Consider the following 57671-nt stretch of genomic DNA (forward strand, 5'->3'; position numbering starts at 1 on the left):
CAGTAAAAGAAAACTAACTGAATAGGAAATCTTGAGAATTATCTGATAAAATCTAACTAATAACGGCATTTTAAGGAGAGCAATCAATGAGTATCAACCTTTATATCGTCAGGCATGGTGAAACGTACATCAATAAATACAATCGTATTCAAGGCTGGACTAATGCCCCACTCACCGAGAAAGGCATCCAAGATGGCCAAGCCGCCGGTGATCGCCTACAACACGTCATATTTGATCGCGCTTATTCTTCTGACTTGGAACGTGCAGTAACAACGGCTCAAATGGTTTTAGAACAAAATAACCATACTGATGCCTCATTATTGCAATCCTTACCTGAATTAAGAGAGCAATTTTTTGGTTATTTTGATGGTATTTCTAACAGCATTGCGGCGCAAGCGATTACCAAACAACATGGATTACCTACGACAACAACGTTTGCCCAGTTAACTCGTCAACTTGGTCCATTCGAAATAATAAATGCCATTCATGAAGCCGACCCGACTGGGGATGCCGAAACAGCTGCTATATTTTGGCAACGACTAATGAGTGGCTTTAAGCAAATTGCTGCCGAAAATCCTGAAAATGCAAATGTACTTTTAGTTTCACACGGCAGACTATTGAGTACATTAGGTCAACACTTTGCACAACTTGATGGTGACCATGCGGAACCCGATAATGGTGCGGTCAGTCTTTGGCAACTAACTGGTGATCATTTAACATTACGCGTCTTTAATGACTTAGAAACTATCTGGTAAATACGCAAAATAAGAGAATTTTGGATGCCAATTAAAACATATTAATAGTTAAAAGGCACAAAAAAAGGAATCCAAAAATGGATTCCTTTTTTGATGTATCAAATTACTTTGAATACTTTGCATCATGGTACTTTGCCATAATGCCTGCATTTGATAGCAAGTTCTTAACAGTATCTGATGGTTGTGCACCATTGTTCAACCATGACAAAACTAGCTCTTCGTCTAATTTAACTTCTGATGGTTGTACAAGTGGGTTGTAAGTACCCACTGTTTCAATAAAACGACCATCACGTGGTGAACGTGAATCAGCAACAACGATACGGTATACAGGGTGCTTCTTTGAACCCATGCGCTTTAAGCGAATTTTAACTGCCATATTTTGAATAATTCCTCCAATTGTTTTCTACATTTATAACTATAACAGACTTAGCAAATGCTGTAAAGTGATTTTCCTTTACACTTTAAAATTAACGACGCTTTTTCTTGTTCTTACGAATTTTACGTGCCATTTGTTTCATTGCGATGTCGGCCATCTTACCTTTCATACCGCCACCAGCTCCTGGGAATCCGGCACCATTGGCACCATCACCCATGGCGTTCATCATTTGTTCCATACCAGCCATGTTACCATTCATCACACCGCTCATCATCTTCTTCATCTGATTAAATTGTTTAACCATACGATTGACTTCGACCACTGGCCGACCAGCTCCTGCTGCTAAACGGCGCTTACGTGATGGATTCAAAACATCTGGATTTTCACGTTCTTCAGGTGTCATTGACATCACAATTGCGCGAATATGTGCCATATCTTTCGGATCAATTTTGGCATTCTTCAAGGCTGGATTATTCGCCATACCTGGGATCATTTTCATAATATCTTCCATTGAGCCCATATTTTGCAATTGATCCATTTGATCAATGAAATCATTGAAATCAAACGTATTTGATTTCATTTTTTCCATTGTTTCATTAGCTTGCTTCTCGTCGTAATCCTTTTGGGCCTTTTCAATCAAAGTTAATAAGTCACCCATACCAAGAATTCGACTAGCCATCCGGTCTGGATAGAAAATATCCAGATCGGTCATTTTTTCTCCTTGACCAACGAACTTAATTGGCTTACCAGTCACCGCACGAATTGACAACGCAGCTCCACCACGGGTATCACCGTCCAACTTCGTCAAAACAACACCAGTGATATCAAGGCGATTATTAAATCCTTCAGCTGTCTCAACCGCGTTCTGACCAGTCATCGCATCGACAACCAACATGATTTCATCAGGTTGCGCAATATCCTTAACATCAGCCAACTCTTGCATCAGTTCTTCGTCAATTTGTAAACGACCAGCCGCATCAATGAAAACATAGTCCGACTTTAACTCAGCCGCTTTTTCCATTCCTGCTTTAACAATGTCACGTGGATTAACATCTGTACCCATATCAAATACGGGCACATCAATTTGTTCACCTAATGACTTTAATTGATCAATGGCAGCTGGACGATAAACGTCGGCTGCAATCATTAATGGTCGTGCATTTTGTTCATTTTTTAATTTCAGTGCTAACTTACCAGCTGTCGTCGTTTTACCAGCACCTTGTAACCCAACCATCATAATCACTGTTGGTATCTTAGGTGACTTATTAAGTTCTACGGCTGACTCACCCATCATTGCCGTCAACTCATCATTAACAATTGAGACAATTTGTTGGGCTGGATTAAGTCCGTCTAAGACTTTAGCACCAGCTGCTTTTTCACGAACACTACGTACAAAGTCCTTAACAACTTTAAAGTTAACATCGGCTTCCAATAGTGCTAGCCGGATTTCACGCATCGTCTCGCGTAAGTCTGCGTCTGTAACTTTTCCTTTACGACGTAAGCCACTCAAGGCTTTCTGTAGTCGATCTGTTAAACCTTCAAAGGCCATTGCTTTACTCCTCTTCTAATGTCAATAATCTCGATGCTAAGCGAATCAATGCTTCATCATCAGGATAATTTTGTTGAATATAGTCATTCAAGTGGTCAGCTGCTTGTTGTCTATTTTGATAGTCACCATACAAATGTAATCTGTCTTCATAATTCTCTAGCAACTGGGTACTTCTTTTAATATTATCATAAACTGCTTGCCTAGAAACTTGATATTCTTCAGCAATTTCACCCAGAGAATAATCATCCGCATAATATAGTTGCAAATAATTATTTTGCTTTACTGTCAGTAAGGGCTGATAGAAGTCAAACAACATATTAAGCCGCATACTTTTTTCTAGTTCCATTATTTTGACTCCGTTAACAAACTACCAAATAGACTCTTGGCAAAGTCATTTGCCTCAAATGGTTGAATATCCGTAACCTTTTCACCTAATCCAACCCATTTAACTGGTAAGTGCAACTCATTTCGAATTGGTAGCACAATACCACCTTTAGCTGTTCCATCCAACTTTGTTAACACGATACCGGTCACATCAGTTGAATCCTTAAATAGTTTGGCTTGTTGTACAGCATTTTGACCAGTTGTTGCATCTAATGTCAATAATACTTCCTGTGGTTCATTTGGCAATTCACGTGTAATAATGCGCTTCATTTTTGATAATTCTTGCATCAAATTAACATTATTCTGTAAACGACCAGCTGTATCAACAAATAATATATCGGCCTGAGTATCAATAGCCGTTTTAACACCATCAAAAACAACTGACGCCGGATCAGCCTTCGATGATCCAGTCACAACAGGAATATCGTTACGCTCACCCCATGCGACTAATTGTTCAGTGGCACCAGCTCTAAATGTATCGGCAGCCGCCAAAACAACTTTTTTACCGGCCCGCTTATAATAAGCAGATAGTTTCCCAATTGTGGTCGTTTTACCAACACCATTAACACCGACCAACAAAATCACAGTTGGTCCTTCAGGTGCAAAGTGCATTGAGGCATCTTCATTAATTCCCTGGCTACGATATAGATCAACCAGCTTGTCAATAATTACCTCAGAAATTTCTTGCTTACTTTTAGCGTTTTGTAATTTAACTTCATCGCGTAATTCATCTGTTAATTGTAATGCTGTTTGCGCACCAACATCGGCACCAATTAGTGTTTCTTCTAAGTCGTCAAAGAAGTCTTCATCGACTGAGCGAAAATTGGCCATAAAGGCATTCCAACGTTCAGACCAAGTCTTCTTAGTCTTTTGTAGACCAGTATCTAGTTTTTCACTATCATCTTCTGTTTCTGTTTCTGTTTCTGTTTCTGTTTCTGTTTCTGTTTCTGTTTCTGTTTCTGTTTCTGTTTCTGTTTCTGTTTCTGTTTCTGTTTCTGTTTCTGTTTCTGTTTCTGTTTCTGTTTCTGTTTCCGTAGTATCGGCCTTGGGCAACTCAATGTCAATTGCTTCCCCAGGTGTTGGTTGTAATATTTCAACAGCGACAACTTTTACTGGTGGCATCCCATTTTCCCAATTACTGGGGTATAAGATTTCAACTTCAACTTGTTTGACTGGCTTCTTTTTAAAAAAATCAAATAATCCCATGATTATTCATATCCCCCTAGTTTTCTACCAGTGTTTCATCCAGATCAGTCAAATTAACTGAAACCATGGTTGAGACTCCTGGCTCTTGCATTGTTACACCGTAAAGCACATCTGCTTCCGTCATAGTTCCTTTTCGATGGGTGATGACAATAAACTGTGTACGATGGTTTACTTCATGAAGATAACGTGCAAATCTATCAACATTCGCCTCGTCTAACGCAGCTTCAGTTTCATCAAGAATTGCAAAAGGCACTGGCCTAACCGCAAGAATTGCGAATAATAAGCTAATTGCGGTTAGCGCTTTTTCACCGCCTGATAACAAGCTCATTTGTTGGAACTTTTTTCCAGGTGGTTGCGCCTTAATATCAATACCAGTGGTTAATAAATGTTCTGGGTCTGTTAGGACCAATGAGGCTTGCCCGCCACCAAACATCTTAACAAAGATTTTAGCAAACTGTTCTGCAATTGCATCAAATGTTGATTGGAATCGTGTAATCACTTCCGTATCCATCTCGGACATTGTCTCTTGTAAATTATCTTTAGCCGCAATTAGGTCTTGCTTTTGTTGTGTCAGAAAATCATACCGTTCTTTAACAGTTTTATACTCATCGATAGCATTCAAATTAACATGACCAATTTCATCCAAGCCTTGTTTTAACAATTTCAACTTTGTCCTAATTGTCGCAATGTCAAGATTTAACATCTCAGATTTTGCAAACTCAAATGACGTGTCATAAGTTGTTTCTAGCAACTGTTCATTAGTATTAATAGATGATCGGAGTTCACCCAAACGACCATTGTATTGCGAAATCTTCGTCAGCATTTCACTAACTGTATCTTGGATAATACTTAATTCACTGTTCGTTGTATCATATTGCTCCTGAACTTGCTGTAACTCAAATTTTAGCGTTTCCAAATCCTGTTCGGCGGTCATTTTCTGTTGTTGCACATCTTTTAGTTGTTGTGCCAAACGTTTTTGAACATCATTCTTATCTTGCTTCAAATCAGTAATTTGCCGCTGAATGGTTTTAACCTGATCTTGTTCAGCATTTTTCTGCTCAAGTAAGTCTTTTTTTCGAGTAGTCAATGAAGATAACGTTGCCTCAGCTTTAGCAAAAGCTGATTTGAAGTCACTGATTTGCTGATCTGCTTGTGCAATCTCAAATTCCAGGTCCGACCGTTGCCGCAAATAGTCATCCAAATTCTGTTGCAATTTTTGTTGTTGCGCAGACAACTCAGCAATAGACTGTTCGTTTTGATCAACAGATGCTTTCTTGTGCTGAGAATCAGCAGCCAACTGATAGTCATATTGTAACGCAGCCTGCTCCTTTTTGACTTGTTTGAGCGTTGATTTTGCTAATTGTAAATTAGCCTTATTATTTTGCCATTCTTCGTTAGCTGATAACACTCGTGCCTGCTGTTGATTGAACGCTTCTGTAACTTCCTTAAGCTGCTGATCGATTTGTTTAACTTGCTGTTCTAGAGCCAGCGTAGCCTGATGTAATTCAGACTCTTGTTTCGTTAATTGGTCGATTTCAGTTTTTTGCGAAAGTAAACCATTACCATGCTGACGCGTGGCTCCTCCGGTCATTGATCCACCAGCATTCATGATTTGTCCATCCAAAGTAACTAAACGGACACGATGTTTTAATTGCTTAGCCATCGGAATAGCTGCTGACATATCGGTAACAACCACTGTGGTTCCTAATAGGTTCGCAATAATATTTTGATAGGCCGCTGCTGTTGTCACTAAGCTTGATGCAACCCCCACAAATCCAGGTAGGTTCTGAACCGTTGCTATCTGATAATCAGGTAACTGACGTGCTTTAATGGTCGTTTGTGGCAAAAAAGTAACCCGCCCTAAACGATGTTTAGCCAAATATTGAATGGCCGACTTTCCAGCCTGTTCATTTTGAACAACAACATGTTGCAATGCTGATCCTAATGCTGTTTCAATGGCAACCCGGTGTTGATCATCAACCGAAATCAAGTTCGCAATAACATCTTGAATGCCTTCAAATTGCTGTTGCGCCTTCATCAAGTTCTTAACACCTTGATAATAACCATCGTAATTTTCTGATAAGTGTTGTAACGATTGCAAACGTGTACTTAACCGTTGTTCCTGCTCCATCTTTGTAAACCAAGCTTGTCGCTCAGTATTACGTTGTTGCTCCAACTCTTGGCCTTTTTTCTTAAGTTCTTCAAATGACCTTTGAGCCTCGGTTAATGTTTTCTCTGTCTGATCAACATGTTGATTTTGCTCTTCAACCAGACTGTTCGCATCAGCTAACCGTTGATCGATTTTCGCTTGGCGTTGGCGTAGTCGTAATGATTCTGCATCACTACGTTGGTTTTCTTGAGCTAAATAATTCTGCTCATTTTTAGCACTCGTTAAATCTTGCATAATAGCAACTAAATCATGACGAACTTGCTCAATAGTGGTATTGAGCTTTGCTAATTTAGTTCGCGGATGACTATCAGTTGCTTGCTGGATTGCTTGTTGATAATGCGTATACTTAGCCTGCTGATCCGTTAGCTCTTGTAAACATGTTTGATATGTTTCATCAAGTGAAGTTAAACGCTCAGTTGCTACTGTTAAACGATTATTTAAGTCAGTCATTGTTTCAGTTCGATTTTTAAGACGTTCTGACTGCAAATTTTGTTCACCAGTCAATTGTTCAACTTGCTTGATACTTTCTAACAAGACTTCTTGCAGTTTTTGTTGTTTTTCATTTAACGCAATTTGTTCTTGCCTAAATTTTTCCAGCCCTTTTTTCTTAGTATTCACAACCTTTTGTTGCGTATCATAGTCATCTTGAACTGTTGTTAATTTGGTCGTTAACTCATCTTTTTCTTGATACCAATCAAGTAACTCAAGCACAATTCGTGATTGATCCAACTGATCATAAGAGGCTTTGGTTGTTAAATAATCTTGCGCTTTTGCTGATTCTTGCGCCAATGGTTCAACGCGTCCTTGTAATTCATACAAAATATCTGTAATACGCGTTAAATTATCATGGACATCGCCTAGTTCTTTTTCTGCTTTATCTTTATTTTGTTTATATTTATAAACACCCGCAACATCTTCAATAATACTGCGTCGTTCAACTGGTTTCGCGCTAAAAATACTTTCAACACGCCCTTGTGAAATAATAGAAAAGCTTTCACGGCCTAGCCCTGAATCCATAAACAATTCATGAATGTCCTTCAGCCGTACCTGAACCCCATTGATTTGATAGTTTGAATCACCATTGCGGTATAACGTTCGTGTGATTGTGATTTCTGAATAATCTGAATTTAAATAATGGTCAGTATTATCAAAAGTTATCGCAACTTCAGCACGATTTAAAGGCGCCCTTTCTGACGTACCACCAAAAATAACATCGGCCATTTTATCACCGCGTAATCCCTTGGCAGACTGTTCACCCATTACCCAGCGAATTGCTTCAATAATATTTGATTTTCCTGATCCATTGGGGCCGACAACCCCGGTAATACCTGGCATAAATTCAATTTTAGTTCGTTCAGCAAACGACTTAAAACCAGTTATTTCCAAAGTTTTTAATTTCATTTCATAGTCCTAGTTGTTCATTAAAGTTTGGTAAGCTTTTCGGGCAGCCGCTTTTTCAGCGTCCTTGGTAGATTTACCTTCACCAGTTGCTAATGGTTTACCATCAACGGATACTTGTATCGTAAAGACTTGTTCATTATTAGAAATAGCTCGCTCATCAAGCTTTTCATAAGAAATTTTAACTGTTCCATGTCGTTGCAAAAATTCTTGTAATTTAGATTTATAATCTACAAATTGATCATAGAAACCTTCATCAATCTTGACAAACATAATTTCTTTCAAAAAGTCCATAACAACTTTTTGTCCTTGATCTAAGAACAAAGCACCGATGAATGCTTCCCATAAATCTTCTAACAATGAATCTCGATTTCGGGCCCCAGATAATTCTTCTCCACGACCTAATTGCACATAACGATCTAGATGCAACTCACGTGACAAAGCTGCGAACGCCCTTGTTTGGACCATTGAAATCCTCAACTCTGTCAATCGACCTTCATCCCAGTTTGGAAAACGTTTAAATAAGTAGACCGCCGTGGATTGTTGCATAATAGCGTCTCCTAAAAACTCAAGACGTTGATAATCGCCCCCAGTGTAACCCGGGTGCTCATTGATATAGTTTGCTTGTGTTAGCGCTTCTTCCAACAACTTTAAGTCATTAAAATGAATGTGGTGTTCTTTTGCTAAGTCTGCTTGTAATTGTTTAAACATAGTCCTACCTTCTTTTATATATACACCTTTCTATTATACCAGACATTAATTACCTATATTATTTTTTAGTAAAAAAACTGAGATAGAATTTCTTCTACCTCAGTTTATATGCTATTGCCTATTTTAATATGACAATTAACAAATTTACTTAGCGCGTGCTGCAATGTAATCAACAGTATTATTAACTGTAATTAACTTTTCGGCGTCCTCGTCTGAAATTTCAGCACCAAATTCGTCTTCCATTTCTAAGACTAATTCAACAAAGTCAATTGAGTCTGCATCAATATCTTTTGTTAAGTTAGTTTCACCAGTTATACTAGCTGGATCTAATTCAAAATGATCAGCAACTAATGTGATTACCTTATCTAAAATTTCCTGTCGTTCCATGATAACTACTTCCTATTCTTAAATCATTTATCCTAAGCGTATCTTATTTTTATCGCAACGTCTAATCTACTCAGCCGATTTTGACAAATCAGACTTATGCTCTGCAACAAATGCCTCTGTCTTTGAAACAAGGTCAGTTTCTAACATAGTATGTATCTGTCCCATTGTGTTGGCAACTGCACTAGGCCCAGCCGAACCGTGAGTTTTAACAACTGGTGCTTTAACTCCAATAACGACTGCTCCACCATGTTGCGAATAGTCTAACTGTGACTGAATGTCTTTCATGGCTGGTTTCAACATTAATCCAGCTAATTTAGTTTTGACATTACCGTCTAGAATAGCATGCTTAATTAAGCGTAGCATTGCAAGAGCTGTTCCTTCAGTTGCCTTCAAAGCTGCATTACCTGAAAATCCATCGGCAACCACAACATCTGCTGGACCTTGTAGCAGGTCACGAGATTCTACATTTCCTACGAAATTCAAATAAGACTGTGATGCACCATGCTTTAACAGTTGATGTGCTTCTTTATGAATTGGATCACCCTTATCTTCTTCGGCACCATTATTCAATAGTCCAACACGCGGATTATCATACCCTAGAACCTCTTGCGCATAGAATGAGCCTAAAATACCATATTGATATAAATGAGTTGAGCGGTTTTCAGCATTCGCACCAACGTCCATCATAGCAAAGGCATCATGTGGACCATCAAGCGCTGGTAAAACTGTCAATAGCGCTGGACGGTCAATGCCGCGTATCCGACCTACCGTGAAAATACCGACCGCTAGTAAGGCACCAGTATTTCCGGCTGAAAAGATCGCTTCTGCTTCCCCATCTTTAACAGCTTGTGCTGCCATAACTAAAGAGCTTTGCTTTTTACGACGAATGGCTTTAACTGGTTCTTCACCCATCTCTACGACTTCATCAGATTGTATTAACGTCAAACGTTCTTCATTTTTCACTAATGGCTTTACTTTATCTAATTGACCAAATAGCAAAAATTCTGTATCCGGCATTTTATCACGTGCTTGTTCAATACCAGCTACGATCGCTTCGGGTGCATTGTCTCCACCCATTGCATCAACAGCAATTTTATACATAATTGACTCCCTCACGGATTTATTTCTTTTTATAATTGCAATACTATAAAATGTAACACATTTTATCTTTCTGGTAAAAATATAAAGTAACTTTTAATCAAAATTACTATATCGACCCATTGTTTCTGATAACATTTCAGCTAATCCGGCCATCTCTGATGATTTATCCCAATCAGGCTGTGAAACAATTTCAATCGCTTCTTCCTGGGCAACGTTCATCATAGCCAAGTCAGCAATGGGGTCACCAACTCTAAACTCTGGTACACCTGATTGACGATTTCCTAAAACATCACCTGCACCACGTAATTCTAAGTCCTCTTGAGCTAAGACGAACCCGTCGGTCGTCTCAACCATCGCTTCCATACGATCAATACCATACTGAGTTTTGGGGTCGCTTACTAAGAAAGTATATGCTTGCCGTTCACCACGCCCAACTCGACCACGTAATTGATGCAGTTGCGATAAGCCAAATCGATCAGCATCCAGAATCAACATCATGGTTGCATTTGACACATCAACACCAACTTCAATCACGGTTGTTGCCACCAAAACCTGAAATTGGTTCGCTTTAAACGCTGCCATAATACTATCTTTTTCTTCATTCGATAACCGTCCGTGTAATAAACCAACGTTAAACTTAGGAGAAAAGTAGGCCGACAGTTCTTCATAAACCGCTTGCGCATTTTGAACATCCAACGTTTCAGATTCCTCAATTAAGGGTGTCACAACATAAGCTTGGGCACCCGTCGCTAGCTGCTCTTTAACAAACTGAATAGCCTTTTCGAATTTATTATGACGTAACCAATACGTTTTAATTGGTTTACGACCGGCTGGTAATTGATCAATAATCGACACATCCATTTCACCATATGCTGTAATAGCTAAAGTTCGTGGAATCGGTGTCGCAGTCATAGCCAAAATATCTGGGTTGACTCCTACTTTTCGCAGGGTTGCCCGTTGCTGCACACCAAAACGATGCTGTTCATCGATAACTGCCAGGCCAAGATTGTGAAACGCAATATCTGGTTGAATCAACGCATGTGTTCCAATCAAAATATCAATATCACCATCCGCTAAATCTGATAATATTTGTCGCCGAGCTGCCGCTTTAGTCGCCCCTGTTAATATTTCGACGCGAACTTCATTTGGATTAAAATAATTTCCTATCGTGCGCGCATGTTGTTGTGCCAGAATTTCAGTTGGAGCCATTAAAGTTGCCTGCATCCCAGCAGTAATCGTTGCGTACATCGCTAGTGCAGCAACAACTGTCTTTCCTGACCCGACATCACCTTGTAGCAAACGATTCATATGTACAGGTCTTCGCATATCACGCACAATTTCGTTGACGACCTTTTTTTGTGCAGTTGTTAATTCAAAGGGCAAAGTCTTAATAAACGCCTTTAACTTTTGGTTATCAAAGTCCACTGAACGTCCTTGATTTTGTCGATCCATCTGTTTGATAACTTGCAACCGCATTTGAAAAACAAAAAATTCCATAAACGATGCAGTACGACGCGCTTTTTCGGCCATGATTTCATCATCAGGTGCATGCATACCAAAAATGGTATCGTGATAATTCAATAAGCGGTATCTACGTCGAATATCTGCTGGCACAATTTCCTGTGTCAGTAAGTCACCATATTTACCTAAGGCCTGAAAGACTAAATCTTTAATCGTACCTGCCTTTATCTCCTTTGAAGAAGGATAAATAGCTTCTAACTCATTTTCGTTGTTTTTAGGCATGATTTTAATAGCCGATAAACTTTGATGAGTCTTACTATACGTGCCATAAACCGCAACTTCTTCACCAACCACAATATTTTTCTTTAACCAAGGCTGGTTAAAAAAAGAAATTTGAATCGTATCATGCGATACCGTTAGCCTAAAGGTTAAGCGTGTCTTTTTAAACCCCATCCGGCTAACAACTGGCGGGGACGTGACCAAGCCTTTAAACGTTACTTTTTCGCCATCCAGCGTTTCAGAAGGTAATTTTTGTGCTAAATCATTGTAACGCCTTGGATAATACGTTAATAAATCATCAATTGTAAACACACCCAATTTGTTAAGGGCTTGTTCACGTTTTGGACCAACACCTGACAATTCTGCAATACTATCCATTAAGCTTGGCATATTCCCCCTCCTTTCTGACTAAACGACTAAAAGGTCCTTAGTAACTTATGCACCAAAGACCTTTTAAATAAATTCTGACATGTTTTTTATTGTGCATTTAAACTGAATAACACATTAGATCACTATTCAACTGATAGCAAAATTGGGTATAGTGGTTGACCACCATCATGAATTTCAAATTCTAATTCATCATCTAGTGCTTCACCAGCTGTCTGTAGCGCTTCAGCTGCATTAGCTGTTGCATCCTGACCATAATAAATCGTAACCACTTCTGAATCTTCATCGACCATTTTTGCCAACAATTCTGACGCAGCTTGATCAACATTTGCATCGGGAACTGCAACAACGATTTCGCCGTCTAATAGACCAATGGCATCCCCAGCTTGGATAGATAACCCATTAATCGTTGTATCACGAACAGAAGTCGTCACCGATCCAGACTTAACTTCAGGAATCATTGCAGACATAGCTGCTTCGTTCTCATCAAGTGACTTCAATTGGTCATATCCTAGAACAAGCGCTGTCAATCCTTGTTGAATCGTCTTCGTTTTCACGACTTTAACAGGTACATCGGCTAGAGAAACAGCCTGTTCAGCTGCCATAAAGATATTACCATCATTAGGCAATATAATTGCACTTGCCGCATGACTATCTTTAATGGCCTGCAACAAATCTTGTGTTGCAGGTGCTTGTTTACTATCAATAATGACAGTTGCTCCTGCAGAAGCGAAAATTTCTTTGATACCTTCCCCTGCAGCAGTTGTAATAATTGCTATTTCAGGGCCATTTTCACTACCTTCATCAGCTGATTGAGACTTTTGTTCAGCTGCAACACTAGCTGCTTCAGCTTGCTGATTACGCATATTATCTACTTTAACTTTACGTAGTGACCCAAATTGGGTTCCCCAGTTAATAACATCACCTGGGTCCTCTGTATGAACGTGAACTTTGACAACATCATCATCGTTAATGACAAGTAATGAGTCACCCAAACCAGCAAGATGATTATAAAATGTATCATAATCAAATTTCTGATTATAGGTCGTTCCCTTAGCAATATCCACCATAATTTCAGTACAGTAACCATACTGGATATCTTCTGGATTCAATTCACCTTGCACACCAGCGTTGTGTAATGAAAGAACCATCGCATCAAGATTAGCATTGTCTAACTCGGTTTTTACTTCTTGACCAGACAATACGGCGTAAAAAGCACTCAAAACAATCACTAGTCCTTGACCACCAGAATCAACAACACCAACTTCTTTTAAAACTGGCAATAATTCTGGCGTTGAGGCAAGAGCTTTTTCAGCTGCCTCTAATGCATCACCCAAGACCTGGGTAGCATCATCAGTTTTTTTCGCTGTCTGATTTGCGGCTGAAGCGGCCTCACGAATAACTGTTAAAATAGTTCCTTCAGTTGGCTTCATAACAGCTTTATAAGCTGTTTCAGCACCACCCATCAAGGCATCCGCTAAATCACGAGCTGACAACGTTTGCTTATCAGCAATTTTAGCCGCAAAACCACGGAATATTTGAGACAAAATAACTCCCGAGTTTCCACGAGCTCCCATCAATAGACCTTTTGCCGTTGCTTGAGCTAACTTACCGAGATGGGTATCATTTTCATTACGTTCGTACTCGGCACCACTAGCCATCGACAAAGTCATATTGGTTCCTGTATCTCCGTCAGGAACGGGGAAAACATTCAATTTATTTATTTTTTCCGCATTATTTTTTAACGCATCCGCTGCTGCGTTAATCATTTTACCAAACTCATCGTTGGTAATTGTCGTTACAACTTCCACAGTATTTAACTCCTTATAACCAGGCTAATCCCCTAGCATACGTACGCCTTGAACCGTCACATTTACCTCACTAGCAACAATGCCTAACATAACGTTCAAATCATTTTTAACACGTGATTGTACACTCTTAGAAATTTCGGAAATTTTCATGCCATATCCAACAATAATATGAACATCTACCGTGACACCACCATCTTGTTGGCGAACAACAACACCCTTTGAGAAGTTATCACCGTTCAATATCTGATTCACACCATCACGCAACGGATTTTGACTAGCCATACCGACAACACCATAGTTATCAGTTGTTGCCCCACCTACAATCGTTGCAATGACGTCATTTTCAATTTCAATAGCACCTTGTGCTGTTTGGATCTTTACTGCCATTAGAATGACCTCCATATAAAGCTAATACTATTCTACCACAAGCTTGGCATTAGTACCGGCTAGTAATCGCCGCAATCATTTTTATGCCGTATAAAAGAAAAAAGCTACCAAACGGCAGCTTTTTATCTTATACACGCTCAATTGAACCGTTCTTCAAACCAGCCTTCAAAGTACGAGCTGATAGGTACACCTTCTTAGGTGCTGAACCGTTAATCTTAACCGTTACTTTTTGCAAGTTAGGCTTCCAGCTACGATTACTTGAGTTAAGGGCGTGTGAACGTTGCTTACTAAAACGAGTACGCTTTCCATTGACTACATCAACTGCCATATGTTTACCCTCCAATCTTAAGCTCTTTTAAATTCAGTGCTTTTATTTACTTGAATAATAATACCAAACCCTTACACAATAAGCAAGGGTTTTCTGTAAAGTATTTTTACTTTACAGTTTTTTTACTGATCAGCAGTTTGCCCAATTAAGTCTCGGCTTTGGATAACAGCCACGATACCACTTTTAAAAGAAAAATGGTTAACTGTACCGTCAAACTCATTTGAAGAAAACGAAAATGGATTTCCTGACCAGTTAGTTAATCGGTATTTTTCATCGTCTAACGTCAAACCACTAACTGGTGTTAATGGCATGAAACCAAGATACTTCATCGTTGGCTCTTTTTCAATCGTATGCTCACCTGGTAAAAAGAATGAAATGCGATTAATTCGATCGATTATCGTAATTTTTTCAACAATGGCTGAAAAACGTGGTTGCGTAAAAATCCAAATATTCGATAATAATTGATCTATACGACCACCCGTTGCACCATAAATTTCAATTTCGTCTGGTTGGTAATTTTTTTCAACCAGACTTAACAATAATTCGGTATCCGTGTCATCCTTTTCAGGCTTAACACTAACAATTTTAGGTAATTGATCAACTAACTTTTGTTGTTCTTCCGTAGTTACGGAGTCAAAATCGCCAACTGTTAAAATTGGAATTTGTCCCAAATTCAACAAGCGCAAGGACCCACGGTCTGCAGCCGCCCATGGTCCGGCAAGTCGCCCGCTTTTTAAATCATCTGGCCATTCTGTTACTGGTCCACCAATCAACAAACGTATTCGTTTCATTAGTCAGCCGTAACTTCCTTCAATTTTGCAATCTTGGCTGCAGGATCCACTTTATCATAAACATAAGAACCAGCTACTGCTACCGTTGCGCCGGCGTCATAAGCCATCTTAGTCGTTTCATCATTAGCACCACCATCAATTTCAATGTCGAAATCATAGCCCTTTTCACGTTTAATTTGATCCAAAGTAGCGATTTTCTCGATCATTTCAGGTAGGAACTTTTGACCACCAAACCCAGGGTTAACAGTCATTACCAATACTTGATCAACCATATACAAAACTGGTTCAATCAAAGAAACTGCTGTACCGGGGTTAATGACAACTTCTGCTTTGATACCATGGCCTTTAATTTGTTGCAATGCACGATGAATATGGTTCGTTGCTTCATAATGCACACCAATAATATCTGCACCAGCAGCCGCAAACTCATCAATATAGCGTTCAGGTTCAACGGCCATTAAGTGAACGTCCAGTGTCATATTACTTACTTTACGCAATGCTTTTACCCAATTTGGTCCATAGGCGATAGCTGGTACAAATGAACCGTCCATCACATCAATGTGTAATAACTCGGCCCCTGCATTTTCCACTAATGCTACATCATGGGCTAAATTCAAGTAATCCGCAGCTAAAATAGATGGTGCAACTTTAATTGTCATAATTTTTACCCTCTTTAAAAGTACTACTAATGTTTTTTATCATGTTTATTATAAACCGGGCGTCGACCCGCAATCAAATCATAAAATAATTTATAATTCTCATATCTGCTAGCCATAATTTTCCCTTCAGCCACAGCTTCTTTAACTGCACAACCAGGCTCATTCAAATGAACACAACCTCGAAATCGACAGTTACTTGAAAAATGGTTGAAGTCTCGAAAATACTGTCCCAATTCGCGGGCAGGCATATCAAAAACTTCAAAGGCTGAAAAACCTGGTGTATCGGCTACAAAGCCACCAAACAAATTAATTAATGCAACTTGGCGAGTCGTATGACGACCACGACTCAACGCCTGTGATACCTCACCAGTAGCTAAATTAAGCGCTGGTGAAATATGATTCAGTAGCGTACTTTTTCCAGCACCAGTTTGTCCCATTAAAACAGTTAATTTATCTGCTAGTAGCTGCTCAACCTGATCAAGACTCGTTTCATCAAAAGCCTCTTCTGGTAAGATAACTTGATAACCAATCTGACGGTAACCATCAGCAATCGTAGCAAACATCTTTTTTTCTTCACTATTCAGTAAATCAGTTTTCGTAAAATAGATAACTGGTTCTATACTTTTCTCTTCAAGTGCGACAAGTTGACGATCCAACAAATTACTTGACCAATCCGGCATTTTCACTGCCGTAACAATAATTACTTGATCAACATTAGCCACTGGCGGACGGACAATACTATTCTTTCGTTCGTCAATAGAAAGAATGTACCCTTCTGTAGCTGTTTCAGCACTAAAAGTGACCCAATCACCCACCAATGGTTTTAAGGATTTTTTACGAAAATTTCCCCGCGCACGGGTTCGAAAAGTTTTGCCCTCTGCTGTTAAGACATCATAAAAGCCCGCTAATGCTAGCTGAATTTGTCCATGATATTCTGCCATCTAAACTCCTATCTAATTTAACTAATCTGACTCTGATGATGAACTAGATGATTGCGAACTCTCTGATTCTGGTTCACTAGTTGAATCAGACGTCGTATCCTCAGACTCACTGCTTGATGAACTATTTTGCGATGAACTACTACTCTCGCGTCCACTATCACTATCACTTTCGCTCTCGCTACTGCTATCATCATTATTGCTTGATAATTTTGATTCGCTACTTGATGAATGAGATGCCTCATTTGGACCATTTGAAATCGTCACTAGCAAGACATCACTTTTAGTCAGCTTACTACCCGGTGTCATTGATTGCGAAACGGCATAGCCAGCTGGAATACTATTTGAATAAACACTATTAAAATCAACTGATACGCCATTACTTTGCGCCCAGGCACTAACTGTACTTTGGGCCTTACCAGTAAAATTAGGTACCGTATAGCTCTTTGGACCAGTTGAGACTTTGAATTTTACCTTAGTTTTGCTTGGTACCACACTGTCTTCTGCATCCACGTTTTGTGACACAATGTAGCCCTTTGGTACCGTGTCACTGGCTTCTTCCTTTTTCGTGACTGTAAAGCCTTTATCTTCTAGTCTGTCGCTAACTGTACTGTACTTTTCATTGACGTAATCACCAAAGCGTACTTTGGCTGGTCCGTTAGAAACAACTAAGTCAATCACTGAATTTGCTGCCACTGTTTTACCGACCTTTGGCTTAGTTTGAATGACCTTACCACGATCAACATCACTTGAATGCTTCGTCGTAATATCACCCATCTTTAACCCGTCTTCATCCAAAGTCTTTTCAGCATTCGCTTGTGTCATACCGCGTACATCAGAAACATGAACATTATCTGGTTGCATTGCACCATAGACACCAAAGCCACCAATTATAATCACCAGTGCTAGTAACGCTAACCATATATATCGGCGACGCCGTTTGTTTTTAGATTTAGCAGCAGATTGTTGCTTCTTTTTACTAGCGTCTACATGATTTTCTTTTACAAGTGGTTCAGGTTTTTTCGTTTCAGCTGGTCGTTGACTCGCCACTTCCTTAATTTGTGCCAACGGAATAACTTTGGTCTCAGTATCATCTTCCTCAGCATCATTAGGATCATGCCAAACTGGTTCATTGATTCGGTTTGGTGACAAGACAGTCTCTAAATCATCTGACATCGCTTGGGCTGAAGTATATCTGCTCATCGGGCTTTTAGCTGTTGCTTTGAAAATAACATTTTCCAACGCCTGTGGCACACGTGGATCGACCTCTCTTACCGATGGCATTGGATTTTGAGCGTGCTTAACGGCAATTGCAACCGCCGTTTCACCTTCAAATGGTACATGTCCGGTAATCATTTCATACAGCATAATTCCTAATGAATAAATATCACTACGATTAGAAGCAACTTCACCACGAACCTGTTCAGGCGCCATATAATGGACAGACCCAATTGCTGTATTTGTTTGCGTCATACCAAATGATGTCTGTGCTCTAGCAATTCCAAAATCTGAAATTTTTGCTTCGCCTTCATTACTGATTAAAATATTTTGCGGTTTTAAATCGCGATGAATAATCCCAGCTTGATGGGCAACTGCTATTCCAGCCAGAATCTCTTGCATAATATCAACGATCCGACTAACTGGAATCGGCCAATTTTCTGCAATATAGCGTTTTAAATCCATTCCTGAAACAAACTCAGTTACTAAATACTGTGAGCCACCTTCCTCACCATAATCGTATACTTGAATAATATTTGGGTGCAAGATAGCTGATGTCGCAGCAATTTCATTATTGAAACGACGACGAACAGCCTCATCATCTCGCATGTCCAAACGCATCAGCTTTAACGACACATCTCGATCTAAAATAATATCATGCGCACGATAAACGTTAGCCATACCACCTTCGCCAAGTGGTTCTACAATGCGATATCGTTCACCAATTAATTGATCTATTCGCATTTAGTAGTCCTCACTTTCTTGGTGACCAATAAGTACAGTCACATTGTCTGATCCGCCAGCATTATTTGTACTTGTAATTAACTTCGTAACCGCATCAGCAATATCATTAGCTGATAAAACCGTTTGTAAGATATTTTCGTCACTGACATGTTTCGGCATACCATCTGTCGTCATCAAAACATAGTCATCAGGATATAAATTAATTGCAAATAAATCTGGTTTTGAATCATCTGTTACACCTAGTTGACGTGTAATTAAATGCCGTCCAGGATGGGTCACTGCCTCATCTTCTGTAATTGCACCCTCTTGCAACAATTCATTTGCCAAATTATGATCTACTGTTAATTGTCTCATTTGACGTTGCCGAATGACGTAGGCTCTGGAATCACCAATATTAGCAATTATTAGTTGATTTGCCAATATTACCGCAATCACTAAAGTTGTTGCCATACCATTTAGCGTTCGATAACGTTGGGCCATCTTCACAATTGTGTCATTTTCATTATTCACCTGTTCAATTAGCCACTGCTTAGCTGTTTCGACTGTGTTAATCGTTGATTGTTGCCATTGATTACCAATGTGGGAAACAGCCATCGTCGCTGCAACATCCCCACCATTTTGGCCACCAACACCATCAGCAACAATAGCTAGCTGCGCACCTGATTGATTGATAAAAACACTGACATAATCTTGATTTTCGGCACGCATACGGCCAGTGTCAGATGCATATGCTATTTTCATATCTTATCATCCCTTCATCACTACAATCTATTATTGTTTAACTAATGTCGCTATAAAGAAACCATCTGACTGAAAATCATCAGGGTACACGTGTAACATGCCTTGATCATCCAAAACATCTAAGTTATTGACTGTTTTAGTAGGCACTAATTTAAACTCACTATGGCTTGCTAAAAAGTCATTGATAACATCTTCATTTTCAGTTTGCAAAATTGTACATGTACCGTAAACAAGACGGCCACCCTTTTTTAACTTACTTGCAACTGCTTCTAAAATGGCACGTTGAATTTTCTGTAATTGGTAACTATCTTGTAATGTTTTTTCATACCTAATTTCTGGCTTCCGTCGTAACAATCCAAAGCCTGAACAAGGCGCATCCACTAAGATGCGATCAAATGTCTCATCTTCATACTTTTCACTCACTTTGCGCGCATCCAAAACTTGTGTTTCTATGCGGTCTGCAACATGTAATCGATCGGCATTTTCTTTAATCAATTTAGCCTTGTGATCATGAATGTCTAACGCGACAACATGGCCACCTTGTGCTTGGTCCAGGTACGTTGCAATTTGTGTCGTTTTACCACCTGGTGCAGCAGCAGCATCAAGCACTTTACTATCTGGCATAATCTCCAGACTGGGAGCCATTAGCATTGCTGATTCATCCTGTAGGGTTAACAAACCATCTTGAAAAGCCTGTGAGCCAGCAACATGACCACCAGAAACCAATAATGCATCAGGAGTGACTTCAGAAGAGGCCACATGATACCCATCGTCTTCTAACAACTTCGTCACCGCTGCTGGTGAAGTCAGCTCATAGTTTACACGTACTGATTGCTTTGGCGCTTCATTAATTGCCGATGCAATAGCAACTGTCTTAGACCAACCAAGCTGTTTATTTAACGTTTCAATTAACCACAATGGTAGCGACGTTTCGATTGATAAACGTTGCGTTTCTTCTTCAATACCTTCAAAGTCGGCCAAACCTTGCCTTTGGATTGCATGCAAAACACCTGTAACAAACTTTCGCGTACCATCATGGCCACGACGTTTTGCAATATTAATGGCCTCATCAAAAATTGCATGGTCTGGAATTTTATCCAAATATTGCATCTGAAATAATGAAATATACAATAACTCACGCACCCAGGCATCCAGCTTCTGTGGTTGCTTAATAAATGGTGTTAGCCAGTACTCTAAAGTTAATCGATGTTGGATTACACCATAAACCATCGTTGTCAACAGATGAACGTTCTTCTCCGACAAATTGGCTTGCTTAATCATACTATCTAGTTGCAAATTAGAATATGCCCCATTGTGCACTTTTTCTAAAACACGAACCGATAAAGCACGAGGGTTAGTCAATTCCCAATTAGCAATTTTTTGGTTACTTTTTTTACTCATAAGTAATTACTTGATCTCCCTCTGCAAAATTTGCATGACCATTTAGATAGGCTGTGATTGTCATTTTAGGCTTACCAGCAGGCTGCAATTCATCAATTGCAATTACATGTCCATCGCCAGCCGCCAACCATAGTTCATGCTTTCCTTTTTTCACAACCGTGCCCGGCTTTGCATCTGTCGTCTCATCAATCAGATGTGTTTGTTGAATTTTCGTCCGCGTGCCGTTAATTGATGTGTGGGCAATTGGAAATGGAAACAAGCCTCTAACATGATTATGGATAACTTGAGCTGGTTTTGTAAAATCAAGAATCTCTTCCTCAGGTTGAATATTGGGTGAAAAGCTTACTTTATCAACATCTTGTGGTACAGGTGTCACATCCCCTGAAATTAATTTTGGCAAAGTAACTAATAATAAATCACGACCTAATAAACTTAATTTCTCAAACAGTGAACCAGTAGTGTCTTCAGGTAGAATTGGCAATTCTTCTTGCGCAATAATATCTCCCGCATCCATGGCTTTGATCATATACATGATTGTAACCCCAGTCTTTTCATCACCATTTAAAACAGCATAGTGAATTGGTGCCCCACCACGGTACTTAGGTAGTAATGATGCGTGGACATTAATAGCACCCATTTTAGCAGCAGCTAATAGCTTGGTTGGTAAAAATTGGCCATAAGCAGCTGTAATAATGAAATCGGGTGCTAATGAAATAATTTGTGCCATTTCTTCCGAACCAGATAATTTATTTGGTTGTAATACAGGAATATTAGCCGCCACTGCTACTTCTTTCACTGGTGTTGGTTTAAGCGTACGCTTACGTCCCACCGGCCGATCTGGTTGTGTCAAAACAGCCAGTACATCATAAGCTGAATCATCAATTAAACTTTGTAAAATAGGGGCCGCAAATTCCGGTGTACCCATGAAAACAATACTTGTCATTGCTTTTAACTCCTTTATTATATGTATGATAATATCAACCATTTAGGCAGTATTATCTGTAACTACATGAAATTAATGGGCTCACGATCAATCATGATTGTAACCCCTTTTTTTTGTAATTGCTGACCTTTTTGCATTAAACTTTCAAGCGCCTGCATTAACTTGTCATCATGCCGATATTTAATAACTAAACGATAATAATATTTATTTTTTATACGTGGAATCGTCCCTGTGGCCGGCCCTAGCATAATGGTTTCATTGTTCACAATATTCTGCAACCAATTAGCAACTTCATAGGCCGCTTTTGCTGATTCATCAACTTTTTCATGTTCAAATTTGATTTGAACCGTAAAATAATATGGCGTATAGCGCCAAGCATGTCTGAAAGTCATTTCTTGGTGGTAAAAAGCCTCGTAATCTTGCTGTCTAGCTAATTGAATCGCATAATGATCTGGATTGAAAGTCTGCATGATAACATTGCCGGCTTTATCCCCTCGACCAGCGCGACCAGAAACTTGCGTCAGTAATTGAAATGTACGTTCTGAGGCACGAAAATCAGGCAATGATAAGGTTGTATCAGCATTTAAAACACCAACCAAGGTAACATTGGCAAAGTCTAACCCTTTGGCAATCATTTGCGTTCCCAATAGGATATCAGCCTCCTGGTTACCAAAAGCAGTTAATAAACGATCAACTGATCCCTTTTTGCGCGTTGTATCAACATCCATACGTAGTACCCGTGCCTGTGGAATTTGTTGCTGCAACTGTTCAGCAACTTTCTGCGTCCCAGTCCCAAACTGGCGAATCCTTGTTGAACCACAATTTTTACATTTCGTTGGGATAGTCTCACTATAACCACAATAATGACAAACTAACCGCGAAATGTCTTTATGAACTGTCAATGCAACATCACAATTAACACAACGCGGTGTGTAACCACATTCACGACAAACTAAAAAATTAGCATAGCCACGACGGTTTAACATCAGGACAATTTGTTCCTTTTTAGCCAAACGATTTTTAACAGCCGCTAACAATTGTGGTGAAAAAACATCATCGCCACCTTGTTTAATAGCCTCTCTCATATCAACGACATTTGTTTCTGGTAATGTACTATTCGTAGCACGATGGTTTAATGTTAATAATTGATAAACACCTTTTTGCGCACGTGCACGGCTTTCTAATGATGGCGTTGCTGATCCCAAAACCAAGGTTGCATGATGGTATTTTGCACGCCATTGCGCAACATCTCGTGCGTGATATCTCGGATTTTCATCTTGCTTGTACGATGATTCATGTTCCTCATCAATGATAATAAGGCCAATGCTTTTAAGGGGTGCAAAAACTGCTGATCTTGCACCAACCACTACATGCACCTCTGACCGTTGTACACGTCGCCATTCATCATAGCGCTCGCCATCAGATAATCCCGAATGCATGACGGCAACATCATCACCGAAGCGACTTTTTACGCGACGCACCATTTGTGGTGTCAAAGTAATTTCAGGTACTAACATTAATGCTGTTTGTCCTACAGTCAATGCTTTTGCGATTGTCTGTAGATATATTTCCGTTTTTCCAGAACCTGTCACCCCTTCCAACAAGAAGGTTTTGGTATCATTTTGTGAAATATTATTTGCAATATTTGTATAGGCTTCCTGTTGCTCCGCATTTAAAGTTAAAGGTTGTGTTTTATTTACAGGGGTACTAAGTTTTGGAATTCGGTATGACTCCAGCGGTTTCTGAATGAGCCATCCCTTACTTTCTGCTTGTTTGACCGATGCATAATCTAATTGGTACGACTTGATCACTTCTTTAACTGGAACAAATAATCGTGGTGATTGTATCAGGTAAGAAAGTAGTCGCGCCTGTTTCACTGCAGATGGGCGTAATTGTGATCGTTGTTTTTCATAAAATTCTACTGATTTTATCGGCTTCAAAGCATTAATTTTTTTAACTTTTGCTCGATTTTTTACAACGTAACCAATTTCAAGCACGCGCTGTTTTTGTAATTTCAATAAAGTAGGCACTAGCGCCATATCAACATTATCAGTATCAAAAGGCACCTCATCACGATCAATGAACAAAGCTTTGATTTCTGGTAAGTCGTCCAAACCATCTGGTTCAACGAGTCGCAACACCTTGCTATATTTGGCACGCATCACGTTTGGCAACATCGTTTGCAACACACTGATACGAAACGCAAAGTTATAATTTGCAACCCAAATTGCTAACTGTAACAGCTCATCATTTAAGACTGGCTCTAATTCAACAATCTGCATGATATCTTTTAATTTGTCAGTTTTCTCTGCTTCATCAACAATTTCAGTCACAAAACCTTGTACTAATCGGTTACCCTTACCAAAGGGAACAACCACACGCATACCTCGTACAAGCACTTCTGAAAAAAGACTCGGAATTTGATAGGTATATGGCTGGTTGGTTTGCATTGTCGGTACATCAACAATTACTCGCGCGTACATAAACTTTCTCCTTCCTAATCTTTCGTCAAAGTAATTAGTCACTTAATTTATTTTACCAGAATTCATGCAATCGACCTAATGGTGGTTTAACTAATTACCAAATAAAAAGCCAGAACCACAATAGTTCCAGCTTTCATATATTATTATATTGAAATTATTTGTTATTGCTTAGCTTGCAATGCTTGAACATCGCGCGCAATCATAACTTCTTCGTCAGTAGCAACCTTCAAAACTGCTGCAGTTGAATCATTTGTTGACAAAATAACTTCGTCATCGCGTGATGCGTTCTTTTCTGCATTGATTTTGATACCCATGAATCCTAAACGCTTGATGATTTCTTCACGGACAGCTGCATCGTTCTCACCAATACCAGCAGTAAATGTCAATGCATCAACACCACCAAGTTCAACATAGTATTGACCGATGTAACGAACCACGCGATCGATAAAGATTTCCAATGCAAGTGCTGCATGGTCATTAGTATCTGAAACAGCTTCCAAGTCACGCATATCAGAAGAAATCGTTGATACTCCTAATAATCCTGACTTTTTGTTCAAAACGTCAAGCATCTCATCGTTTGACAAACCTTCACGATTTTGGATGTAGTAAACAAGAGAAGGATCAACATCCCCTGTACGAGTAGCCATCATGACACCAGCTAATGGTGAGAATCCCATTGACGTATCATATGACTTACCATCCTTGATAGCAGTAATTGATGCACCAGCACCTAAGTGCAAAGTAATCAACTTCATATCTTCTAATTTCTTACCAAGCATTGCTGCAGTACGTTGTGCAACATACAAGTGTGATGTTCCGTGTGCACCGTACTTACGTGCACCATACTTTGTGTAATACTCATATGGCAAAGCATATAGGTAATTCTTCTTAGGCATTGATTGGTGGAAAGCCGTATCAAATACAGCAACTGAAGTAGCATTTGGTAGCAACTTTTGGAATACTCGAATTCCCAATGCTTCTGATGCATTATGCAATGGTGCATATGCAGCTAAACGTTCTATCTTGTCAAGAGCCTCATCGTCAACAATAACTGACTTGTTGAACCACTCACCACCAGCAACAATACGGTGACCAACACCAGTAATTTCTGTAAGGTCTGCGATAACTTCATGTGCTTTTAATTGCTCAAGCAACAAGTTGATTGCTGCTTCATGATCAGCAATTTCTTGCACAAGCTCAGTTTTCTCCCCATTAAATTTCAAAGTAAAAATTGCATCGCTCATACCGATACGTTCTACTTGTCCCTTTGCAATTACTGTTTCTGCTGGCATTTCAAATAATTGAAACTTTAATGATGATGATCCAGCATTAATCGCCATTGTCTTAGCCATATACACTTATCTCCTCTTTCCATACGGAATTCATTATTAACTCAAAATAGTATATCACAAATAAACAACTTTCGTGTACCTAAAGCCATTAACAAGATACCGCTATCACTTAGTATATAAACGATTTGCCTTCATCCAAGCTGTCAATTCTGTCACAAACTTTTTGTTTTCAGGTCCATCAGTTAATTCTGGTGCCTTAGCTAACATGACAGGTTTTGCTTGTTCAGCATTGTCTCCAGAACGTTGTAATACCAAGATTACTTTTCCTAATTTAGGATCTTTGAATAATTTATCTGGTAGTTGAATGAGGGACTGAAAATATACCTCATCAGTTTGTATATAACTTAACAATTTTTTACTTTGATCACTCTCAAATAAGTTTGCTGGTACGGTTAAAATTGCCAGACCACCTGGCTTTAATGCAGCAATACTCTGCTCTATTAATAGATGATGTACAAATGTCAAGCCTTCTTCGACTTTTGTTGCGAAACTATCCGCAATATTTTGCGGATAGTAACCAATAGGTAAATCACCAATAACAACGTCAGCATCAGCGGTCATTGATGTTGTGACACTATCTGCTAATGAGATTTGCCATGATTCATCTAGTAGGGCTGCAACACCACTGGCAACCGTCAACATCGTATCATCATTCTCAAATCCTTGAATATGGACCGCTTTACCTGCAGATTGTAATACTTGACTCGTTGTTGCTAATAAGTTTCCCGTACCAAGAGTTATATCTTTAAGTTGCACAGCCTCTTTTCCTTCAGTAAAAGTATCAGCAATAAGGGCAATCCACATGCCAATTGCGTCAGGCGTTACCTGGTAATTAGCTTGTAAACCATCCTGATGAATCGTGCCAACTAGCAAAAATTGCAACACTTGGCGTCGATTAGCTACTTGTAAATCGGAAAACTTTGCTGATTGGACATCTGACTGAATAACTTGCCTTTGTTCATCAGATAATGACTCCCAGTCCTCATCAGTTTGTCCTAGCATCACTTCAAATAAAATAATTAAAGCTTCTATTGATGCAATATCCAGAAAATCTACTAATTTCTGTTGCGCTGCTTGTAGATTTTTAACACTGCTTTCAATTGATTCGTACATGTCGTTACCTCATCTTTCATTCTAGAGACTAGTTTAGCTAGTTTCTTGATAACTGACAAGCGCTATATCATTTATTTATTTGTGGTACCCTGACTGTTTGTAATTCCGTAACCTTTACAATGTAGTGTCCCCTGGCAATGCCAATGACACGTGGTAAAACAAATAATCGTTTATCAACTTTAATTTCCTTGCAATTTCGGATATAGTGCACAGCTTGATAACGGCCTAACCAATATTGATACTCTTGTTTTCTGACCTGTTGTTGTGTCATTTGTTTTCCTAACCAAACCGTTAATCCCATCAATAAGCAACAACTCAAGGTAACTGTCTGGACTAAAATGATTGCCTTACGTTTTCTGACCATTAATATATATTTCTTCCTTAAAAATTGCCCCATTTGTAAACTGCAAGGTCATGTCATATAAATGCGGCCTCAACTGTTTAAAATTCACTTTTTTCACTTGCAACATGTAAGATAAAAATTTGCCGTCTTGACGATATAGGCACAAACAGTGCCCCCATAATCCAAGATGATACGTCTTATCTGTTTTCAGATTTTTGATTGTTAAAACTTGTTCAGTAGCCTTAATAATTTGATAGTTCCAAGCATCATTTTCTAAGCGATCAATTAAACGTGTCACCTGTACCTTTTGGATTTCATAATTATGTTGCTGATTAACGAGTTTGAACCCTTGTGTTGCGATGGCAAAGGTAAACAATAGACCACTAAGAATCATTAACGCCACCATACACTCAATTAACGTAAATCCGTTCCTGTTAACCATGCTTTACGTTCCTTATAATATTTTTCCTTTATAACATTGATGGCATGTTCATCGGATCGATTGCGTTGACTAACAGATTCAATCGATTGCCAACCGATCAACAACGTGCTCAAAACAACCACCATACTCACTAAGGCCTCCATTAAAATAAACCCCTTACGTTGTGAACCGATAAGCGCCACCTCCTAATTGGAAGATTAATGCAACACGTTCATTGGTTATACGGTTGTAAAAACGAATTGTGCCAGCAGTTACAGTGGTTGGTCGCCAATTAATGTGCACATAATTACTAGTACACCACCCCTTGGGTAATTTAATTTCTTCATCACCTATACAAAGCGTATCGCCATCCCCATAAATATTAAAATCAAGCGCTCTTCCTAAAACAACCTTTTGCTGTTCTTTGATATACTTCTGGGCAAATTCCTGTTTTACATTTTGCCAATTTCGAGCATGTTCATACTTCGGTAATATTGCTGGTACAGTAAGTACAACACAGATAGCTAATACAATCATTGTTTCGAACAACATGATGCCTTTTCGGTTCATATCACTTGCCTTGAACTACCTTATCACCTTTAATTTCAAAATGTGCTTTCGTCATTTGCTGTACTTGTGCATTGGTTAAATAACCTGAATTCATTAAATTAGCTAGTGTAATTGCTTGGCCGTTACCATCCTCATGTGCAATATGGTACATATTGATTTGGCTTTGCAATGTATGCATCAGTGCCGTCCGTTGGCGATCTTCAGCTGCTTTACGAATACTAGCAACATTAGGATAAATCAATACGACTAACAGACCAATAATGAATAACGTCGTCACAACTTCAATTAAAGTAAAACCTCGACGACGTGAAAATTGCTTCTTTTTCATGACACGATTCCTCCCATATTTTTATACATTGGTACCAGCGTTAAGTAATATAACCCAATAACAATCAGACCGATAATAGCAAAACAGATTGGTTGAATTAGCGTGAGATACTTTTTGATGCGCTCATTTAACAATTCAAATTTACGACTCGCTAATATTTGGAAATTTTCACCAATTTGTTGTTGTGTGTGCCCAAGATTGAACAATAATGCACATTCCTTTGGTAGTAAATCGACAGATAACACAAAGTCACGAATATCTTCCCCGTTACTTAATGCTTGCCAAGCCTTATCACCAATATAAGAAAGCAATTCATTTTGTGAATTTTGGCGAATTCGCTCCACGATAGTCGCCAGCTGCACCCCACTAGATATTAAGAGACCTAATTGTAATGAAATATAATATTCGATACTAAGCCTTAATAGCGGGCCTAAAATAGGGCACCTCATCAGCAATCTCATTCGTATCGCCCACTGTTGCTTCGTAAACCACCAAAAACTAAGTGAGCAGCTAATTATAGGTAGTGCACAGCCTGTTATAATCCAACAAGTATTTAAACGTAAATTTAAAGTTGATAAATTCATACCTGCTTGCCTAAATTCAGGCAGCAAAACAGTCAAATAACCAACAATTAATATAAATAAAAGAATCATCAAAACCATTGGATATAACAGTATTTGGCGTAGTTTACTAAATTGTGCTAATCTTATTCGCTCGCGAGCACCTAATTCTTGAAGCAATAAGGTCAATCGGCCATGAATAATTGCAAAGTCAAGCTGTTGTACAATTTCACTCCTGACATAAGGTGTCATGACTGCCGCAAAAGTCTTGCCAGCCGTTAAGTCAGCCATAATATTCGCCATATCTTTTACTGGCAAATTAAGTAACACCTGTAACATCTGTAATGAATTCTCTAAATCAAAACCAACCTTTGATAAGTGACATAAGTTTTCAAAAAACTCAACTTGACGCTTGCGGCGCCATTGCATGTGTTTCTGCATTTTTTAAATCCACCAATAATTCGTTTAACTGTTTGCCACTAGCCATTTTTAAATTTACATACGATTGGTTGTCGCGAGTCATCATTTCCTGATAACCCAAACCAACCACCACCTGATTTAATAAATCTATCGGCACACCAAATGCTCGTAAGCGATACCAAATACCTTTGCTTGACATGGCATGCACAGTACTCAAAATCAAGTGACCGCTCAGCGCTGCTTGAACAACGATATGAGCAGTCTCGGCATCTCGAATTTCGCCAATAATCATAATATCGGGATGGTGCCGTAATGCTAACTTCAGTAGCTGTTCATATCCCATATGCGCAGCATTATTTACCTGTAATTGTAAAAATTCTGGTGCGACTAATTCGACAGGATCCTCAATTGTTAGCACCATTTGATTGTCTAAATGATTAGTTGCAACATGATAAAGCGTCGTTGTCTTGCCAGAGCCCATCTGCCCCGCCAATAAAATCAATCCTTGTTTTAATTTTAGGAGATTAGCTAATTCATTTAATTGATTCTTTGGTTGCCAATCTAAAATATTGTCCTGCATATCATAAATTAAGCGAATGACAATTGATTCACGATTTAAAAAATCTGCCACACTTGAAACTCGTAAGTGCAATGATTGTTGGCCTATCAAATAGTGCCAACGTCCGAGTTGCGGTCGACGAACTTCACTAATGTCCATATGAGCTGAAAATTTGATATGACGAATAAGCGCCTCACCGATTTTCGTATTAAAATGATGTACTTTTTCAATACCAATAGCCGAATAATAGATAACTTGAAACCCATCTGAATCTGGCCAAATATAAATATCACTTGCATGACGTTCTGAAGCAGCAACCATGAGCTTATAAAATGTTTTTTGCATTTGACTTTCACCTCCTAACATCAACAAAGACGTTGTTCCTCTCGAATTGTCCAATTTTAATAAAAAAGAAGTTGGAACAAATTAAATGTTCCAACTTCCTGACGCTTAAAATATTCTATTTTAAATTAATCAATAGCCATTACAACAAAATTCAAAACGAACAATAATGACACGATCCACAAAATAACACTAATTTCGCTAAACTTACGCTTTACACTCTTAATCAAGACATAGAAAATAAATCCAGCGGCAATTCCATATGAAATCGAGTATGACAAGGCCATGAATGCTGAGGTAAAGAAGGCCGGTATGGCAACTTCCACATCCTCCCAATCAATTGCCTTGAATTCATTCATCATTGTAATACCAACAACCACTAAAATAGGAGCCGTTGCAGCACTTGGAATCACATTAACTAATGGTGCCGCAATGATTGACAATAAGAAACCAATTGCAATCACAACCGAAGTTAATCCCGTACGACCACCGGCTTTAATTCCGGCTGAAGCTTCAATAAATGTGGTTGTATTTGAAGTTCCAAAAATTCCGGCAAACATAGTTGCAAAAGTATCGGCAACTAAACCACGATCCATTTTTGACTTGAATCCTTTATTTTCATAGAATTCTCGTTGATCTTCCTTTGAAAAGATACCACTTGTAATACCAGTTCCAATAAAGGTTCCAATCGCATCAAATAGACCTGAAAGCCCCATTGAAAAGACTGTTAAAATAACTACCAAAATGTTTTTGGGTGACGTAAACATTGACCATAACCCATCAGAACCTAATGCTTGTCCGAAAATTGAACCAAAATCATGGAATGTTGAAGTAAATGATGACAAACCACCAATATCAGTATTAGTAACTCCCATTGGAATACCAATTAAAGTTGTTACAAACACAGAAATCAAGAAGGCCCCTGGTACATTCGAAACGACTAATAATACTAAGATAATTAGCCCAATCAATGCTAAGATGACAGATGGATCAGTGAAGGTTGCAATCTCAGGGGTTGTACCACCATTACTCGTAAGGGTTTCAATAGTCTTAGCACCACCACCATTAAATGGTGTATTATTCAAAGAAATAATATTTTCTGCATTTACCAAATAATTGATAAAGCCAGCGTTCTTTAAACCAATGTAAGCAATAAATAAACCAATACCAGCAGCAATTGCATGTTTTAACTGGGCTGGTATTGACTTTACAATCAATGAACGAACTTTAGTCAAAGTAATAATGACATCAACTAAACCAACCAAAAACACCATTCCTAGCGCTTGTTGCCAAGTGTACCCTAACCCAAACACGATGGTATATGTAAACATAGCTTGCATACCAATCGACGGAGCAAGTGCATATGGTAAGTTAGCAAATAAACCCGTAATTAACGTACCAGTAACTGCCGTTAAAATCGTTGCCAAGAAAACACCTTGGCTTGGCATACCTGTCAATGAAAGGACTGAGGGGTTTAAAAAGATGATATAAGCCATGGCCACAAAGGTTGTAATACCCGCAATGACCTCGGTCCGTACTGTTGTATGGTTTTCCGATAGCTTAAAGAAACGCTCCAACATAATAAGTTCTTCTCCCTAAAAAAATCATGTTAACGTAAACTGCCAACATGACCAAAACACATTTGATATACCAAAAGCCATAGTAGTTTCAACAAAAGTTGGCCTAATCAAATGCTTAAGTCTGTGGCAGAACACGTTAACGACTCTATTCAAATAAATAATATTTTAACACTATCCCTAATTTAATTATTAGTCAATATTATTTTAAATAAAAAGAGAACTTGTCGACAAAACAAGTCCTCTTAATCGTTTTCGGAAAATAAAACGCCATTATTCAGCTGTTGTAAATACTGCTTGTACGTCTTCATTATCTTCCAATTCAGCAACTAGATTTGCCAATGATTCTTGCTTATCCTCAGGTACAGCCATTGGGTTTTGTGCAATCATTGTTACTTCATCCATACTGAATTCGTAACCCTTCTCTGCTAAAGCAGCACGTACTTCAGGGAATGCCTTAGGATCAGTGTAGATTTCAAATTGATCATCAAACGTCTTCATGTCATCTGCACCAGCATCTAACATATCTTCCAACAATTGATCCTCATCAATTTCCGTATCTTCATCACGTTCAATTTCAATATAACCCTTACGGTCGAATTGGAATGATACTGAACCTGATGTTCCAAGTTCACCACCAAAGTGCTTAAATGATGAACGTACAGAAGAAGCAGTACGGTTAGTATTATCTGTTAAAGCTTCCACTAAAATAGCAATACCTGCTGGTCCGTATCCTTCATAAGTTAATTCTTGATAATTGGCACCATTGGCTCCAGATGCCTTATCTAAGGCACGTTGGATATTATCCTTAGGCATGTTTGCTGCCTTAGCCTTATCAACAACTAGACGTAATCCTGAATTTGTTTCTGGATCTGCACCGCCTGCTTTAGCTGCCGTGTACAAATCACGAGCTAACTTTTGGAAAATCTTACCACGCTTTGCATCTTGGGCGTTCTTACGTCCTTGGATGTTATGCCATTTACTATGTCCTGACATTTCAGAAACCCCTTTTCTATCGAAAATTTATCGTCTTATTCTATCATATAATTGATGCAATGACTAGTTTATTTCACTCAGACAGACATAAAGTCTGCTGGTGTCAGTCCATCTAACCCAATATTAGGATCAATTTGATGACTCTCAATTAATTCATTTGTGAGTAGATAATTATCATGTATTGACTTTGGTATTGTTTTTTTAACCTCATCATCGGATACTTCACGTTCTTTTTTCACATGCGAAACAGGCTGCTCAGCCACAGTCGTTGCAGTCACCTCTTGTGGTTTCCTTGGTACTGACTGTTGATTAGCATACTGCATAATCCGTGCCTGTAAGGTAGTCTGTCGATCAACACCAGTGGTTAGGACCGCTTGTTGGTAAGCACTCTCCTGGCCCAATAAGACTAGCGACTCACTTGCTCTGGTTAAACCAGTGTAAAGCAAGTTTCTTTGTAGCATACGCGAAAAAGCACTCACCAACGGCATAATAACCAACTTATATTCCGTTCCTTGTGATTTATGAATGGTCGTCGCATAAGCTAGCGTTAGATGTTGCCAGTTTTCACGGGTATAAATCACTTCACCAGTATCAAACGATACCGTAATCACATCTTTTTTATCTGTATTAGCTTTATCCTTTGCCAGTAGAATCGTCGAAATATAACCGATATCCCCATTAAAGACATTATTTTCTGGGTCATTTGTCGTCTGCATAACCTTATCGCCAACCCGGAAATTGAATGTGATCGCCCCATTTTTTACTGAAATAGTTTTCTTTTTACTCGACAAGGGATTAAATATATCTTGTGCAATTTCATTCAGGTGATTAACACCAGCCTGTGTGCGATACATCGGTGCCAATATTTGCATATCGGCCACAGAATGGCCTTTCTTTTGCCAACTCGTAGCAATTTTTTCTACTAGACTTGGCACCCGTCTTAAATCAGCTGCAAAAAATGATCGATCTAATTTTTGTTCTTTAAAGTCATCTGGTAAGTAACCATTTTTAACGTCATTCGCTAAAGAAATAATAGTTGAACCCTTACCTTGGCGATGAATCGTCTCAAGTTCACGATAATTTAGAATGCCACTTGCCAATAAATCATAAAAGACGCGTCCTGGTCCAACAGATGGTAGTTGATCTTTATCACCAACTAATATGACCTGCATATCAGGTCGTACTGCTGATAACAATGTTGCAAATAGCTGTGTATCGACCATCGACATTTCATCAACAACTAATAATCGCCCGGTCAATTCTTCAATATCAACATCATCTAAATTAGCCTCACGACCGGTTATCCCTAGTAAATGATGAATTGTGCTAGCAAGCATCCCCGTTGATTCTTGCAATCGCTTGGCTGCCCGGCCAGTTGGCGCGGCTAAATGAATTCCTTGATCGATTTCATCAGACTTCATACCATCTTGCCTGAGTAACTTTTTTAACGTCGCAACAACACCACTAATAATCGTCGTTTTACCGGTTCCTGGTCCACCAGTCAGAATAAATAATTGGTTAGTTAGAGCCGCGATAATCGCTTCACGTTGGGTTGTATCATATTTAAAATCATTGGTCGATTCAACTTCATCCAAATATTTAACAACTTGTTTTCTCGAATAAGTATGCTGTTTTCTTTCAGTTAAATCAACGAGTTGTTTGGCAATTTGATTTTCAGACTCATAAATTTCCCTAATATAGAGGTAACTACCATCTGCAACAACAATACCTTCTTTAGTCAATGCTAATAGTGCTTGTTTGATTAAATCATCATCCACTACTACCCGTTGTGCATGCTCAAGAATTTGCTTTGTGGTAGCTAATAAATCGGGTAATACCATATACGTATCACCAGACTCAAAAGTTTTTAAATTAATAGCAGCAATCACACCCGCATTAACTCGCCGTTCATCTAAAGCATCAATTCCTTGTTGTAACGCAAATTGGTCAATTCTTTTAAACGACACCCCATCAATATCAATAACTAATTGATAAGGGTTCTTTTTTAAAATAGTTAACGTTTCTTGTTGATATTTTTGGTAAATCGTTGTTGCTAAATTAGAACCAAAGCCAAAATCATTCAATGCAATTATCGCCCGTTCCATACCGTCAGATTTCGCTAGTTGGTTAATAATGACCTGTTGCGCTTTTTCTGAAATATTAATGTTTGCTAACACTTTTTCATTATCTAAAATTAGATCAATCGCATCCGTTCCTAAAGTATCAACAATCTTTGTTGCTGTTGCTTTACCAATGCCCGGAAATTTTTCACTAGAAAAGTAGGCGACTAAGCCTGATACTGAACTAGCTGCTTGTCGATGATAATTGTTTGCCACAAACTGCACACCATAGCGGGGATGTTCTTTCAGCTGACCTTTAAACTCATAACTGGCACCTATTTGAATATCGCCAAAGTTGCCAGTAACTGTCATTTCATCATCATCAAATTCAAAATTTTTTTCCACGATGGTAATCCGCAACACCTTATAAAAAGAATTTTGCGCCGAAAAAACGATATTCGCAACTTGACCGATAACAGTTGGTTCGGTCGTTTCATCCGCCAACAGATCAGTTTGAGTTTCGCTCATCACTTGTGCTCCCCAACATTACCTTGATTAAATCATCTAAACGACCTGCATCTGCTTGATATTGTTTTGGATTTATATTTTGAGCAGCCTGTAACCATTGATTATCCTGCTCATTCAAAGCTTCAGCCACGACACCTCGCCCAAAATTTGCTGAATAATTGGCTTGATTTATTGCAAGTGCTGCATCAAAAGCTTCTCTTGCTGCTTTACTGTCACCTAAACTCAACCAAATATTGCCCAACAAAACCTGTGCACTTAAATCTTGGTTATCTTGTTGAACAGCTGTTAGCGCGAAAGCAAGTGCCTGTTTAAATTTGTTTTGTGCGTAAAAACTTTGTGCCTGCATCATGATGGCATCATGCTTTAATTTTTCATCTGTAATCTTATTGAAAAAGCTGGTTGCACGCGTGTAATCAGCCGCCGTGTAGTAAACATTACCAGTTGCATAAAACAGCTCTTGTTGCGCATCTGCATTGTCTTTAAAAATAGACAAACTTTTTAACGCTAACTCTTCCGCTTCAACCAAGCTGTTAGTGACTGTTAAAACATTTACTAAATCCACATAAGCTTGCCAATGATCAGGATGCTCAGTGATATCCTTAACCAACCGTTTGATATCTTTTTGAACTTCATCATCTATTTTAGCCATTTTTCCCTACCTAATCTAAATTGTATTTGATACATTAGCGGATACATTCAAATAACTTGTGTCATTTCGAATTAATTCCTTAAACTTAACACCATCATTCGTCTCTAATACTGAAGTACTCGTATTTCCTAATCCGCCACGGTCACGTAGGTTCGCTAATGGAATGTCTAATAAGCCTCCCATTCCTGCCGTGAGGGCTGCGCCATGACTAAAGAATATTAAGTTTACATCAGGACCACCATATGCCTGAACAGCATAATAAACTGCCTTTCTAAAGCGTTCTTGAACATCCTCAAACGTTTCTGATCCTGGTACCTGACTAGCATCAAATTTTTCTGGGTGATGTCGTGATGCCTCATACATAGCTAGCCAATCCTGTTTAACTTCTTGAAACGTCAAACCTTCCCAAATGCCAAATGAAAACTCCTTTAACCCATCCAAAACGGTTAATTCTGGTTGGTCGTCCATATAAGCAATTGTTTGTTCGGCTGTATCCATCGCCCGTTTAATCGGGCTCGTAAAAGCATGGGCAAAACTAATATCACTGAGAAAGTCACCCAATTCAGCAATTTGAGCCACTGACTCAGGCAATAATGGTGAATCGCCGCCGGAACCTTGAAAACGCCCTTCAGCATTCCACACAGTCTTTCCGTGGCGGATAAAATATAATTTCGTCATGCAGTGATTCTCCAATCCATTTTAAGTAGTTACTATCCATTATAATCAAAAAAAGAGGTTGGGACAAAACAAATGTCCCAACCTCCATATGCTTAAAACGCATTAATGATACTTATTCTAAACCTTCTGTTAATGCTTCTGGGAAGTATTCACGGACGATTTCTGCCTCATGTGCTGATAACATTGGAAAATCTTTATCTGTTCCCAAGTCAGTATGGTACATTCTATCTCGTGGTGAAACCTCACCAACGGCATGTGCTACTTGAATCTTATAACCATCGTATTCAATAACATCTGCAGGCGCATCTGCCGCATTAGCGAGATGCAACTGAGATACGAGCAATAATACTCGGATATCTTGATTCAATGATGTCACTACTTGTTCCTGTTCAGGGGTCAAGTACAACGTTAAGGCAGCCTCAGCTGGCTTACCAATCAACTTAGCGTTACGAGCCTCTTCCAAAGCTTTATTCGTGGCATTACGTAATGCCTTAAACGAAGTCCAATTTTCGAATAAGGCTTTGGTATCACCCAAATCTTCTGTCTCTGGCATATCAGTTAAGTAAGCGAAGTCCTCTGTCTCATATGGCAAATACTCAAAGATTTCTTCCGCTGTATGTGGCAAAATTGGCAACATTAACTTGTCCAAGCCAACGACAATCTTGTACAAAACGGTTTGTAGCGAACGACGCAAATGTCCATCTGGTGATTCAACATACAAAATGTCTTTAGCAAAATCCAAATAAAAGGCTGACAAATCAACGTTAATAAAGTTAACTAATAATTTATGCACTGCTTGGAAATCATAGGCATCATAAGCTGCTTTTAGCTCCCCAATCAACTGATTAAAGCGTGCATAGAAGTATTGATCAACTGGTGTTAGATCTTCATATGCAATCGCATCTTCATTTGGATTAAAATCAGTTGTATTAGCTAACAAGAAACGCATCGTATTACGAATCTTACGGTAGGTTTCTGAGGTCTGTGACAAGATGTCCATTGACACACGTACGTCAGCAGACGTATCTACTGTTGATACCCATAGACGAATGATTTCAGCACCCATCTTCTTGATAACTTCATTTGGATCAATGGTATTACCAATTGATTTTGACATCTTTTCACCGTTACCGTCTAAGGTGAATCCTTGTGAAACAACTTCCTTATAAGGTGCCTTACCAGTGACCGCTACTGATGTAATCAATGAAGAGTTAAACCAACCACGATATTGATCAGAACCTTCCAAAACCATTGTTTCTGGGAATTCTAGCTCTGGTCGAGTTGCCATAACTCCTTGATGTGAACTACCAGAATCAAACCAAACATCCATGATATCAGTTTCCTTGGTAAATTCTCCATTAGGTGAATGTTCATTCGTATAACCTTCAGGCAACAAATCTTTGGCCTCACGCTCAAACCATACTGTTGAACCATGTTCAGCCACTAAATCAGCAACATGATCAATGACATCAACATCAATAATGGCCGTACCATCTTCAGCATAGAAAATTGGTAGTGGTACACCCCAGACACGTTGACGAGAAATAACCCAATCGCCACGATCACGAATCATGTTGTACAGACGCTTCTTACCCCATGCAGGCTTGAAAGTCACTTCATCTAATGCGTCCAAGATCTCTTGACGGAAACCATCAATTGATGCAAACCATTGTGGAACAGCTCGGAAAATAACAGGCTTCTTCGTACGCCAATCAAATGGATAGCTGTGTGTAATAGGCTCAGACTGCACGAGAGCATTAACATCTCTTAACTTCTGCAACGATACCTCATTAGCATCCTCATAGAATACACCATCAAAATCTTCACCAGCTTCGGCCGTTAAGTATCCACGATCATCAACATTCATAATTGGTTTGATACCGTAACGCTTACCAGTCATAAAGTCATCTTCACCAAATCCAGGAGCGGTATGAACCAAACCTGTTCCAGTGTCATCGGTTACATAATCAGCCAAAACAACCAAAACATCACGATCGATATAAGGGTGCTTCGTCACCATGTATTCAAGATCTTTACCTTCAAAAGTTGCCAAAATTTCTGGCTCTTCCCAACCAAACTTCTCTGACAATGTTGTTAGTAATGATTCAGCAACTAGATACTTCTTGTCTACATTCTTTGGTTGCACTTGAACATATTTAAAATCAGGATGAACAGCCAACGCCTGTGAAGCAGGTACTGTCCATGGTGTCGTTGTCCAAGCAACTAGATAAGTATCTTCACCTAGTAGTCCTTTACCATCTTTGACTTGTTCAGAGATAAATGCTGACTCTGACGTTACATCATGATATTCAATTTCAGCCATGGCCAAAGCTGATTCTGATGACCATGACCAAAAGACTGGTTTCTTACCACGGAAAATCAAATCGCGCTTTGCCATGCTACCAAACACACGAAGCTGTGCAGCTTCAAAAGAAGGTTGCAAAGTCAAATATGGGTTATCCCAATCACCAGATACTCCCAAGCGCTTGAAATCAGCCATTTGTTTCTTAACTTGCTTATGAGCAAACTCATCAGCCATCTTACGCCAAATAACTGGGCCAACCTTCTTACGATCTTTACCAGCCTTTGTTAATTGTTGCTCAATGGGCAATCCATGGGTATCCCATCCTGGAACATATGGTGCGTAATAGCCATTCATAGACTTATAACGTACAATGATATCCTTTGAAATCTTATTCATTGCATGACCAATATGAATATTACCATTGGCGTATGGTGGTCCATCATGTAGCATAAATGATGGCTTACCTTCATTTAACTTTTGACGACGTTCGTAGACTTTATTTTCAAACCAAATATTTTCGCATTGTAACTCTGTTTGTGGTAAATTACCACGCATTGGAAACTTGGTTTTACCAAGATTTAATGTTTTCTTGATTTTCATAAGTTTTTCCTTTCCTCAACCCATTGTTGATTACCAACAATAAGTTGGTAACAAAAAACCCGCATCAGTCATTTTTGACTAATGCGGGACGTTTTTAACCGTGGTACCACCCGAATTCACAATTTAACCTAATAAATTGCCTCTTCAAAATGTATGTGTACTGCTTTTCTGCTGATAGGTATAATTCGTTACTATCTTAGGCTCACACCATCTCCTAAGTCGCTGGTTAGAATAAACTATACTTTTTGGTCAGAAACTTTATGCTATCTATAATAACTAATTAGTTATCCTTATTCAAGAAATTTTCTGAATCTTCACTTGATTCTGGGAAAATAACAACTGTATCGGCATCATCTTCCGAAACAGCTTCAGAAGCAGGCTCAGGATCAGAACCAGCTACTGCTGATGGCTCTTGATATGAAGCAGGTTGTTGGAATGCGGCCCATTCGTCAGTTTGCACCATATCCAATTGCGCTTGTAGCATACCTTCAATTTTTGCCTTGAAAGCACCCATTTCCTTATCCAAGCCTTCTTTTTCAGCAACTAGTGCTTCATTCTTGTTTTGTGAATCAGTCAATAGCGCATTTGCCTTTGCATTTGCCTCCATCACAATCTTTTGTGCTTCAGTTTGTGCTTGTTGCAAAGTTGCTTCGGCCTCAGCCTCAGTTTGCTTCTTCAAACGGTCAGCAGCCTCTTGGGCAATTAAGATAGATGAGTTTACTGATTGTTTCATCTCCTCAACTTGCTTAGCATTGGCATCAGCTTCTGCCAATTGCGTCTTCAATGTCTGATTTTCTTGCATCAAAGCATCATAATCTGTCACAATTTGATCCAAAAAGTCAGAAACCTCTGCCTTGTCATACCATTTGCTGCGACTTGTCGTGAATTCTTTTGCATGTATTTCTTGTGGGGTCAATGCCATGAGATTTCTCCAATCTATTTTTTAATAACGGCCATTGTTATTCGCCATTTATTTTTTTTAGTTAAACCATTAAGTTCATCAATTTTCAAACGACCATACTGTCGTACCGAAACCAAATCGTTAACAGCTAGGACATAATCAGGCTTATTAATATCAGTCCAATTAACTCGTACTAAATCATGTTCAATCATCTGCTTCGCATGGTTCCTAGAAATATTATACCCATTTGCGACGATACTATCTAGTCGTAAAGAACTCACCGTTGTATTAATAATTGTCCATTCATTATCAACCACAGTAATGTGGTCACCCGTCACTTCTTTAAAACGGACTTTCGCCTTACCAATGTGATCTAGCTGTTGTAAAATAAATGTCCCTATCGCCTTAGTGGCGACAAAATACCACGTTTCATTCTCACCCTTAATAATATCACCAATACTTTGCCGTGCAATACCATTATGCATGAAAGTACCTAAAATTGTACTATGATGTAACGTTGTAAATTTTTCAGGATACTTAATTTGAATAACCTTTAAATCAAAGTCGTCTAATACTGGCACATAATAGTTTGGTGCAATCAATAATCGTTGATTTTCGGCATTCTGATATCCGCCATATTGAAATACTTTTAAATCGTCCTGCTGATTGACCAAAGTTGTTAGAATATAAATTTCTCTTGGGTTCAAAAAATTCGTCAAGACTGGACTATATTCATCCAATACCTGACGAACCAAGCCTTCCGCTGAATTAAGAAACGTGGCTTCATTAGGGCGGAAATGTTGTGCTACATTATCAACCATAATCTTCTCTATATCATTGTTCGAGCAATTGCTTGCAATCCCATTTCAGCTGCTTGCAATAGAATCAACCCAACTAAAGGCGTTAAATCGATAATACCAATGGTTGGTATGAATCGTCGCAATGGGTTCAAAATCAAACCTGATATTCGACCAAGTAATTGACCAAATGATGAATGTTGTGCCCCGGGTAACCAAGACATCAACACCCAAATAACGATGATGAATTCTAATGCTCGGAGTAGCAAATTTAATAATCCAAGGATTGTTAACATATTACCACCTATTAATTAAATTGTTGTCCGAGATTCTGGGAAATCGTCCCTGAAATCTCGAAATTATGCGGGGTCGCCAAAAATATGCGTTCACCAACTCGCTCAATCGTACCGTCAACTGCAAATGCCGTGCCACCAAGGTAATCTAAAATACGCTTACCCGTGTTTTCATCGATTGATCCTAAATTAACGATAACCGCTTCACCGCCAAGTAACTGGGTAGCAATCGTTTGGGCATCTGCATATGTACGTGGCTCATACAAAGCTATCTTAGCTGGATCATCTCTTGATCCATCCATTTTGAGAACATTTGCACGTCGCTCATTCGTTGGACGAGTGGCATTGTTATTTGATTCTGTGAAGTTTGCTGATTTTTGGTCTTCCTGACTATTTTCTGAATCATCGTCTTCATAATAATAGTTATCATCAACACCAAAAATGTAATCTTTAAACTTAAATGCCATGACCAGTCTCCTTACTTATCACCACGCTTCATCCAATTGAAATAAGCTGGGCGCTCGATTTCTTCTTCAGATGAACTTGGTTGAGATGGTGCTGATTGTTGTTGAGATGGTGCAGCTGATTGTGCTGGCGCACTTTGTTGTGGCGCTTTAGGCTGCTCAGAAGGTGTACCCCAATCTGCAAAGGGGTCATTATTAACAACAGGTTGTTGTGGCTGTGGTTGAACTGGTTGTTCTGAAACCGCCTGGAAAGGACTAGCTTGCTTGTTAGCCCCTAAGTTGATTTCTGGGCGTGGTGTTTCTGGACGGTCAATGCCAGTTGCAATAACTGTGACGACCAAGTCACCTTCCATTTCCATATCAATCGTTGTACCAAAGATAATGTCAACATCAGTGCCTGATGCTTGGGCAATTGTTTCAGAAGCTTCTTGCGCTTCAAACAATGACATATCAGCGCCACCCTTAACAGAAAGCAACACATTTGTTGCACCTTCGATTTTTGCTTCCAACAATGGTGATGCAATTGCCTTACGTGTTGCTTCGGCTGCACGGTTTTCTCCAGATGCAGAACCAATTCCCATCAAAGCAGTGCCTTGACTAGCCATCGCTGTCTTAACATCCGCAAAGTCCAGGTTAATAATTCCAGGCTTTGTAATCAAATCTGAAATTCCTGATACACCTTGTAGTAACACATCGTCGACCATCTTGAATGCTTCCATGATAGGTGCTTTCTTATCAACGATTTGTAACAAATTGTTATTAGCAATGACGATCAACGTATCGACATTGTCCTTTAACTTTGCTAATCCTTCTGCTGCAGACTTACCACGTCTTGGTCCTTCAAAAGAGAATGGGCGAGTCACAACACCAATTGTCAATGCACCAGAATCTTTAGCAATTTTAGCGATAACAGGAGCAGCACCAGTTCCAGTACCACCACCCATTCCGGCAGTGACGAAGACCATATCAGCACCTTGCAGTGCTTCAGTTAGTTCTTGTTCGCTCTCTTTAGCTGCTGCTTCACCAACTTCAGGACGAGCACCAGCTCCAAGGCCGCGCGTAGCTTTTGATCCAATTTGAATTTTATTCTCTGCTGAAGAACGATCAAGAGCTTGTGCGTCGGTGTTAGCAACGATAAACTCTACACCTTCTACACCATCAGTTACCATTTGGTTGACAGCATTTCCACCACCGCCACCAACTCCGATGACCTTTATTGTCGCACCGTATTCTTGGTTCATGTCCATTTGCAAATCCATATTGAGCTCCTTTTTTGTTAATTTATGAATTAGTCAAAGAACTCCGCAAAGAAATTCTTAATCCTATTTTTCTTCTTAGGTTGTTCTTCATCAGTTACTTCAGTCGACTCGGCCTTTTCAGGTTCAACTTGAGGGGCACGTTGTTGTTCGACTTTTTGCTTTTTCTTTTCACCACGCTTCTCACGTGGTAATTGTGCTCCCATACTAGGCTGTCCGAGAACAACAAGTGGTAGCCCATACAAAGCTTGCTTTACAACCAATTGAATTGGTGTTTGCTGTGCTGCATAGTGTACTAATGCCCATGCACCAGCGTAGCCAGGATGGCGTAAGCCAATATCATCTGGCGCAAACAATTTTGTCTGCACATTATAGGCGTCATGAATAGCTTCTGTCATACCACGTAAAGCGGCACCACCACCAGTCACAATCACGCCACCAGGCATTTGAAATGCACCAACCAAGTCTAGTTTTTCGCCAAGCTTTCCTAAGATTTGCATGACTCTGGCTTCAATAATCTGTGCCAGTAATGTTTCCGAAATTTGTTCAGGCTCTTCAGCACTAACTTTCTTGATAACAAGTTGATTTTCGTCTTGCGCTAACTTTGATAGTGCAAAACCAGAATCAAGCTTTAACATATCAGCATCATGTAGTCCTAATTCAAGAACTGTACTAATATCTCGAGAAATATTGTCGCTTCCTGCCGGGAATGATGACAAAAACTTGAGTTGGTGTTCATGGACAACGGTGGCTGAGGTTTGCCCAGCTCCCATGTCTAACAAAATTGTACCAAATTCTTGTTGGCCATCATCCAGCAATGTTTTACTATATGCTAATGGTGCCAAAACAAAATCACGAAGTTGTAGACCAGACTTACTAATAGCCATGCGTAAATTACCCATGACATTTCTTGGTGCTGTATAAGCAATACCATGCATTGCTAGTCGCATCCCCACCATATCATTTGGATCTTGGATGCCATCAAAATCATCGACTACAAATTCTGTCGGAATTAATTCAACTACTTCACGGTCTGAAGGCAATTGTATCTTAACTGCTTCCTGTACAGTATTAGCCACATCTTCATATGAAATATGTTGACTATCTTTAACTGTTACAGTTCCCTTCACGTGCTGAATTTGAATGTTGCTTGCAGGTAAACTTGCAACAACTTCTGTTATCGGTTGTTCAGTCTGCTCGTTTATTTGTGCTACTGCTTGACGAATATCAGTCGCTGTTGCATCAATATCAACAACAACGCCTTTCTTTACACCGTGTGCAACAGATCGACCAACCGCTACAATATTAGCCTGTTGATCTCTAACATCTGCTGCTAGCACTTTAATGGTGTTAGTCCCAACATCAAGACCAACAATTAATCCATGGTTGGCCATCTTAATTCCTCCTTTGACTACCATACAAAAAGTTTAAATAAATAAACAATTCTTTAAGAATAATACCATACTTTAGGGGCATTCTTCCAGACCTGCGCCTAGTTTTATTAATCATATGGTTTAAAATATGCTCCTACTTGCAAATCTGCTATCCCAGTTTTATTTAGTTGTGCAACCATCCCAGGATAGTACTTCATCTTCTTTGACATTTCGTCTGCACTAATCAACACTTGGTTACCATCATTCATGTAAATTAGTAATCGTTGATTATTTTGACTATTTGGTGACCAAACTATTTCTGATACTGCATGTCTTAATGGATCAGAAAGCTTGCCAAATTCTGACAATGTTTTTCGTAACTGTTTATCTGTCGTAAAACCATCATATATCGGCAAGCCACCAGCTTGTTGATTACTTAAACCGCGATCCAACATACTACCATTCTCTAATATCGGGTAGTATTTATTATCAGCCTTAACATAACCAACTTTGACGATTTCATCAACTTTGACTTGTAGCGTATTATCTGACTTCCTCGTCAATTTTAAATGACGGATCTGGGGATTTTTGCTTTTTGCCATGTGACTAAAATAGTCGCTTTGATTTAGCGTCGTTAGCAGTGGCTGCCCCGTTTTTAAGCCCGCAGCATGCAATACCGTTTTATCCGACAACTCATGTGTACCAACAATCTCATATTTTTGCACTTGATTTGCTGGTGAAATCAAGTAAATCAATCCAGCAGCCATAACCAATAAAACAATCAGCGTTTTAATCGCTGCCTTCTCGTGCGAAAACAAAAACCGTTTCCTTTTTGGACGTTTATGCTTTGTTGTCTTAGCCTCGTCATCATCGGACTTAATTGCCTCATCTGAGGTATCGGTATCATGATTGTCTTTGGTGCCTTGCTTAACATCCGCTTGTTTGGGATTGGATTGCGGCTCTTTTTTATCTGACTGCTTTGACCGTTTTGGTTTTGATGACTCAACCTTCCCTGATAATAAAGCATTTAAATGTGCCTGAATATCAGAGGAATTCGCATGGTCGTTTTTATTATGCGGATTTTCTTTTTTATCAGTCATCGTAACCTCCTACAGACTCCTCACAGAAATAATTTACTTTATAACGCTCTTAATCAATGCAATAAATTGATCTGCAGCATCAGGAACACCCATCTTCATCGCTGCTTCTGCCATTAGTTGACGTTGTTTCTCATCTGTCATCAATTGATCAATTGTACCAAATAGAGTTGTACCAGATAGCGATTCTTCTGTAATCATCTCAGCAGCCCCAGCATTTGCTAAACTACGCGCATTTTTCGTTTGATGATCGTTAGTCACATATGGGCTAGGAATAAGAATCATTGGTTTACCCAAAGCTGTTTGCTCCGCTAAACTTGTCGCACCAGCTCGGCCAACAACTAGGGAAACCCTTGGCATCAATTGCGGCATATTACTAATATATGGTACAACCGCTACATTTTCTGTCGTTTCAATCTTTTTCGTAGCCATCTCTTGCTTAACGTCATCGAAACGTTTTGATCCAGTAACAAAAATAACTTGGTATGGTTTATTGGCAAAACTTGATAAAGCATCAATCATTGACGCATTAATTTTAATAGCCCCTTGTGAACCACCAAAAACAAGCACTGATGGCTTATTAGGTGATAAACCTAAGCCTTCCCAATCAAAACTACCCTGACCATCAACAACTTCTTGTGCTCTAGGGTTACCAACAATCGTTGCTAAATTATCTTTAAAAGCTGGTAATGCTGCTGGAAAAGCCACACCGACTTTGGTTACCTTGCGGGCCAAAAATTTATTCGTCACTCCTACGACTGAATTTTGTTCGTGGATTACCGTTGGAATTCCCATTTGTTGCGCAGCGTACAAGACTGGACCAGAAACATAACCACCAGTACCAACAACCACATCTGGCTTAAATGTATCTAAATATTTTTTAGCTTCACGAGTTGCCTTCAAAAAAAGGTAGATCGTTTTAAAATTGTCTAGCGATAGTGAGCGATGGAAGCCTTGCACCTTCAATGATTTGAAGTTAAAGCCAGCTTTAGGTACGATACTACCCTCTAAACCGCGTTCACTACCAATATATAAAACCTCTGTATCAGGTTCCAATGCTTTCAAGCGCTGGACTGTTGCTAATGCTGGATAAATGTGACCACCTGTGCCACCACCAGATACAATAATACGCATGTCTAATCCCCTCTAATCTTTATTGTCTAATTTTTAAAATTTTTTACGGCTTCGACAAACAAGTTTCCTCTTGTTTCAAAATCTGGAAATTGATCCCAAGATGCAGCAGCGGGAGATAACAGAATAACCTCACCTGCTTCACTTAACTCAAAGGCTGGTTCTACCGCACTAGGTGCATCCTTGGCGTGAACAACTGGTATCCCAATCGTTTTACCGACTTCAGCTAACTTATCAGCCGTTTCTCCGAATACAATCAAGCCCTTAACATGCTTCTTTATCGCAGTTAGAAGTCGCATTTGATCATCTCCTCGATCTAATCCACCAGCTAATAATACTACTGGCACATTAAATCCAGATAAAGCCATTTCCGTTGCTTCAATATCAGTTGCTTTAGAATCATTATACACTTGACGATCGTAGAACTTACCAACAAATTGTAATCGATGCTCTACTCCCGAAAAGTTCTTTAATGCTTTCGCAATGCTCTCTGTGTCAATTCCCATTAGTTTACCAACAGCAATCGCAGCTAGCGCATTTTCTATATTATGTGTACCAGGAACTCCTAATTCGTCAGCAGCCATGATAACTTCTTCTTGATAATATAAGTTGCCTGCTTTCAAATAAGCACCTGCTTCGCTGAAACCTTCCCGTGAGAAAGGTATAATAGTTGCTTTTGTCTGTTCCGCTAAATGACGCCATTCTTCTTTATCATAATTAACAACAAAAAAATCATTTGCCGTTTGATGTTTTGTAATGTTCATTTTAGCAGCAACGTAGTTTGCCCGTGTCCCATGAAAATCCAAATGTGAACCAAAAATATTAGTTAACACAGCAATGTGTGGCTTGGGAGCTGGCATACCCGTTAACTGGAAAGATGATAGCTCAGTGACCAACACATCATCCGCTGTCATTTGAGGAGCAACTTCACTAACTGGGGTACCAATGTTACCCGCAACTAGCACGTGACCTTTTCCTGGCTGCGTCCGCAACACAGATGAAATCATCTCTGTTGTCGTTGTCTTACCATTAGATCCCGTTACAGCAACCCAGTTTTTTTGAATATACTGTTGGGCAAGAGCCACTTCAACAACAATTGGAATTTGTTGTTCTTGGGCAGCTACCAATATCGGAATTGTGTATGGAATACCTGGATTTTTGACGATTATATCAACATTCTTTAATAGTTCAACTGATTGGTCAGTGGTAAATTGCACATCATTTGCCTTCAATGCCTTTACTTTCTCATCCATAGTGTCTAGCTTAGGATCCGAAACAGTCACACGGGCGCCTTCACTTTGCAATAAATTGGCCGCTGCTGCACCTGAACGTGCAAATCCAATTATTAATACGTGTTTATTCATTATTAAGAGCCCCTTTTTTAAGATATGTATACGGGGAATCGCACCCCATGATTATTTTTATTTATGAGAACCAGAATACAAGATAAAGTACTGCCATAACTAGTCCAGTTCCCCAAAAGAATAGATTTACTTGCCATTCATTCCATGGTTTCTCCGTATTACCAGTTAGACCACCTTTTTCAAAACTATGATGAATAGGTGTCATTAAGAAAATACGTTTCTTGAAGAAATGAAAACTAGTGACCTGAATAATGACACTTAGCGTTTCAATCATAAAGACGAAACCAATGATCAATAATGACCATTCATGGTGTAATACCAATGAATTCATTGCTAATCCAGCTCCCAGGGCAAGGGATCCGGTATCACCCATAAAGATAGTTGCTGGATAATGATTAAAGAACAGGAAGCCAAGTAAAGCGCCAATTATTAATGCGTCCAACAAGACCATCGTCATATCACCTTGCACGATAGCAATCACTAGATATGCAACATACGCAATAATAGCTGTTCCTGATGCCAAACCATCTAACCCATCTGTTAAATTAGTTGCATTTGACCAACCAACTAGCCAGAAAATCGTAAACAAAGTGTAAGCAATCACACTATGCCATTCGCCTAACCCGAATGGTAAGTTTAAGAAGAAATCAAACTTACCTAAGGCTAGTACGATCACACCCAAAATAGCAGCCGCGATTTCAGCGAATAGCTTGGGTAAAAAGCGTAAGCCTTCATCACGATGGTTGAAGACTTTAATACTGTCATCAAAAGCACCAACAATTGCAAATACTACAATCGCAATCAGAGTTGCCCAACCCGTTGAAGCAGCATTTTTAGTGGCTAACGCTAAAATAATAAAACCGATAACAACAACTGGAATAAAACCAGCGCCACCCATTGTTGGTGTTCCTGCTTTAGCAGCATGATCCGGCTCATGTTCCCCAGTACGCATAACCATTTGAGCTACTTTAATTTTTTTAAACCAATCTCGTAGACGCGGCACTACCAGTACCGTAACAATTAGACTAAATAATAGTCCCACTAAAAAAGTCGACATTCGACTACTCCTCTCACTCACCTATATTCCTAGTTTGACGTCTTAGGCTCTTTAAATTCTACCGTAATTTCATGATAACCATCAGATAATTTTGAATCCGCCTTGACTGATTGGGTCGTCACAAATCCATTACCCTTGATGTTAACCTTGATATCTGCCAACTCTGCCCAAGCTAATACATCACTTTTTGCCCAACCGGCCATATTAGGCACAGCAATATTCTTACCTGTATTCAAGAAAATACGTTGACCAACAATTGATTTTTCACCACCAGTTATTGATTGACTTTTAATTGTTTTACCGTCACCCATGACAACCGGTGTTAGGCGATTGGACTTTATCTCTTTTGTAGATTCTTTCGTTACACCACCGACAACCGTTGGTACATTCACCTCTTGATTAGCACTAACAACCACCTTATTGTCGCTTTCAGACATATCCAAAGCTTGTGCCATCACCTTTTTGAAGACATCTGACATATTTTTTGCAATATTATCTGTATTTTTTTGTGGCTGCTTTGTCACAATATACATCATATAACGTGGATTGTTTGAGGGTGCCATCCCCATCCATGAGTGAATTTCATTAGTGTTGTCTCCTGGAGATGAATATCCAGAAGAAGTAGCCACCTGGGCTGTTCCAGACTTACCAGTTGTCCGAACATCCGGAATGGCATAATCTTTTCCTAATCCATGCTTAGAGTAGATAACATCTTCCAATTGTTTACGCGTCGCTTTCGCACTAGACTTACTAATTGGTTTAGAAACAGTCTTCGCCTTAGGTTGTGAAACGACTCGATTAGTATTTGGATCCACTACCTTCTCAATAATTTGTGGTTGTAATTCCTTCCCATTGTTAGCAATCGCTGAATAACCTTGCATCATCTGTAACGGTGTCACAGATATGGCTTGTCCAAAAGCAGTGTTTGCTTGCTCAATTGGATACTTAAATTGCATGCCACCTTTTGCTTCATCACTAAAGCCTGAGTTTGTTGATTTCAAAAACTTAAATTTATTCAGGTACTTACGCCAAGTTTGGGCACCCATTTTTTGCTCAGTTAGGGCCATCGCCACGTTAGAAGAGGCTGCAATTCCTCTTCCATACGTGATACGTCCCCATCCTTCACCATCATTCCAATCAGTAACCTTTTTGTCGCCAACCTTTAACGTACCTGATTCATAAGTATCATCTTCATCCCAGTTGTCAGAATCGATAGCCGCAGCCAGTGTGATTCCTTTCAAAACCGAACCAGGTTCGAACGCAGTCCCATATAACTGATTCGTCCATAGATCTCCAATTCCTTCACCTGTTGTGGCATTATAAGATGGACGTTGGGTCGTTGCAACAATTTTACTAGTTTTCGTATCCATGACTACTGCAAGTGCCGCCTTAGGTTTCATATCATCGGCGAGCGTTTGCATACTCTTTTCTAGAGTTGTTTGTAATTTTGTATTAATGGTCGTGTATATATCATAACCATTTTTAACAGCCAGATTTTTCTTTGAAACTGCACGATCATTGGTATCTGTTGAGGTTGTTTTGACACCATTGTGACCAGTCAATTGTTTATTCCAAGATTTTTCGATACCAGTTATTCCTGAAATGACTTTACCATCACTACTATTTTCATTTTTTGTTAAGCCAATTAGATCTGATGCAAAAGTCCCATTAGGATATAAGCGTGATTCGCTTGGTGTAAAAGTTAACCCTGGCACATTAAGTGCTTTAAGCTGCTTATACTTTTTAACATTCAAATTTGAACCATCTTGTCCAAACTGGACTTGCTTTAAGTTATTCTTACGACCGCTTTTAATTAGCTTTTCGTACGTCTTGGCTTTACCACCAATGACATTTGCAATTTTCTCACTAACAGCCTTATCCTGGCCCTTCTTAACATACATTGGCTTACCTTTAGAGGACTTTTGACTGCTATCTAGTACAGCCGCCAATGTATAAGTTGTTGAAGATTCTGCTAGTGGATTACCTACTGCATCAAAAATTTCACCTCTTTTAGCTTGAATTTCATTTTGACTACGGTAGATTAGCTGGGCTGCCTTGTCTAACTTATGCCCCCGAACATCTTTTGTGATAGCGACATAAGAAAAACGGACCCCCAACACAACCAGCACCAGCATCATTAATATAAGCAGAATTTTGCCTGTATTACGACTGTTTTTATCCGGTTGATCACGTTTTGGCATCCGTCGTTTTTTTACCATGCTACTTTACGTTCCTTATATTTTGATTATTAAGTGTTAGTCCATTCTTTTCAGCAATCTTATTCAACCGATCCGGATTAGATAAATCACTAACTTCCTGTTTCAAGTCATTATTCTTATCGCGAACCTGTTCCAACTGTGCTGATGTCGTCGACAACTGCGTATTCGCTGTTGCACTCTTATTGGCCATAAAAATGACTAAAAAGGCCATAACGATAACCGTTAGAACCGCTGCGCCAACCATCATGAAATCTACTGTATCCCACTTAGGTTTAACCATTTTCACATTTTTGACTGTTTTATGTCTCGCATTTGTCTTTGGACGACTAATTTGTTTTGTTACAACATTACTATCGTTGTATTTGGGCAATCCATCCATAGTGGGCTTCCTCCATCATTTTTACTTGATACGTTCTATAATTCGTAATTTGGCAGAATGTGCACGTCTATTAGTGGCTAGTTCTTCGTCTGATGGCAAAATTGGTTTTCGAACAACCAATTTGAAATCTGGTTGCATTTCTTCTGGAATAACTGGTAAGCCTGATGGTAAATCAGGTATTGTTACTTTTTCTTTAAACATCGTCTTAACAAGTCGATCTTCAAGTGAGTGGAATGTAATTACCGCAATCCGACCATGGACATTCAACATCTCCAATGCCTGTGCCAAAGACTCTTCTACCGCTCCTAATTCATCATTCACAGCAATTCTAATTGCTTGAAAAGTACGCTTTGCTGGATGTCCACCTTTTCTTCTCGCTGCTGCTGGAATAGCTTCCTTAATGATATTAACTAAATCAAATGTTGTTTCAATCGGCTTTATTTCTCGTTCACGTTCAATTTTTCTTGCAATCTGTTTTGCAAACTTCTCCTCACCATAACGTGAAAAGATACGCATCAACTCATGAAATGACCATTCATTAACAACAGTTCTTGCATTTAATGCTTGTGACTGATCCATACGCATATCTAACGGTGCATCATATTTATATGAAAAGCCACGTTGACCATCATCAAACTGTGGTGAAGAGACACCCAAATCATAAACGATACCATCAATTCCTGAGACATTCTGCTCCACTAGCGCATCATGTAAATGACGAAAGTTAGTCTGGATGAATGCGACTTTGTTAGCAGCTAATTCATCCGCTAGATGGGTTTCGTTATATTTAATAGCCGTGACATCTTGATCAAATGACCATAATTTACCATGATTCAACCGACTAGCTAATAATTTAGAGTGGCCACCACCGCCTAACGTTGCGTCAACATAAACACCATCTGGTTGGACATTTAAGCCATCAATGGCTTCTTCTAATAATACTGTTACGTGTTTAAACTCCGTCATCGGTATTTAAGTTCCTTTCAATTCATATGAAGCTATTAAAATCCTAGTTCTTCTAAACCATCCGCAATATCATCGAAGTTTTCTGCAGTTTCATCTTCATAAGCCTGCCACTTCTCAGTGCTCCATAATTCGAAGGTTGTGTCCCCAAGACCGAAAACAGTTACATTTTTTTCGATTTTTGCATAATCACGTAATGTTTGTGACAGGTTAATACGCCCTTGTTTATCAAATTCAACTTCAATCGCACCACCAAAAACAAAACGCTTAAATTGACGTGCTTTTGAGTTAGTTTCTGGCAATGCATTAATCTTTTTTGAAAAGTCTTGCCATCCCTCAAGGGTATAGGCACGCAATGAATGATCCATCCATCGGGTGATTACAAAAGACTCACCTAACTGGTTTCGAAATTTAGCCGGAATAATTAGCCGATTTTTTGTATCTAATGAATGTTGATACGTTCCCATGAACATCAGCTAATTCCTCCTCTCTAAATTTCGACATGTCACAATAACAATTCACCAATCTATTCGACAATTCAATACATTTAATTTACCACAATATCCCACTTTCAACCACCTTTCCCCACCCATTACCACCTTGTTTTTTAAAACATTTATTGTTAAGAATACCGACGTATCGGTACATAGTGACTTTTTTAACATAAAGTTTACAATTATGCGTAATTTTAACAACAAATTGAACACCAAATGATTCGTCCAAAAACGGTGGGGAAAAGTGGGCATTAAAAACGCACTTTAAACTATGCAATGCTGTTAAAGGCATTTGTGCATTGCAAAGTGGCAATAAAAGCAATAAAAAAGGAGTTTGGGATACTTTCCCAAACTCCTTTTACTTAAAGCATATTAATTATAGTTTTGTAGCTTCCGGCTATTTTAACAACTTCTTAATATAAATAACGCTCTTAAACTTCACTAAAGCCACCATCAACTGGAATTTGCTTATCAATATCAAGTTCTTCTTCTTGGCCACTAGTAAATGCGAAAACTTCTAAAATCAAATACAACAAAGCAAGGTAATAACCGTAGAACATCGAATTTATGTGTAGCCAAACCGAAATTAAAAATACGATTGGCCAAACCAATAACAACACCCAAAAAGCACCTGTATGACGTAGAAAACGACCAGCAATAACACTAAATATCATATTAACAATAAAAAGTAATACGATAATTTTGAAATTAGCGGTTAGTTTCGTCAAATTAATGACATATGGAAAAAGAATGCCAAAAATTGGCATTAAAATCCAAAAACGCCAATCAAAAGTTTTATTAAACCTTTTCATATAAAAACTCCTATTTCATGACTATATATTTAATTCTATAACATAACTCAAAGTACTCAAAGCATATAATGGTGCTGTCTCAGCTCTCAAAATACGAGGTCCTAATCCTACCGGCACAAATCCCCGTTTCACTAATTCATCAACTTCTTGTGAAGACAAACCACCTTCCGGTCCAAATAAGAAACTGACGGAATCATCAGGTCGTAAGCCATTTAATTGTTGAACCAATTGACTAGTTTCCCCTTGCTTAGCACTTTCTTCCCAAGCCACTAATTTTACTGTACTATCAACCACTAAATCTGCTAGTGATGCAACGTAACTGACATCAGGTATCCGTAGTCGATGAGCTTGTTCTGCTGCTGAAGTAGCTATTTTATTCAAACGGGTAATTTTCTTAGCCGCTTTCTGACCCCAATGAACAACCGACCACGCCGTCTCAACAATGATAATATGATGAACACCCAACTCTGTTGCCTTCTGTACAACCAATTCAGGCTTGTCACCTTTAGATAATCCAATAATAATTGTTGTATCAACTGGTAATTCAACGTGGGCCTCTTGTCGTGAGACGATCGCCATAATTGGACGATCTAGTTCAAATCTTACGACTTTAGCAATAATAATTTCTTGCCGATTTGGTAATACAAATTCCGCGTGAGAACCTTCGCGACTTCGCAAAACAGTTATAAAATGATGTGCGACTTTTTCTGGTAATTGAAATTCTTCACCCGTAGGCACCTCATCCAAAAAATATCTCTGCATTAATCATCCTCATTCTTAAACTTTGCAATAATACCGTACCAGTCGCCTAACTTCATTGATTGTTCAACAACTAGGCCTTGCGCTGTTAATGCACTAATCATCTGGTCACGTTTATCATAATAAATACCAGATAATAATAGATAACCATCAGGTTGCAAAATATTAGTAACATCTGGAATCAACATATCTAACACTTCTGCTAGCATATTAGCAATTACTATATCATATTTTTTATCAGGAACATCTTTTAACAAATCACTAACAATCAACTGCATGTCTGCAGCCTTTGGATTTAAATCAACATTACCTTGTGCTGATTTTACCGCAACTTCATCAATGTCTGTTCCGAGAATATCGTCAGCTCCTAATAAGCGGGCTGCAATTCCTAGCACGCCTGAACCAGTTCCCAGGTCAATGACAGATTCTCCACCACGTACAACAACTTCCAATGCTTGCATCATTAACTTTGTTGTCGGATGCGTTCCTGTACCAAAGGCCATCCCCGGATCTAAAACAATCACTTCCTCATCGGATTGCACTGGCTGATACTCTTCCCACTTAGGTACGACAGTTATATGACGTGTTACACGAACTGGATGATAATACTTTTGCCATTCAGTTGCCCAATCAGCATCAGCTACTGACTGTACACTAACTGTACCTGGATGTGCATCCAGTCCAAACTCGGCTAACTGATCAACTTCTGCTTGAATAGTCTCTGTCATCGGTTGTAAATCAATTTCATTTGCAAAATAGCCAGTCACAGCTGCGCCACTCAAACGATGAACGATATCATCTTCTTTTACCATCACGGTAGCATCAGCTGGTTGATAATGTGCCAATTCTGCAGAGTCATCAATTTCAACACCTTCTGCACCATGTGTCATTAATATATTACTGATTGCTTCAATCGCCTCAGTCTGTGTCTCTACAACAATTTTTTGCCAACTCATGAATATCCCTCATTTACTATTGCTTTGTTCTAATTACGTTTAGAATACCACAAAATAACGCAAACGCCCATCTTATACAAACAAACAAAAAATACACCTAACAATCAGCTATACCAATTATTAAGTGTATTCGTTTTATTTATATAATTTTAGTCAATTGTAACAATTGTCATCAAATTAGTCGTACCTGAAGTTGTTACAGGGATACCTGCAGTAACGATGATTGTATCACCCTTACTTGCAACACCGTTTTTAACAGCTTCGCGCTTTGCCAACTCAATCATTGCATCAGTGTCACCCACTGGTTCAGCAATTGTTGGTTGTACACCCCAGAAAATGTTCAACATACGTTGTACACCTTCTGTAAAGGTGATTGCCAAAATATCAGCATTTGGACGATACTTTGAAATCATCTTTGCCGTGTAACCTGAATTAGTTGCAGCAACAATTGCCTTAATATCCAAGTTACCAGCTGCGTTCGCAACAGCTGATGCGACTGACTCAGTGACGTCAGTTGTATCAAAGTGATCATCATCATGATGACCATTCATTGCCAATGAAGTTTCTGCCTTTTCGTCAATACGAGCCATAGTGGCAACAGCTTCAACTGGGTAAGCACCATTAGCAGATTCACCTGATAGCATCGTTGCATCAGTACCATCAAACACAGCGTTCGCAACGTCAGACGCTTCCGCACGTGTTGGACGAGGATTCTCTTGCATTGAATCAAGCATATCCGTAGCTGTAATAACTGGCTTAGCAGCTGCATTTAAGCGACGAATCAAGTTCTTTTGTACCAAAGGAACATTTTCTGCTGGAATTTCAACACCCATGTCTCCACGAGCAATCATTAGTCCATCAGAAACTTCCAAAATCTCATCAAAGTTATCAATTCCCTCTTGTGATTCAATCTTTGGGAAAATCATAACTTCTTCGTGATGTGATTCAGTTAACAATTCACGAATTTCAAGTACGTCAGCAGCCTTACGAACAAATGATGCAGCAATGTATTGAATACCATTCTTCAAACCGAAACGGATATCATCAGCATCCTTTTCAGTAATACCAGGTAGGTTAATTGCAACACCTGGGGCGTTAACACCCTTACGTGATCCCAAGATACCGTGGTTTTGTACTTCAGTTACCAATTCCTTGTTTGCATCATCTTTTTCAGTGATGACCATGTCAAGCTTACCATCATCAAACAAGACATGACCACCAACATGAACATCATTAAACAAACCAGGATAAGTTACAGCAATCTTCTCCTTCGTACCTTCAATAGAAGAATCCATTGAAATACGAACAACATCACCAATGTTAAATTCAATCTTACCAGGCTCTTGT

At 39.1% G+C, this 57671-nt stretch carries 54 protein-coding genes (1 of these 54 only partly in view); 1 reads left to right on the plus strand and 53 read right to left on the minus strand.

What is annotated here, in order from left to right; genetic code table 11:
- The first annotated feature begins 86 nt into the window (after positions 1-86).
- Positions 87-755 (plus strand): histidine phosphatase family protein, encoded by a 669-nt coding sequence (locus FOL01_RS07130; protein WP_075269981.1) that lies wholly within the window; start codon positions 87-89, stop codon positions 753-755.
- Positions 756-858: 103 nt separating this feature from the next.
- Here FOL01_RS07130 and rpsP read toward each other — a convergent pair whose 3' ends face one another.
- The 53 genes from rpsP to pyk form a co-directional block, all read right to left on the minus strand.
- Complete coding sequence (gene rpsP, locus FOL01_RS07135) at positions 859-1131, minus strand: 30S ribosomal protein S16 (protein ID WP_075269982.1); 273 nt, start codon at positions 1129-1131, stop codon at positions 859-861.
- Positions 1132-1222: 91 nt separating this feature from the next.
- A complete protein-coding gene (gene ffh / locus FOL01_RS07140) occupies positions 1223-2680 on the minus strand; it encodes a signal recognition particle protein (RefSeq protein ID WP_075269983.1) in 1458 nt (485 codons plus the stop codon).
- Positions 2681-2684: 4 nt separating this feature from the next.
- Entirely contained in the window at positions 2685-3026 is a 342-nt protein-coding gene (locus FOL01_RS07145) for a putative DNA-binding protein (protein WP_075269984.1), read from the minus strand.
- Entirely contained in the window at positions 3026-4270 is a 1245-nt protein-coding gene (gene ftsY, locus FOL01_RS07150; RefSeq protein WP_075269985.1) for a signal recognition particle-docking protein FtsY, read from the minus strand. The genes FOL01_RS07145 and ftsY overlap by 1 nt, the downstream gene beginning before the upstream one ends.
- A gap of 16 nt (positions 4271-4286) precedes the next feature.
- A complete protein-coding gene (gene smc, locus FOL01_RS07155) occupies positions 4287-7841 on the minus strand; it encodes a chromosome segregation protein SMC (protein ID WP_075269986.1) in 3555 nt (1184 codons plus the stop codon).
- Between the two features lie 9 nt (positions 7842-7850).
- Positions 7851-8549 carry a ribonuclease III gene (gene rnc, locus FOL01_RS07160; protein ID WP_075269987.1) on the minus strand — a complete coding sequence of 233 codons (699 nt, stop codon included), beginning with the start codon at positions 8547-8549 and terminating at the stop codon, positions 7851-7853.
- A gap of 144 nt (positions 8550-8693) precedes the next feature.
- Positions 8694-8936, minus strand: coding sequence for an acyl carrier protein (gene acpP, locus FOL01_RS07165; RefSeq protein WP_075269988.1), 243 nt, complete (start codon positions 8934-8936; stop codon positions 8694-8696).
- 66 nt (positions 8937-9002) lie between these two features.
- Positions 9003-10037, minus strand: a complete 1035-nt coding sequence (gene plsX / locus FOL01_RS07170; protein WP_075269989.1) for a phosphate acyltransferase PlsX — start codon at positions 10035-10037, stop codon at positions 9003-9005.
- 93 nt (positions 10038-10130) lie between these two features.
- On the minus strand, positions 10131-12167 hold the full coding sequence (gene recG / locus FOL01_RS07175) for an ATP-dependent DNA helicase RecG (protein ID WP_075269990.1): 2037 nt from the start codon (positions 12165-12167) through the stop codon (positions 10131-10133).
- A gap of 122 nt (positions 12168-12289) precedes the next feature.
- Positions 12290-13975: a fatty acid kinase ATP-binding subunit FakA gene (locus FOL01_RS07180; protein WP_075269991.1), complete on the minus strand. Its 1686-nt coding sequence runs from the start codon at positions 13973-13975 to the stop codon at positions 12290-12292.
- Between the two features lie 24 nt (positions 13976-13999).
- Entirely contained in the window at positions 14000-14362 is a 363-nt protein-coding gene (locus FOL01_RS07185; protein WP_075269992.1) for an Asp23/Gls24 family envelope stress response protein, read from the minus strand.
- 127 nt (positions 14363-14489) lie between these two features.
- Positions 14490-14690: a large ribosomal subunit protein bL28 gene (locus tag FOL01_RS07190; protein WP_075269993.1), complete on the minus strand. Its 201-nt coding sequence runs from the start codon at positions 14688-14690 to the stop codon at positions 14490-14492.
- A gap of 122 nt (positions 14691-14812) precedes the next feature.
- A complete protein-coding gene (locus FOL01_RS07195; RefSeq protein ID WP_075269994.1) occupies positions 14813-15481 on the minus strand; it encodes a thiamine diphosphokinase in 669 nt (222 codons plus the stop codon).
- Positions 15481-16140, minus strand: coding sequence for a ribulose-phosphate 3-epimerase (rpe, locus tag FOL01_RS07200; protein ID WP_075269995.1), 660 nt, complete (start codon positions 16138-16140; stop codon positions 15481-15483). Before rpe ends, FOL01_RS07195 begins: the two co-directional genes overlap by 1 nt.
- Positions 16141-16166: 26 nt before the next feature.
- Positions 16167-17081, minus strand: a complete 915-nt coding sequence (gene rsgA, locus FOL01_RS07205; protein ID WP_075269996.1) for a ribosome small subunit-dependent GTPase A — start codon at positions 17079-17081, stop codon at positions 16167-16169.
- A 21-nt stretch (positions 17082-17102) separates the two neighbouring features.
- Complete coding sequence (pknB, locus tag FOL01_RS07210; protein ID WP_075269997.1) at positions 17103-19040, minus strand: Stk1 family PASTA domain-containing Ser/Thr kinase; 1938 nt, start codon at positions 19038-19040, stop codon at positions 17103-17105.
- Positions 19041-19781, minus strand: a complete 741-nt coding sequence (locus FOL01_RS07215; protein WP_075269998.1) for a Stp1/IreP family PP2C-type Ser/Thr phosphatase — start codon at positions 19779-19781, stop codon at positions 19041-19043.
- A 30-nt stretch (positions 19782-19811) separates the two neighbouring features.
- Positions 19812-21182: a 16S rRNA (cytosine(967)-C(5))-methyltransferase RsmB gene (gene rsmB, locus FOL01_RS07220; protein ID WP_075269999.1), complete on the minus strand. Its 1371-nt coding sequence runs from the start codon at positions 21180-21182 to the stop codon at positions 19812-19814.
- Positions 21175-22125, minus strand: coding sequence for a methionyl-tRNA formyltransferase (gene fmt / locus FOL01_RS07225; RefSeq protein ID WP_075270000.1), 951 nt, complete (start codon positions 22123-22125; stop codon positions 21175-21177). The genes rsmB and fmt overlap by 8 nt, the downstream gene beginning before the upstream one ends.
- A gap of 62 nt (positions 22126-22187) precedes the next feature.
- The gene (gene priA, locus FOL01_RS07230) at positions 22188-24608 is read right to left on the minus strand and encodes a primosomal protein N' (RefSeq protein WP_075270001.1); all 2421 of its coding nucleotides are present in this window, start codon (positions 24606-24608) and stop codon (positions 22188-22190) included.
- Positions 24609-24769: 161 nt separating this feature from the next.
- Positions 24770-25960, minus strand: a complete 1191-nt coding sequence (locus tag FOL01_RS07235; RefSeq protein WP_075270002.1) for an acetate/propionate family kinase — start codon at positions 25958-25960, stop codon at positions 24770-24772.
- Positions 25961-26065: 105 nt separating this feature from the next.
- Complete coding sequence (locus FOL01_RS07240) at positions 26066-27073, minus strand: class I SAM-dependent methyltransferase (protein ID WP_075270003.1); 1008 nt, start codon at positions 27071-27073, stop codon at positions 26066-26068.
- 67 nt (positions 27074-27140) lie between these two features.
- Positions 27141-27437 carry a hypothetical protein gene (locus tag FOL01_RS07245; RefSeq protein ID WP_075270004.1) on the minus strand — a complete coding sequence of 99 codons (297 nt, stop codon included), beginning with the start codon at positions 27435-27437 and terminating at the stop codon, positions 27141-27143.
- The gene (locus FOL01_RS07250; protein WP_169823044.1) at positions 27421-27822 is read right to left on the minus strand and encodes a hypothetical protein; all 402 of its coding nucleotides are present in this window, start codon (positions 27820-27822) and stop codon (positions 27421-27423) included. Before FOL01_RS07250 ends, FOL01_RS07245 begins: the two co-directional genes overlap by 17 nt.
- Positions 27823-27830: 8 nt before the next feature.
- Entirely contained in the window at positions 27831-28001 is a 171-nt protein-coding gene (locus tag FOL01_RS11120) for a hypothetical protein (RefSeq protein ID WP_156835008.1), read from the minus strand.
- Between the two features lie 13 nt (positions 28002-28014).
- Positions 28015-28407 (minus strand): hypothetical protein, encoded by a 393-nt coding sequence (locus FOL01_RS07255; protein ID WP_075270006.1) that lies wholly within the window; start codon positions 28405-28407, stop codon positions 28015-28017.
- Position 28408: 1 nt separating this feature from the next.
- Positions 28409-28735 carry a competence type IV pilus major pilin ComGC gene (locus FOL01_RS07260; RefSeq protein WP_075270007.1) on the minus strand — a complete coding sequence of 109 codons (327 nt, stop codon included), beginning with the start codon at positions 28733-28735 and terminating at the stop codon, positions 28409-28411.
- On the minus strand, positions 28732-29736 hold the full coding sequence (locus FOL01_RS07265) for a type II secretion system F family protein (RefSeq protein WP_083603463.1): 1005 nt from the start codon (positions 29734-29736) through the stop codon (positions 28732-28734). Before FOL01_RS07265 ends, FOL01_RS07260 begins: the two co-directional genes overlap by 4 nt.
- A complete protein-coding gene (gene comGA, locus FOL01_RS07270) occupies positions 29696-30619 on the minus strand; it encodes a competence type IV pilus ATPase ComGA (RefSeq protein WP_075270008.1) in 924 nt (307 codons plus the stop codon). Before comGA ends, FOL01_RS07265 begins: the two co-directional genes overlap by 41 nt.
- 125 nt (positions 30620-30744) lie before the next feature.
- Positions 30745-32196 carry an NCS2 family permease gene (locus tag FOL01_RS07275; RefSeq protein ID WP_075270009.1) on the minus strand — a complete coding sequence of 484 codons (1452 nt, stop codon included), beginning with the start codon at positions 32194-32196 and terminating at the stop codon, positions 30745-30747.
- Between the two features lie 270 nt (positions 32197-32466).
- Complete coding sequence (locus FOL01_RS07280; protein WP_075270010.1) at positions 32467-33189, minus strand: YebC/PmpR family DNA-binding transcriptional regulator; 723 nt, start codon at positions 33187-33189, stop codon at positions 32467-32469.
- A 77-nt stretch (positions 33190-33266) separates the two neighbouring features.
- Positions 33267-35777 (minus strand): SF1B family DNA helicase RecD2, encoded by a 2511-nt coding sequence (gene recD2, locus FOL01_RS07285; RefSeq protein ID WP_075270011.1) that lies wholly within the window; start codon positions 35775-35777, stop codon positions 33267-33269.
- A complete protein-coding gene (locus FOL01_RS07290; protein WP_075270012.1) occupies positions 35758-36426 on the minus strand; it encodes a tetratricopeptide repeat protein in 669 nt (222 codons plus the stop codon). Before FOL01_RS07290 ends, recD2 begins: the two co-directional genes overlap by 20 nt.
- Before the next feature lie 15 nt (positions 36427-36441).
- A complete protein-coding gene (locus FOL01_RS07295; protein ID WP_075270013.1) occupies positions 36442-37104 on the minus strand; it encodes a histidine phosphatase family protein in 663 nt (220 codons plus the stop codon).
- 112 nt (positions 37105-37216) lie between these two features.
- Entirely contained in the window at positions 37217-40009 is a 2793-nt protein-coding gene (ileS, locus tag FOL01_RS07300; RefSeq protein ID WP_075270014.1) for an isoleucine--tRNA ligase, read from the minus strand.
- 280 nt (positions 40010-40289) lie between these two features.
- Complete coding sequence (locus tag FOL01_RS07305) at positions 40290-40931, minus strand: DivIVA domain-containing protein (protein ID WP_075270015.1); 642 nt, start codon at positions 40929-40931, stop codon at positions 40290-40292.
- 14 nt (positions 40932-40945) lie between these two features.
- Positions 40946-41731, minus strand: a complete 786-nt coding sequence (locus FOL01_RS07310; protein ID WP_075270016.1) for a YlmH family RNA-binding protein — start codon at positions 41729-41731, stop codon at positions 40946-40948.
- Positions 41732-41739: 8 nt separating this feature from the next.
- Positions 41740-42003 carry a YggT family protein gene (locus FOL01_RS07315; RefSeq protein WP_075270017.1) on the minus strand — a complete coding sequence of 88 codons (264 nt, stop codon included), beginning with the start codon at positions 42001-42003 and terminating at the stop codon, positions 41740-41742.
- Positions 42004-42014: 11 nt separating this feature from the next.
- Positions 42015-42467 carry a cell division protein SepF gene (locus tag FOL01_RS07320; RefSeq protein ID WP_075270018.1) on the minus strand — a complete coding sequence of 151 codons (453 nt, stop codon included), beginning with the start codon at positions 42465-42467 and terminating at the stop codon, positions 42015-42017.
- Positions 42468-42478: 11 nt separating this feature from the next.
- Complete coding sequence (ftsZ, locus tag FOL01_RS07325; RefSeq protein ID WP_075270019.1) at positions 42479-43723, minus strand: cell division protein FtsZ; 1245 nt, start codon at positions 43721-43723, stop codon at positions 42479-42481.
- Between the two features lie 29 nt (positions 43724-43752).
- A complete protein-coding gene (gene ftsA, locus FOL01_RS07330; protein WP_237342620.1) occupies positions 43753-45138 on the minus strand; it encodes a cell division protein FtsA in 1386 nt (461 codons plus the stop codon).
- 83 nt (positions 45139-45221) lie between these two features.
- Positions 45222-46193, minus strand: a complete 972-nt coding sequence (locus FOL01_RS07335; RefSeq protein ID WP_075270021.1) for a cell division protein FtsQ/DivIB — start codon at positions 46191-46193, stop codon at positions 45222-45224.
- Positions 46194-46226: 33 nt separating this feature from the next.
- Positions 46227-47324, minus strand: a complete 1098-nt coding sequence (gene murG / locus FOL01_RS07340; RefSeq protein WP_075270022.1) for an undecaprenyldiphospho-muramoylpentapeptide beta-N-acetylglucosaminyltransferase — start codon at positions 47322-47324, stop codon at positions 46227-46229.
- Between the two features lie 26 nt (positions 47325-47350).
- Positions 47351-48685: a UDP-N-acetylmuramoyl-L-alanine--D-glutamate ligase gene (gene murD / locus FOL01_RS07345; RefSeq protein ID WP_075270023.1), complete on the minus strand. Its 1335-nt coding sequence runs from the start codon at positions 48683-48685 to the stop codon at positions 47351-47353.
- Between the two features lie 61 nt (positions 48686-48746).
- Positions 48747-49742: a phospho-N-acetylmuramoyl-pentapeptide-transferase gene (mraY, locus tag FOL01_RS07350; RefSeq protein ID WP_075270024.1), complete on the minus strand. Its 996-nt coding sequence runs from the start codon at positions 49740-49742 to the stop codon at positions 48747-48749.
- Positions 49743-49771: 29 nt separating this feature from the next.
- The gene (locus FOL01_RS07355) at positions 49772-51961 is read right to left on the minus strand and encodes a penicillin-binding protein (RefSeq protein WP_075270025.1); all 2190 of its coding nucleotides are present in this window, start codon (positions 51959-51961) and stop codon (positions 49772-49774) included.
- A gap of 1 nt (position 51962) precedes the next feature.
- Positions 51963-52340: a cell division protein FtsL gene (gene ftsL / locus FOL01_RS07360; protein ID WP_075270026.1), complete on the minus strand. Its 378-nt coding sequence runs from the start codon at positions 52338-52340 to the stop codon at positions 51963-51965.
- Positions 52341-52361: 21 nt separating this feature from the next.
- Positions 52362-53306: a 16S rRNA (cytosine(1402)-N(4))-methyltransferase RsmH gene (rsmH, locus tag FOL01_RS07365; protein ID WP_075270027.1), complete on the minus strand. Its 945-nt coding sequence runs from the start codon at positions 53304-53306 to the stop codon at positions 52362-52364.
- 35 nt (positions 53307-53341) lie between these two features.
- Positions 53342-53776: a division/cell wall cluster transcriptional repressor MraZ gene (gene mraZ, locus FOL01_RS07370; RefSeq protein WP_075270028.1), complete on the minus strand. Its 435-nt coding sequence runs from the start codon at positions 53774-53776 to the stop codon at positions 53342-53344.
- A 452-nt stretch (positions 53777-54228) separates the two neighbouring features.
- Positions 54229-54609 carry a hypothetical protein gene (locus tag FOL01_RS07380; RefSeq protein WP_075270030.1) on the minus strand — a complete coding sequence of 127 codons (381 nt, stop codon included), beginning with the start codon at positions 54607-54609 and terminating at the stop codon, positions 54229-54231.
- 21 nt (positions 54610-54630) lie between these two features.
- A complete protein-coding gene (locus tag FOL01_RS07385) occupies positions 54631-55371 on the minus strand; it encodes an RsmE family RNA methyltransferase (RefSeq protein WP_075270031.1) in 741 nt (246 codons plus the stop codon).
- Entirely contained in the window at positions 55371-56324 is a 954-nt protein-coding gene (gene prmA / locus FOL01_RS07390) for a 50S ribosomal protein L11 methyltransferase (protein WP_075270032.1), read from the minus strand. Before prmA ends, FOL01_RS07385 begins: the two co-directional genes overlap by 1 nt.
- 149 nt (positions 56325-56473) lie before the next feature.
- Positions 56474-57671, minus strand: the 3' portion of a protein-coding gene (gene pyk / locus FOL01_RS07395) for a pyruvate kinase (RefSeq protein WP_075270033.1). The gene runs 227 nt beyond the window's last position; 1198 of the gene's 1425 nt are visible here — the last part of the coding sequence; its start codon lies off the right edge, out of view; it ends in the stop codon at positions 56474-56476.

This window comes from Weissella thailandensis (assembly GCF_001932615.1).
In the GTDB taxonomy this organism is placed as follows: domain Bacteria; phylum Bacillota; class Bacilli; order Lactobacillales; family Lactobacillaceae; genus Weissella; species Weissella thailandensis.

Excerpts from the sequence above, each read along its gene's own strand:
- FOL01_RS07130 (WP_075269981.1), top strand. The coding sequence starts at position 87 with ATGAGTATCAACCTTTATATCGTCAGGCATGGTGAAACGTACATCAAT.
- rpsP (WP_075269982.1), bottom strand. The coding sequence starts at position 1,131 with ATGGCAGTTAAAATTCGCTTAAAGCGCATGGGTTCAAAGAAGCACCCT.
- ffh (WP_075269983.1), bottom strand. The coding sequence starts at position 2,680 with ATGGCCTTTGAAGGTTTAACAGATCGACTACAGAAAGCCTTGAGTGGC.
- FOL01_RS07145 (WP_075269984.1), bottom strand. The coding sequence starts at position 3,026 with ATGGAACTAGAAAAAAGTATGCGGCTTAATATGTTGTTTGACTTCTAT.
- ftsY (WP_075269985.1), bottom strand. The coding sequence starts at position 4,270 with ATGGGATTATTTGATTTTTTTAAAAAGAAGCCAGTCAAACAAGTTGAA.
- smc (WP_075269986.1), bottom strand. The coding sequence starts at position 7,841 with ATGAAATTAAAAACTTTGGAAATAACTGGTTTTAAGTCGTTTGCTGAA.
- rnc (WP_075269987.1), bottom strand. The coding sequence starts at position 8,549 with ATGTTTAAACAATTACAAGCAGACTTAGCAAAAGAACACCACATTCAT.
- acpP (WP_075269988.1), bottom strand. The coding sequence starts at position 8,936 with ATGGAACGACAGGAAATTTTAGATAAGGTAATCACATTAGTTGCTGAT.
- plsX (WP_075269989.1), bottom strand. The coding sequence starts at position 10,037 with ATGTATAAAATTGCTGTTGATGCAATGGGTGGAGACAATGCACCCGAA.
- recG (WP_075269990.1), bottom strand. The coding sequence starts at position 12,167 with ATGCCAAGCTTAATGGATAGTATTGCAGAATTGTCAGGTGTTGGTCCA.
- FOL01_RS07185 (WP_075269992.1), bottom strand. The coding sequence starts at position 14,362 with ATGGCAGTAAAGATCCAAACAGCACAAGGTGCTATTGAAATTGAAAAT.
- FOL01_RS07190 (WP_075269993.1), bottom strand. The coding sequence starts at position 14,690 with ATGGCAGTTGATGTAGTCAATGGAAAGCGTACTCGTTTTAGTAAGCAA.
- FOL01_RS07195 (WP_075269994.1), bottom strand. The coding sequence starts at position 15,481 with ATGAAACGAATACGTTTGTTGATTGGTGGACCAGTAACAGAATGGCCA.
- rpe (WP_075269995.1), bottom strand. The coding sequence starts at position 16,140 with ATGACAATTAAAGTTGCACCATCTATTTTAGCTGCGGATTACTTGAAT.
- rsgA (WP_075269996.1), bottom strand. The coding sequence starts at position 17,081 with ATGGCAGAATATCATGGACAAATTCAGCTAGCATTAGCGGGCTTTTAT.
- pknB (WP_075269997.1), bottom strand. The coding sequence starts at position 19,040 with ATGCGAATAGATCAATTAATTGGTGAACGATATCGCATTGTAGAACCA.
- FOL01_RS07215 (WP_075269998.1), bottom strand. The coding sequence starts at position 19,781 with ATGAAAATAGCATATGCATCTGACACTGGCCGTATGCGTGCCGAAAAT.
- rsmB (WP_075269999.1), bottom strand. The coding sequence starts at position 21,182 with ATGAGTAAAAAAAGTAACCAAAAAATTGCTAATTGGGAATTGACTAAC.
- fmt (WP_075270000.1), bottom strand. The coding sequence starts at position 22,125 with ATGACAAGTATTGTTTTCATGGGTACACCGGAATTTGCGGCCCCTATT.
- priA (WP_075270001.1), bottom strand. The coding sequence starts at position 24,608 with ATGTACGCGCGAGTAATTGTTGATGTACCGACAATGCAAACCAACCAG.
- FOL01_RS07235 (WP_075270002.1), bottom strand. The coding sequence starts at position 25,960 with ATGGCTAAGACAATGGCGATTAATGCTGGATCATCATCATTAAAGTTT.
- FOL01_RS07240 (WP_075270003.1), bottom strand. The coding sequence starts at position 27,073 with ATGTACGAATCAATTGAAAGCAGTGTTAAAAATCTACAAGCAGCGCAA.
- FOL01_RS07245 (WP_075270004.1), bottom strand. The coding sequence starts at position 27,437 with ATGGTCAGAAAACGTAAGGCAATCATTTTAGTCCAGACAGTTACCTTG.
- FOL01_RS07250 (WP_169823044.1), bottom strand. The coding sequence starts at position 27,822 with ATGGTGGCGTTAATGATTCTTAGTGGTCTATTGTTTACCTTTGCCATC.
- FOL01_RS11120 (WP_156835008.1), bottom strand. The coding sequence starts at position 28,001 with ATGGAGGCCTTAGTGAGTATGGTGGTTGTTTTGAGCACGTTGTTGATC.
- FOL01_RS07255 (WP_075270006.1), bottom strand. The coding sequence starts at position 28,407 with ATGAACCGAAAAGGCATCATGTTGTTCGAAACAATGATTGTATTAGCT.
- FOL01_RS07260 (WP_075270007.1), bottom strand. The coding sequence starts at position 28,735 with ATGAAAAAGAAGCAATTTTCACGTCGTCGAGGTTTTACTTTAATTGAA.
- FOL01_RS07265 (WP_083603463.1), bottom strand. The coding sequence starts at position 29,736 with ATGCAGAAACACATGCAATGGCGCCGCAAGCGTCAAGTTGAGTTTTTT.
- comGA (WP_075270008.1), bottom strand. The coding sequence starts at position 30,619 with ATGCAAAAAACATTTTATAAGCTCATGGTTGCTGCTTCAGAACGTCAT.
- FOL01_RS07275 (WP_075270009.1), bottom strand. The coding sequence starts at position 32,196 with ATGTTGGAGCGTTTCTTTAAGCTATCGGAAAACCATACAACAGTACGG.
- FOL01_RS07280 (WP_075270010.1), bottom strand. The coding sequence starts at position 33,189 with ATGTCAGGACATAGTAAATGGCATAACATCCAAGGACGTAAGAACGCC.
- recD2 (WP_075270011.1), bottom strand. The coding sequence starts at position 35,777 with ATGAGCGAAACTCAAACTGATCTGTTGGCGGATGAAACGACCGAACCA.
- FOL01_RS07290 (WP_075270012.1), bottom strand. The coding sequence starts at position 36,426 with ATGGCTAAAATAGATGATGAAGTTCAAAAAGATATCAAACGGTTGGTT.
- FOL01_RS07295 (WP_075270013.1), bottom strand. The coding sequence starts at position 37,104 with ATGACGAAATTATATTTTATCCGCCACGGAAAGACTGTGTGGAATGCT.
- ileS (WP_075270014.1), bottom strand. The coding sequence starts at position 40,009 with ATGAAAATCAAGAAAACATTAAATCTTGGTAAAACCAAGTTTCCAATG.
- FOL01_RS07305 (WP_075270015.1), bottom strand. The coding sequence starts at position 40,931 with ATGGCATTGACCCCACAAGAAATACATGCAAAAGAATTCACGACAAGT.
- FOL01_RS07310 (WP_075270016.1), bottom strand. The coding sequence starts at position 41,731 with ATGGTTGATAATGTAGCACAACATTTCCGCCCTAATGAAGCCACGTTT.
- FOL01_RS07315 (WP_075270017.1), bottom strand. The coding sequence starts at position 42,003 with ATGTTAACAATCCTTGGATTATTAAATTTGCTACTCCGAGCATTAGAA.
- FOL01_RS07320 (WP_075270018.1), bottom strand. The coding sequence starts at position 42,467 with ATGGCATTTAAGTTTAAAGATTACATTTTTGGTGTTGATGATAACTAT.
- ftsZ (WP_075270019.1), bottom strand. The coding sequence starts at position 43,723 with ATGGATTTGCAAATGGACATGAACCAAGAATACGGTGCGACAATAAAG.
- ftsA (WP_237342620.1), bottom strand. The coding sequence starts at position 45,138 with ATGGTAGTCAAAGGAGGAATTAAGATGGCCAACCATGGATTAATTGTT.
- FOL01_RS07335 (WP_075270021.1), bottom strand. The coding sequence starts at position 46,193 with ATGACTGATAAAAAAGAAAATCCGCATAATAAAAACGACCATGCGAAT.
- murG (WP_075270022.1), bottom strand. The coding sequence starts at position 47,324 with ATGCGTATTATTGTATCTGGTGGTGGCACAGGTGGTCACATTTATCCA.
- murD (WP_075270023.1), bottom strand. The coding sequence starts at position 48,685 with ATGAATAAACACGTATTAATAATTGGATTTGCACGTTCAGGTGCAGCA.
- mraY (WP_075270024.1), bottom strand. The coding sequence starts at position 49,742 with ATGTCGACTTTTTTAGTGGGACTATTATTTAGTCTAATTGTTACGGTA.
- FOL01_RS07355 (WP_075270025.1), bottom strand. The coding sequence starts at position 51,961 with ATGGTAAAAAAACGACGGATGCCAAAACGTGATCAACCGGATAAAAAC.
- ftsL (WP_075270026.1), bottom strand. The coding sequence starts at position 52,340 with ATGGATGGATTGCCCAAATACAACGATAGTAATGTTGTAACAAAACAA.
- rsmH (WP_075270027.1), bottom strand. The coding sequence starts at position 53,306 with ATGACGGAGTTTAAACACGTAACAGTATTATTAGAAGAAGCCATTGAT.
- mraZ (WP_075270028.1), bottom strand. The coding sequence starts at position 53,776 with ATGTTCATGGGAACGTATCAACATTCATTAGATACAAAAAATCGGCTA.
- FOL01_RS07380 (WP_075270030.1), bottom strand. The coding sequence starts at position 54,609 with ATGAAAAGGTTTAATAAAACTTTTGATTGGCGTTTTTGGATTTTAATG.
- FOL01_RS07385 (WP_075270031.1), bottom strand. The coding sequence starts at position 55,371 with ATGCAGAGATATTTTTTGGATGAGGTGCCTACGGGTGAAGAATTTCAA.
- prmA (WP_075270032.1), bottom strand. The coding sequence starts at position 56,324 with ATGAGTTGGCAAAAAATTGTTGTAGAGACACAGACTGAGGCGATTGAA.